Raw genomic sequence first — 52,505 nt, forward strand, 5'->3', positions numbered from 1 at the left:
CCGGAGATGGGCAAGATTTCGTGTCGCCGGAAAGAGGTTGTCGTCAAAGGCAACCGCAGAGCAGCTCAGGGGGCCTCACCGGCCAACTTGATTGACGCCAAACGGCCAAGGGGCTTGACGCGAGACAGATGGCCGCCTTTCTGCGGCGCTGCCTGGAGGTGGGCGACCGGGGTCGCACGATTGAGCAGATCCGCGATGGCAAGGCCAAACCCAGCCAGCAACTGGCCGATGCGGTGGAGCGCATGCTCAAGGGAAACACCGAATTCGTGCTGATCGATGAGCAGAAGGTGGTTTACGAGAAGGCCCTGGCCCTGGCGCGGCACCTGCGGGAGGGACGCCATTGCGTGCTGCTGGTGCAGGGCGGGCCAGGAACGGGAAAGTCAGTGGTGGCCGTGAACCTGCTGGCCAAGCTGCTGGGCCTGGGCCTGAACGCCCGTTACGTGAGCAAGAACGCGGCGCCGCGGGCGGTGTACCGGGCCAAGCTCACCGGATCACTCCAGAAGAACGAGTACGACAACCTCTTCAGCGGTTCGGCCTGTTTCGTGGGCGTTGCGGAGGGCTACTACGACGCGTTGATCGTGGATGAGAGCCACCGGCTGATGACCAAGACCATCTACAACAAGGAGGGCGAGAACCAGATCAAGGAGATCATCCACGCCAGCAAGCTGGCGGTGTTCTTCCTCGATGAAGACCAGCGCGTCACCTTCGACGACATCGGCAGCACCGCCGAGATCGAGAAGTGGAGTCAGTACCACGAGGCCGAGCTGCACCGCGATGAACTGCCATCGCAGTTCCGCTGCAGCGGCTCCGATGGCTACCTGGCCTGGCTGGATCAGACCCTGGGGATCCGTTCCACCGCCAACGACCAGCTGGACCCTGGCAGCTACGACATTCGGGTGTTCGACGATCCCGTCGCCCTGCACCAGGCGATCCGCGAGAGCAACGGCTCCAACCAGGCGCGCATGGTGGCGGGCTACTGCTGGAACTGGGCGTCCAAACATCACCCCAGCGCCTGGGACATCACGATCGAGCCCTACGGCTACCGGGCCCGCTGGAACCTCAGCAAGGACAGCAGCCTCTGGATCATGACGCCGGGCACGGTGGAGCAGGTGGGCTGCATCCACACCTGCCAGGGCCTGGAGCTGGAGACCATCGGCGTGATCATCGGGCCGGATCTGGCCGTCCGCGATGGCGAGGTGGTCACGGTGCCATCAGCGCGGGCGCGCACGGACCAATCGCTCAAGGGCTACAAGGTGGGCCTGACCCGCGATCCCCAGGGGATTCGCCGCAAGGCGGACGCGATCATCCGCAACACCTACCGCACGCTGATGAGCCGGGGCACGAAGGCGTGTTTTGTGTTTGCCTGTGATCCCGAGTTGAACGAGTACTTGAGGCGGGCTGTGGCGGCGGAGTGAGGAGTCCAGCGGAAGGGCATGAACTGGCCCCGATTCCCAGCCTGACTCCATGACCGGCGCCGACGTCCGCTGGCAGCAGCGCAGCCTCAGCACCCACACCCTGGCCAGCCTCAAGGTCGCCTTCAACGGTCGGCTGCTGCCCTGCCGCATTGACCCGATCAAGCGCAGGAGGGAGGCAGGCAGTACTCGGTTTTTCCTGCATCGACAGGCCAACTTTTCCTGCATCAGCAGCTCGACGTTTCCAGCATTAGAGTTCCGACATCTGCTGCATCGGCACGCCCGCCATGGCCTCCGGCTACCGCCCCCGCATCGCTGACGGCGAGCTGCGCGCCTGCCTGGCTTCCGCCGGCGCGGTGGTGATCGAAGGACCGAAAGCCTGCGGCAAGACCCGCCTGGCCCAGCAGCTGGCCGCCTCCACGGTGCTGCTGGATGTGGACACCGCCGCCCGCCAGGCGCTGGCGGTGGATCCGGCCCTGGTGCTGGCGGGTCCTCGGCCTCGCCTGCTGGATGAGTGGCAGGTGGAGCCGGCGCTCTGGAACCAGGTGCGGAGGGCCGTGGATGCCGTCGAGGCGCCTGGGCAATTTCTGCTCACTGGTTCGGCGGTGCCGGCCGATGACGCCGAGCGACACACCGGGGCGGGTCGCTTTTCGTTTCTGCGGCTGCGGCCGATGAGCCTGGTGGAAAGTGGCGCCGGCCAGGGTGGCGTCTCGCTGGCAGCGCTGCTGGCGGGGGAGCCGCCGAGCTGCGCCGATCCGGGGTTGGCGGTGGCGGATCTGGCCGAGCTGGTCTGCCGCGGCGGTTGGCCGGCCCAGCTGGAGCGGCCCCTGGCGGCGGCCTCCCGGGCCGCCCGCGACTACCTGGAGCAGGTGCGCCAGGTGGATGTGCAGCGGGTGGATGGGCGGCGGCGGGATCCCCAGCGGCTGGGAGCCCTGCTGCGTTCCCTCGGCCGCAACGTGGCCACCGAGGTGAGCCTGGCCACCCTGGCGGCCGATGCCGGCGGCGCCGATGGGCCGCTCGACCCGCGCACCGTGGCCGATCACCTGCAGGCCCTGGAGCGGTTGATGGTGCTGGAGAACCAGGCCGCCTGGCGGCCCCATCTGCGTTCGAAAGCAGCCCTGCGCCAGGCACCCCGGCGCCACTTTTGCGACCCCTCCCTGGCGGTGGCGGCCCTCGGCGGCAGCCCCGATCGCCTGCTCAAGGATCTGGAGTGGCTGGGGTTGCTGTTCGAGTCGCTCGTGATCCGCGACCTGAGGGTGCTGGCACAGGCGCTGGAGGGCGAGGTATTCCACTACCGCGACCAGTACGGCGTTGAGGTGGACGCGATCGTGCAGCTGCGCGATGGCCGATGGGGCGCGATCGAGGTCAAGCTCGGCCCGGGCCAGGTGGAGGCCGCCGCCGAAGGCCTGCTGCGCTTTCGCCAGCAGATCGACACCCGCCGCACCGGCGAACCCGGCTTCCTGGCGGTGGTCTGCGGCAGCGGCTATGGATACCGGCGGGCGGATGGCATCGCCGTGGTGCCGGTGGGGGCACTGGGGCTGTGATCAGGCCGCAGGCAAAGCCAGCATCCCACGCGAAACTGGCCCCATGACACCGACGGCACGCCCCTCCAGCTACACCTACGTGGTGGATGAGCCTCTGCTGCGCACGATCGCGGCCGAGATCCAGGAGGCGATTCCGGGCGCCGAGGTGCACCTGTTCGGCTCCCGTGCCCGCGGCACCGAGCGGCCCGATTCCGAGCTCGATCTGCTGGTCACCGTGCCGGATGAATGGTTGGCCAGCCATTCGCGCTTCGTGGAAACCGATGCCCTGGGATGGAAGTTGGCCCACCACAGACTGCCTATTGAGTTGCTGGTCTACTCCGCCAGTGAGGGGAGGAGCGGCGCCATGGACGAACCAATGTGATTGCTGAGGCCTTCCGTTACGGACGGCGACTGGAGCCAGAAGATTCTCGGCATGGCGCCAGCTGACTCGTCGACCGGCTTTCTGCGCATTGCGCAACGCGATCTGCGTGCCGCTACGGCGATGGCAAGGAGCGCTCGATCCAGCACATGCTGGTCACCTCCTTCTGGCATCCCGATGGCCGGCCCATGAGCTCCCAGCAGTTCATCGAGCTGCTCTACGTCCAGCTGCCGGAGTTCGTGAAGGATGAGGCCGAGCTGCGGCAGCTCTGGAGTGCACCTGACACCCGCCGCAAGCTGCTGCAGGGCCTGGAGGAGAAGGGCTTCGGCGCCGATCAGCTGGCGGAGATGCAGCGGATCATCGAGGCCGAGAACAGCGATCTGTTCGATGTGCTCGCCCATGTGGCCTATGCCCTGCCGCCTGTTCCCCGCCAGGAGCGCGCCAAGAACGCCCGCCTCTACATCCACTCCAAATTCACCAGCAAGCAGGAGGTGTTCCTCAACTTCGTGCTGCAGCACTACGTGAGCACGGGGGTGCAGGAACTGGCCACCGAGAAGCTCACCCCCCTGCTGCAGCTCCGCTACCAGAACTCAATCGCCGATGCCTTGGCTGATCTGGGGCCGGCAGCGGAGATCGGCCAGGTGTTTGCCGGGTTTCAGCGGTATCTCTATGAGCGGGTGGGGTGAGCTGCCAATCAACGACAAGCTCTGATACCGCAGGCTTTTGGAGCCGTTGGTTGACACCCCTAGACTGAAGCAGCCAGCTCAGCGAGCCCATCTCCGCCCCTGCGGTCACCCCCTCCACCAGTCGCTCTGAGGTGGTTGCGAGGTTGCGTCAGCACTATCCGGATCTGGCCTCCCGCTTCAAGGTGAGCAGCCTGGCGCTGTTTGGATCCTTCGCTCGCGATGAGCAAACGGCCGCCAGTGATGTGGATCTGCTGGTGAGCTTCTCCGAGCCCGTGGGGTTTGCCTTCATCCACCTGGCCGACCATCTGGAAACCCTTCTCGGTCGTCGTGTCGACCTGGTGGCGTCCGATGGGATCAAGGAGAACAGGCGTTCCTTCATCCTGAGCAGCCGCATTCATGTCGCGCCGTGAATGGAGGCTGTTCGTTGCCGACATGCTGGAAGCATCCGGCAAGATCAATGGCTACATCAGTGGGTTGAACTTTTAGGAGTTCCAAGCAGACAGTCGCACCGTAGATGCCGTGGTGCGCAATCTGGAGATCATCGGCGAGGCTGCCCGGGCGATTCCTGTTGAGATGAAGGAGGAGCGTCCTGCAATTGATTGGTCGGCGCTCAATGGCTTGCGCAATCGCATTGTCCATGAATACTTCGGCCTCAGCTTGCCCATCATCTGGACGATCGTTGTCCACGATCTGCCGGTGCTTGATGCTCAGCTCAGGGACTGGATCAAAGAGCATCAATGAACCCTGGAAGACGTCCCCCTCAGGCCTCGACGGCCTCCTCCTGGGCTTTGCTATCAGGAATCGCCGGACTCCTTCCAGGGGACTTTGCTGAATCCTGATTCCCTTGGCCGTTGAGGTGCCGTTCAGCGACATCCCTTGACCAACACTTCCCAGATCACTGTGGTCGGCATTGACGTGGGCGGCGCCCGCAAGGGCTTCCACGCCGTCGCCCTCACCGGCGGCACCTACGCCTGCCAGCTGGCCACCGGCGACGCGCAGGAACTCGCCCATTGGTGCCGCTCGGTGGTGCGCGCCAGCGTGATCGCCATCGATGCCCCCTGCCGCTGGAGCAGCGACGGCCGCGCCCGACCCTGCGAACGAGAGCTCATGCAGAAGGGGATCTGGTGTTTTTCCTCCCCCACCCATCAGAAGGCCCACACCCCCCATCGCACCAACTACTACGGCTGGATGCTGCAGGGGGAGGTACTCTATCTGGCCCTGGAGGGCGGCGCACCGGAGCAGGCCTATCCCCTGCTGCACACCCTGCCCCACAGCGACCGCGGCTGCTTCGAAACCTTCCCCCACGCCATCACCTGGCACCTGCGCGGCGGTCAGGCCCAGGCTGCCCAGAAGCGCATCCAGCGGCGCGAGCTGCTGGCGCAGGCGGGCATCGATCTCGTCCCCCTCACGAGCATCGACTGGATCGATGCGGCCCTCTGTGCCCTCACGGCTCACCAGGTTGCCATCGGTGGGGAGTGCGTCAGCTATGGGGAGCGGGAGACCGGGTGGATCGTGGTCCCCAGGGGGCTGGTGGCAGGAGTTCAGCGGTAGGGCATGGTTGGGCCCCACTCCTTAGCCTGACCCCATGACAGGCGCAGACATCCGCTGGCAGCAACGCTTCGGCAACTTCCGGCAGGCACTTGCGCGGTTGAAGCAAGCGGTGGAGCTCTCCCAGCAGCGCCCCCTCAGTGACCTGGAGCGTCAGGGGTTGATCAAGGCCTTCGAGTTCACCCATGAACTCAGCTGGAAAACCCTCAAGGATTTCCTGGCCTCCCGCGGCGTGTCCGACCTGTTTGGTCCCCGCGACACCACCCGTGAAGCCTTTGCCCAGGGGTTGATCAGCGATGGCGAGGCCTGGATGGAGATGATCCGCCATCGCAACCTCAGCGCCCACACCTACGACGAGGCGACGGTGATGGAGATCGTGGCGGCGGTTGTGACCACCTATCTCGGAGCCTTCGAGGAGCTGGAATCCAGGCTCCAGGCACAGGAGGCCCTGCCATGACCGCCCAGGCCTCCACCACCAGCTATGGATTGCCCATCGCTGCGGTGGCGAAGATCCAGGCCACCCTCGCCGCCTTCCCGGCCATCGAGCAGGCCACCCTCTACGGCTCCAGGGCCCTCGGGCGCCACCGCCCCGGCTCCGACATTGACCTCACCCTCTCCGGCGTCGACCTCGATCCGCGCACCCTTGCCCGCCTCGATGCGGCCCTCGATGATCTGCTGCTGCCCTGGCGCTTTGATCTGTCGTTGCAGGTCTCGCTCCAATCCCCCGAGTTGATTGACCACATCAAGCGAGCGGGGGTGGTGTTCTACCGGCGTGGGGATCGGCCCTGAACCGAGAACAGGGCCTCAATCAATAGGCCCATTACGATCGCCCAATAGACATTTCCGTGACCGAGTTCCGCGCCCACTGCCTGGAGTTGATCCGGCAGGTGGAGAGCGGCGGCGAGGTGGTGGAGATCACCCGTCACGGCAAGCTGGTGGCACGCCTTACGCCGCCTGCGGCGAGTTCTGGCGCGAGCCCCCACCCCTGGGCGGCCCTGCGCTGTTCCGTTGTGCTGCACGCTGAACCCGAGGAATCCGTGCTGGAGGCCCAGGCCTTCGATGCCCTGCGGTGAAGGTCCTGCTGGACACCCATGTCTGGCTGCGGCAGGCCGCTTCCACGGTGCTGCTGGATTTTGGACAGCGGTGGCCGCCAGGCGCTGGCGGTGGGCTGGCGGCGCTGGTGCGCTTCCTGGGCAGCAACGTGGCCACCGAGGTGAGCCTGGCCACCCTGGCGGCCGATACCGGTGGTGCCGGTGGGGGCTCTGGGGCCTTGAGGCTCTGGGAGATCGCGATCAAGCACGCCCTGGCCCGCAGTGCCATGCCCCTGTCGGCTCACGAGGCCATCCCCTGGGCAGAGCAATCTGGCTTTGCGTTCCTCCCGATCGAACTTCCCCATCTGCTGGTGCTCGAACAACTGCCCCTGCACCACCGCGATCCGTTTGATCGTCTGCTGGTGGCCCAAGCCATCAGCGGCCCTTTCACCCTGCTCAGTGCCGATGCGGCGTTTACCGCCTATGGCTGTCCGCAGCAGGATGCGCGCAGCTGAAGCAGGCAAAGCCCAGCGACCCACGCCAAACTGGCCCCATGACCGCCTCAGCCCGCCCCTCCAGCACTTCCTACGTGGTGGATGAGCCGCTGCTGCGCACGATTGCGGCCGAGATCCAGGCGGCGATTCCCGGCGCCGAAGTGCGCCTGTTTGGCTCCCGCGCCCGCGGCACCGAGCGCCCCGATTCCGATCTGGATCTGCTGGTGACCGTGCCCGATGAATGGTCGTCGACCCACTCGCGCTTCGAGGAAACGGGGGATCTGAGTCGAAAGTTGGCCCATCACAGAATTCCACTTGATCTGCTCCTCTATTCCGATACAGAAGTGCAGGAGCGACCTCAGTACAGCCAGCATGTGGTGACCGAGGCCTATCGATACGGAAGAGAGCTTTATGCCCTCTGACCGACAGCGCGAAGCGGCTCGTCTTGCCCCACTTTCCCTGCAGCGTGAGGGCCTGCAGATGCTCGCCGGAGTTGCAATTCCTGGGTGGCGTTGCCACCATGAGGCGCCTGACTTCCCTACTTCACCCCCTCAGCCGATGCCGGTTCTGCAGAGATTGAGCACGTCGGCCATGGAGCGGATCTGATCCATGGTGGTGCGCAACTGGGCGGCGTTGATCAGTTCCACCTTCAGGTCGATGCAGGCCGGTTTGCCATAGGCGGTGCGCACCCTTGCATCACTCACGTTGATGCGGCTGTCGGAGAGACGGGTGAGGATGTCCTTGAGCACCCCCACCCGGTCAAGCACCTCGATGCGAATCTGAACCGGATAGCGGCGCCGCGCCGGATCGGCCAGAGGGTTCCAGCGCACCGGCAGGCGACGCTCCACCGGCATCTGGTTGACGTTGGCGCACTCCTGGCGGTGGATCGTGATCCCATGGTTGCCGAGGGCCACGCTGCCCACGATCGCTTCGCCCGGCAAAGGACAGCAACAGCCACCCAGGCGATACTCCAGCCCCTCCAGGCCGAGGATGGCGCCGCCGCTGGTGTCGGCCGTGGCTGGCGTCTCAGCCTGGGCGGCACCGGCTTTGGCCGCCACGCTGCGGGCCAGGTCTTCGTTGGAGAGCACCGGGGCCGCGGCCGCACTGGCCAGCCGCACCTCTTCTCTCAGCCGGTTGAGCACCTGGTGCAGGGTGACGCCGCCGAAGCCGAGCGACGCCAGCAGATCCTCGGTGCTCACCAGGTTGCAGCGGCGGGCCACCTTGGCGAGGGCCTCGCCGTTGAGCAGGGCATCGAAGCCGTTGCGGCCCAGCTCCCGCTCCAGCAGTTCGCGGCCCCGCAGGATGTTCTCCTGGCGGTGGCTGCGCTTGTACCACTGGCGGATGCGGTTGCGCGCCGTCGGCGTCGCCACAAAATTGAGCCAGTCGAGGCTGGGCCGGGCCGTCTTGGTGGTGATGACCTGGACGAAATCGCCGTTCTGCAGCGGCGTGGCCAGGGGACAGAGACGGTCGTTGATGCGCACCCCCTGGCAATGATTTCCCACCTCCGAGTGAATCCGGTAGGCGAAATCAACGGCGGTGGAACCGGTGCGCAACCCCACCACATCCCCCTTGGGCGTGAACACGAACACCTCCTCATCGAAGAGGTCTTCCTTGATCGAGGCCAGGTAGTCGCTGCTGTCTTCGCCGCCGCCGTCCTGCTGCCAGTCGACCAGCTGCCGCAGCCAGTTGAAGCGGTCGGTGTCGCCGCCGGTGGCCGGTGATCCCCCCTCCTTGTACTTCCAGTGGGCGGCAATGCCGTACTCGGCCACCTGGTGCATCTCGGTGGTGCGGATCTGCACTTCCACCGGCCTGTGGCGGCCGATCACGGCGGTGTGCAGCGACTGATAGCCGTTCGGCTTGGGCAGGCCGATGTAGTCCTTGAAGCGGCCGGGGATCGGCCGGAAGGTGTCGTGCACCACGGCGAGGGCCCGGTAGCACCCTTCCACGTTGGCAGTGAGGATGCGCAGGGCCGCCACATCGAAGATTTCGTGGAAGGCCTTCTGCTGGTGGCGCATCTTGCTCCAGATGCCATAGAGATGCTTCGGCCGGCCCGTCACCTCGCACTGGGTGAGGCCCGCCGCGCCAAGGCGTTCCTTGAGCAGGGCCACGGTGACCGCCAGCCGGTCTTCGCGGTCGCTGCGCTTGCTGGCCACCTCCTGCTTGATCTCCCGGTAGGACTCGGGCTCAAGCACCTTGAAGGCCAGATCCTCCAGTTCCCATTTGAAGCGGCCGATGCCGAGCCGGTTGGCCAGGGGCGCATAGATCTCGCGGGTTTCGCGGGCAATCCGCTGCTGCTTCTCAGGCTTGAGCGCCCCCAGGGTGCGCATGTTGTGGAGCCGGTCGGCCAGCTTGACCAGCACGACGCGGATGTCACTGGCCATGGCCAGAAACATGCGGCGCAGATTCTCGGCCTGGGCCTCGGTGTGGTTGGTGAAATGAATGCCTCCCAGCTTGGTGACGCCCTCCACCAGCGCCCGCACCTCGGCGCCAAAATGGGCTTCCAGCTGCTCGGAGCTCACTTCGGTGTCCTCGACCACGTCGTGGAGGAAACCGGCGGCAATCACGCAGGGACTTGCGCCGATGTCACGGAGCAGATCGGCGACGGCGATCGGATGGATGATGTACGGCTCGCCGGTGGCTCTCACCTGACCGGCGTGGAGCTGGTAGGCGAAATCAAAGGCGCTGGCCAGCAGCGCGTCGGCATCGTTCGGGCAGGTTTCGCCGTCCCCGGGGGGCACCCGCTCGATGCAGGCCCGCAACCAGTTCGGCAGGGCGACGCCGTAGTCGGCCGCGACCTTGATGCGCTTCCGGCCGAGGGCGAACGGTGGAGCGTTGATCGCCGAACCCAGGCCAGCGCTGATCACCGTTGGGGATTCGCCCCGGGCGCGGGTGATCAGGGAGCCGGCGAATTCGGTCATCAGAATGGTCTGATCAACCCATCGTAGGCAATCCTGCCAGTCATTGAGCAAGAACAGGACCCATCCACCATGCTGGGCCTGCCGTTTCCCAGCGCTTCGCCCGCCCCATGGCCGCCCCCCGCAGCGCCGGCCCGGTGCTGGCGATCCACGATCTGGTCGTGCGCTATCCAGGCCCTGCCGTCGCGCCCACCCTCCAGGGTCTGGATTTGCAGCTGGAACCGGGCGACCGGCTGGCCCTGGTGGGCCCCTCCGGCTGCGGCAAGAGCACCGTGGCCAGGGCCGTGCTCGCGCTGCTGCCGACCGGAAGCGTCTGCAGCGGTGATCTGCTGCTGGCCGGCCAGGATCCCCGCCGCCTGAACCGCCCGGCCCTGCGGCGGCTGCGGGGGGAGGCGGTGGGCCTGGTGTTCCAGGACCCGATGACCCGGCTCAACCCCCTGCTGCGGGTGGGGGACCACCTCACCGACACCCTGGCGGCCCATCGGCCCGCTTGGGCGCGCCGGCGGATCCGGCAGCGGGCCGTGGAGCTGCTGGAGCGGGTGGGAATCAGCTCGGAGCGCTATCGCAGCTACCCCCACGAGTTCAGCGGCGGCATGCGCCAACGGCTGGCGATCGCCCTGGCGATGGCGCTGGAGCCCGCCCTGGTGATCGCCGATGAACCCACCACCAGCCTGGATGTGGCGGTGGCGGCCCAGGTGATGGCCGAACTCACCGGCCTCTGCCGCGACAGCGGCAGCGCACTGTTGCTGATCAGCCACGACCTGGCAATGGCCGGCCGGTGGTGCGACCAGATCGCCGTGCTGGATCAGGGCCGTCTGGTGGAGCAGGCAGCCTCCGCGGAACTGCTCACCCAGCCCCAGGCGCCCCTGACCCGCAGGTTGGTGGCCGCGGCCCGTTTGCGGGAAGGGGGCCGCACCCCCCGGGCACGTGAGGCCCCGCTGCTGCTGGAGGTGGAGACGTTGCGCTGCTGGCACCCGCTGCCCTCGCTGCCCTGGCAACCGCGCTGGCTGAAGGCCGTGGACGGGGTGAGCCTTCAGCTGCGGGAGGGCGAAACCGTGGGGGTTGTGGGGGCCTCCGGCTGTGGCAAGAGCACCCTCTGCCGCGCCCTGATGGGCCTCACCCCCGTGCGCGGCGGGGCCGTGCGGCTGCAGGGTCGCAACCTGCGGGAGTTGGGCGGCCGCGAGCTGCGCCAGGCGAGGCGCCGGATCCAGATGGTCTTTCAGGACCCGCTCGCCTGTCTCAACCCCGCCATGACCGTGGGGGAAGCGGTGGCCGATCCCCTGCTGATCCATGGCCTGGCCCGCCGCCCGGCTGCGCGGGAGCGGGCGCGGCAACGGCTCGAGGCCGTGGGGTTGAGCCCCGCCACGGCCTTCGAGAGCCGCCTGCCGCGCCAGCTCTCCGGCGGCCAGCAGCAACGGGTGGCGATTGCCCGGGCCCTGATCCTGGAGCCGGCCGTGCTGCTCTGCGACGAGAGCGTCAGCATGCTCGACGCCGAGGTGCAGGCGGAGGTGCTGGCCCTGTTGCGGGAACTGCAGGAGCGGCTGGGGCTGGGGATGCTGTTCATCACCCACGACCTCTCGGTGGCGAGCGGCTTCTGCCAGCGGGTGATCGTGCTCGACGGCGGCCGCATCGTGGAGGAGGGCCCCGGCGATCGGCTGCTGGAGCACCCCGAAGCGGCGATCACCCGCCTGCTGGTGGCCGCCTCGCCGCGGCTGCCGGCGTTGGTCTGAGCCGATGACGGTGACACCGTTCGATCGACGCCGCAAGCTGCGCCGCCTGCTGGGCCTGTTTCTGCTGGTGAACGCGATCGGTCTCGGTGTGGCCGGGGCGATCTGGATCTATGCCCGGGAGATCCAGGCGGTGAATGCCCTGCGGCTGCAGCTGGCCACCCACCTGCCGCGGCCGCTGGTGCTCCCCCTGATGGGGGTGCTGGGAGGCGGCATCGCCGGCGGACTGATCGCCTTCCTGGAGCCGGGGGCGAAGGGCTCGGGGATCGTGCAGGTGATGCTCTGGATGCGGGGTGTGCCGATCCCGATGGGCTGGCGGGTGGCGGTGGTGAAGCTGCTGGCCAGCGGCATCGCAATCGGCGGTGGCATTCCGGTGGGTCCGGAGGGACCCTCGATCCAGATCGGCGCCTCGCTGGCCAAGGAATCCGCCGGCGCGCTCCAGGCCGATGGCGGTGATCGCCGCCTGGCGGTGGCGATCGGCAGCGGCGCCGGCCTGGCCGCCATCTTCCATGCGCCCCTGGGGGGCCTGGCCTACAGCCTCGAGGAACTGCTGAAGCGGGCCGACATCCGGACGAACACGATCGTCGCCTTCGCCACCTTTGCCACCGTGGCCTGGACCCGGCTGCTGGCCGGCCATGGCGGCGGGCCTGCCTGGCTGAAGGAGCTGGCGCCGATCATCAGCTTCCCCAGCCGGCTGAACGAATTCCGGCTGGTGGATGTGCCGGTGCTGCTGCTGCTGGGGGCCCTCGCCGGGCTGCTGGCCATGCAGTATCAGCGCTGGATCGTGCGGATGCGACAGGGCTTCTTCCGGCTGCGGCTGCCGAGCTGGCAGTTGCTGCCCCTGGTGGGACTGGCGATCGGGCTGGGCTGGTCGCTGCTGCCACCCTCCTTCGACGACCCCGACAGCCTCGGCTTCGACGCCCTGCTTGGCCTGGACACCCCGCTCAAGGCCCTGGCCGCCCTGGCGGTGCAGGCGGCCGGAACGGCGGTGGCAGTGGCGGCGGAAGCCCCCGGCGGCTTCCTGGCCCCGGCCCTGGTGGTGGGCGCCTGCCTCGGCACCCTGCTGGAGCAGGTGTGCCTGCTGCTGTTCCACGATGCCCCGTCCACCCTGCTGTTCGCCGGCGGCGGCGCCTTCCTCGGGGCGCTCACCCGCACGCCGCTCACGGCGATCCTGCTGACCTTCGAACTCAGCAAGGACTACGCCCTGCTGCTCCCGATCGGCTTCGCCACCCTCACGGCGATCGCCGTGGCCGACCTGTTCGAGCGCGAGACGATCTTCGACCTGCTGCGGCGGGAGGCGCTGCGCGAGAGGGGACCGGGGAAGTGAACCAAGACGCAGCCAGAGGGGGGCAGTGCCGCAGCCGTGGGGAGGACGAGGCGCTGCAAGAGCCAACCGGCGCTTCCCACCATTCACTGGTATCGCTTTTGGCTGTCGCGACAGGATTGGTCGTTTCCTCTGTCTGCGTCCCTTTCATGCAAAAGCGCCTGATTCTCGCCTGCGATGCGGCATCGCGGCAGGCGCAGAGTCTTCAAGGCCGGTATCGGCACGACGCGCCGGCTGAGCCTTCGATCAATGGTTGATTCAAAGCATGGGTCGCCTGAGATTCGAACTCAGGACCAGTCGGTTAAAAGCCGAATGCTCTACCGCTGAGCTAGCGACCCGCCCCTTTGGGCCAGGAGCGAACGTATCACAGGGGTGCGGGCTGGCCTGCGGCTCTCTTTCCACCGATGGGCGCTGAGAGACCTATGTCAGCCGGCACCAAGCTGGCATTCACCAAGCTGGGATTGGGGAAAAGAGAGTGGGCCGCCTCGGATTCGAACCGAGGACCGATCGGTTAAGAGCCGACTGCTCTACCGCTGAGCTAGCGACCCAGTGCCTGTAGGCGATCCATGAACGTACCACGGTGAGAATGGGTGCATTCGCCAGGCCCCTCGCCGTGTCCGCCCCCCGTTTGCCCTGGCCCGAGCCCCGCATCCACCCCGAGGCCTGGGTGGCCCCCAGCGCCCTGGTGGTGGGGGCGGTGACCCTGTCGGCCGGGGCCAGCCTCTGGCCGATGGCCGTGGCCCGCGGCGATCTGGCCGCGATCCTGGTGGGTGAGGACAGCAACGTGCAGGACGGCGCCGTGCTCCACGGCGATCCCGACCAGCCGGTGTTGATCGGCGCAGAAGTCACGATCGGCCACCGGGCGGTGGTCCATGGGGCCGTGATCGAGGACGGCTGCCTGATCGGCATCGGCGCCGTGGTGCTCAACGGGGTGACGGTGGGAGAAGGCGCCTTGGTGGCGGCCGGCGCCGTCGTCACCGGCAACGTGCCGCCCCGCACCCTGGTGGCCGGTGTGCCCGCCAAGCCCCGCCGGGAGCTGAGCGAGGCGGAGGTGAGGGAGCAACGGCACCATGCCCGCCGCTACCGCATCCTCGCTGAGGCCCATGCCGGCCGCAGCGAGCGGACTGGCTTCGAGGGCTGAACGTGCAGACAGGCTCGGCGCGATCGATTGCTGCGATTTCGATCAACCCAAACCGGTGGTCCCTGGCCTGGCCATCTGCCTCCGTAGGATCAATCAACGCTGCTCTGGCCCCGATGGACGCTCGGCTCCTGCTGGTTTCCGCCCCGATCCTGCTGGCCGTCGGCTGGGCGGTGTTCAACATCGGCCGGGCGGCCGTGGGTCAGCTCCAACTGCTGATCAAACGCTCCCGCGCCTGATGATCCAGGTGATCGGTGCCGGCCTCGCCGGCACTGAAGCGGCCTGGCAGATCGCCCGCGCGGGCCTGGCGGTGCGGCTGGTGGAAATGCGCCCCGTCCGCCGCTCCCCCGCCCACCACAGCAGCGATTTCGCCGAGCTGGTCTGCAGCAACAGCTTCGGCGCCCTCTCCAGCGACCGGGCCGCCGGCCTCCTGCAGGAGGAACTGCGTCAGCTGAGCTCCCTGGTGATCATCGCCGCCGATGCCCACGCCGTTCCCGCCGGTGGCGCCCTCGCCGTGGACAGGGGCCGCTTCAGTGCCGCCCTCACTGCCGCCCTGGAGCGGCACCCGCTGGTCACCGTGGAGCGTCGGGAACAGTGCGAACTGCCGCCGCCCGCTGAGATCACCGTGCTGGCCACCGGCCCGCTGACCAGCGACCCCCTCGCCGAAGCCCTGCGCGCCTTCACCGGCCGGGCCGATTGCCACTTCTTCGATGCGGCCAGCCCGATCGTGGAGGGGGAGAGCATCGACATGGAGCGGGCCTTTCGCGCCAGCCGCTACGACAAGGGCGACGCCGATTACATCAACTGCCCGATGGACCTGGAGCAGTACGGCGCCTTTCGCCAGGCCCTGCTGGAGGCGGAACAGGCCGAGCGCAAGGATTTCGATCCGCAGAGCGCCCTGTTTTTCGAAGGCTGCCTGCCGATCGAGGAGCTGGCCCGCCGCGGCGAAGACACCATGCGCTATGGGCCGCTCAAGCCGATCGGACTCTGGGATCCGCGCTGGGGCGACCTTTACGACACCGACGTGCGGCGGGCCAGGCGCGCCCACGCCGTGGTGCAGCTCCGCCAGGAGGACAGGGATGGCCGGCTCTGGAACCTGGTGGGCTTCCAGACCAACCTCAAATGGGGCGAGCAGAAGCGGGTGCTGCGGCTGATCCCGGGGCTGGAGCACGCAGAGTTCGTGCGCTTTGGGGTGATGCACCGCAACACCTTCCTGGAATCCCCCCAGCTGCTCGAGGCCACCCTGCAGTTCCGGCTGCGGCCCACCCTGCTGGCGGCGGGCCAGATCACCGGCACTGAGGGGTATGCCGCAGCAGTGGCCGGTGGCTGGCTGGCCGGCACGAACGCAGCCCGGCTGGCCCGGGGCCTGGAGCCGCTCGTGCTGCCGTCCACCACGATGATCGGCGCGCTCACCCACTTCATCGCCACGGCCCCCAGCAGCACCGGTGGAAGCAAGCGACAATTCCAGCCAATGCCGCCGAACTTCGGCCTGCTGCCCGAGCTGGCGGAGCGCATCCGCGACAAGCGGCGCCGCTACGGCGCCTACCGCGACCGGGCCCTGGCAGCGCTGGAGCCGTTCCACTCCGCCGAACCTGCCCTTGCCCCCGTCGCTTCCCTGGTGGGCTGAAGGATCAGGACCGCAACAGCGTCAGTTGGTGGGGTCGCAGAAGCTGGCGGAAGCCCTGATCGAAGCTCACCAGGTGTTCGTGGTTGGCCAGCACGGCCGCCGCGATCCAGGCATCGGGGATCGCATTGCCAGCCAGGGAATGCTGCTGGCAGAGATGCTCGAACAGGGGCCACTCGTCCCCAAGGGGCATCAGCCCCACACCAGGGTTGTCCTCGATCGCCGTAAGAAAGTCCTGCGCCTGAGCCAACGGCGTGGGCTGAAGGAAGACCTTCGGGTGGGTGACCAGGCACAGGAATCCGGCCGCGACCATGGGCAACAGGCTGAACCGCTGGCCGCGGTCACAGGCCAGCAGGGCTTCCTGCAGCCAGGCCAGGGCTGGCCGATGGTGCGGATGGTCCGTGCGTGAGGCAGCCACCAGCACGTTGACATCCGGCGTCACGGCTCCACGAGCCCATCGGCCGCATCCCGCAGGGCTCGATTGCTGGAGGGATCGCCAATGGCCGGATTCAGCCCCCCGACACCGGCATGGACGGGAACGGCCACCCCCTTTGAGTTGGAGCGCTCCGATCTGGGGCGCAGGCGCAACGCCAACCCCTCTTCGATCAGCCGCGTCAGCGGCACATGCTCCCGTGCCGCCTGCGCCTTGGCTGCGGCCAGGAGGGAGTCGTTGATGTCGAGCGTCGTACGCACCAGGCACGATGCAGATTTCTGCACTCTAGGGTCATCGAGGGCCTGCTCACGAAGGGCAGGCAAGGGCGAAGGCGGGATCCATGTCATGCAGACAGCCATGGCTGATTGGAAGTTCAGGTTCTGATCAGCCCGAGTCGCGGCTTCATCGCCATGGTTTGGTCGGGGCGAGCTCAGGCCCTTGCGTCCTCACAAGTCAACGGGCCTGGCCAGCGCAGGACGGCCTGATCAGCCGTCAACAGGGTGGCGCCCGCGGCCAGGGCGGTTCCCACGATGAACCGATCGGCCGGATCCGGATGAAACGCGTCGAGGGCTGCGGCATGCAGTGCCGCGGGGCCATCGAGCGGCTGCTCGAGCAGCCCGGCCTCCAGCCAGTCCCGACGCCATCCGGTTGGCGGTTGGGGCAGCACGATCCGCCCCGTGATATCCAGCATCGCCACCTCCCAGAAGGAGATGGCGCTCACCGCCACCGCACCGGCCTTCCAGGCGCTCTCGATGGCAGCGCGGCTGCCGGCGCCTAGGGCCGGGTCATCCCGATCCAGCCAGAGCAGCACATGGGTGTCGAGCAGGATCACCCCAGAACGTCCCAGGGTTCGGCCAGCGGGGCGATCACATCGCCGCGGATCACAAGGCTGGGGTGGAGTCCGAAGGTGGTGTCGCGCCGCGGGCCTGGGCAGGGGTGCAGCTCGGCCACGGGGCGGCCGTTCTTGGTGATCACCAGCACCTCACCGCTGGCCGCCACCTGATCCATCAGACCCAGGCAGCGGGCCTTGAACTGGGAGGCGCTGATCTGATGGGTCATGGCCCCTCGGGTTGAGAGGCCCTCAAAATGTAGTCCTTTCAAACCATGGTGCTGACCATGGTCATAACTCGTGCGTTCCCCTGCTGGGCGCCTGATCAATCAGCCTCCCTTCCGCTCTGACAGCAGCAGGGCATCCAGATCGGTGTACCGCTGGAAGTTGCGATCGAATGTCACCAGGGGCAGCCGGCGGCTCAGGGCCAGCGCCCCAGCCTCGTTGAGCTCGGCATAGGCGGCAGCGAGTCGACGCTGCCACTGCAGATCGCGCCACTGCTCCAGGGCCTCGCTGATGGCCGCGGAGCGGTTGGCCGTGGTCTCGTCGAGGAAGCGAACGAGATCCTTGTCCAGCGTCGCGGAAATCTGGCGGGTCGACAAGGTGATCATCTTGATCATCATGATTCAAAGGATCAGTGGCATGGGACGGCCCCCCAGCGGCAGCACTCCCTAGGGTCATCTCCGGCGCTATCCCGATCGTTTGACCGCTCCTTCCAGCCGCCCTTTCTCCCTTTCCGCTGCCCCACCCGTCGCGGCAACCCTCCAGCGCGACTGGGACGCGGTGGTGATCGGTTCAGGCATCGGCGGCCTCGTCACCGCCACCCAGCTGGCCGCCAAAGGGGCGAAGGTGCTGGTGCTGGAGCGCTACCTGATCCCGGGCGGCTCAGGCGGCAGCTTCAGGCGCGAGGGGTACACCTTCGATGTGGGCGCCTCGATGATCTTCGGCTTCGGCGAGAAGGGCCACACCAACCTGCTCACCCGCGCCCTGGCCAGCGTGGGCGAACACCAGGACACGATTCCCGATCCGGCCCAGCTCCAATACCACCTGCCGGGCGGGCTCAACCTGGCGGTGGACCGGAACTACGACATCTTCCTTGCCGAACTCACCGCCCTTTTCCCCCACGAAGCGAAAGGCATCCGCGCCTTCTACGACACCTGCGCTCAGGTGTTTCGCTGCCTCGACGCGATGCCGCTGCTGTCCCTGGAGGATCCCGCCTACCTGGCAAAGGTGTTCTTCAAGGCGCCCCTGGCCTGCCTGGGCCTGGCCCGTTGGCTGCCGGTGAACGCCGGCGACGTGGCGCGCCGGCACATCACCGATCCCCAGCTGCTGAAGTTCATCGACATGGAGTGCTTCTGCTGGTCGGTGATGCCGGCCGACCGCACGCCGATGATCAACGCCGGCATGGTGTTCTCGGATCGCCATGCCGGCGGCATCAACTACCCCAAGGGAGGCGTCGGCACGATCGCCCAGCACCTTGTGCGCGGCCTGGAGCGCCACCGCGGCGCCATCCGCTACCGCGCCCGCGTCATCCGGGTGGTGCTCGAGCACGGTCAGGCGGTGGGGGTGGAGCTGGCCGGTGGCGAGCAGATCCGCGCCCGCCGGGTGATCTCCAACGCCACCCGCTGGGACACCTTCGGCACGCTGGTGGGCGCCGCCCACACCCCGGATGCCGAGCGCACCTGGCGCAAGCGCTACAAGCCCTCGCCGTCGTTCCTGTCGCTCCATCTGGGGGTGAAAACCGCCGCAATCCCCCCAGGCAGCCATGTGCACCACCTGTTGCTGGAGCGCTGGGAGGACATGGAAGCCGAGCAGGGAACGGTGTTCGTGTCGATCCCCACCCTGTTGGATTCTTCCCTGGCACCGGCCGGCCACCAGATCGTTCATGCCTTCACCCCGTCCTCGATGGAGGCGTGGCAGGGGCTCTCCCCAAGCACCTACGCAGCGAAGAAACAGGCCGATGCCGACCGGCTGATCGGCCGCCTTGAAGCGGTCCTGCCGGGCTTGGCCGGGGCGATCATCCACAAGGAGGTCGGCACCCCCCGCAGCCACCGCCGCTTCCTCGGCCGCCACCAGGGAAGCTATGGGCCGGTTCCGGCCCTGCGACTGCCGGGGCTGCTGCCGATGCCGTTCAACCGCACCGCCATCCCGGGCCTGTACTGCGTGGGGGATTCCTGCTTCCCGGGCCAGGGGCTCAACGCCGTGGCCTTCAGCGGATTTGCCTGCGCCCACCGCGTCGGTGCCGACCTGGGCCTCAACCCCTGGGCCCTGCCCGACTGATTGCTTGGCCCGGGGACGGGAAATCGATCCCAAACAGCTCAGACTCCGACCACGGCAACGGGCCTTGACCCATAGGATCGAATCAATTCGAAACATTGGCCGATGGGAAGCTCCCCCAGCTCCGAAGATCTGGCCCGTTACCTCGAGCAGAAGGGGGCCCTCACCAAGCCCTGGCTGCTGATGCAACTGCGGCTCAGCAAGCTCAAGGAAGAAAAGGAGGCCATGGGGCAGGACGAATACATTCTGCGGGTTCAGGACGCCCACGCCGATCTGATGCGGATGGGGGAGTTCTGGCGCGGCCAGGAGCGGGAGACCTTTGGAGCCTCCGCTGGGCCCACCGCCCTCTGAGATGGCTGACGAGAGGCCTCGCCAAGAATCAGCCAGTTCGATGCGTTACCCGATCGCTCCCCTGATCCGCTTCACCTTGTTGACCCTCTATCTGGCCCTGGTGCTGCCACTCCCCATGGTGGCTCCCCCCGAGCTGAAGCCTTGGCTCTGGGCCGCCTTGCCCCTCGGCCTCCTACCGGTGGGAGCCATGCTCAGCGAACAGGTCGTTCTCGATGCCGATGGGATTCACGTGGGTTATCCCGCTTGGTGCGGTTGGCTGTTGCGCCGGGGTTGGCAACTGAGCTGGGCTGAGATTGCCGGCCTGGTGCCGATCACCACCAGCCAGGGCGGCACGGTCCACTACGTGAAATCCAGGCATGGAAGCCACTACCTCCTGCCCCAGCGGGTGGGCCGCTTCCCGGATTTCCTGGAACGCTTCCAGCAGGGCAGCGGACTCGACACCCTGCGGATCGGGCGAATCACGCCCCCCTGGACCTACTGGACCCTTGCCGTCCTCAGCTTGCTTCTCTTGATCGGTGAAGTGGGAGCAATCAGCAGAGCCCCATGGATGCAGGTCAACTGATCAGGCTGGTCAGCTGATCAGTTGGGGCTGGCAACGGGCCGAAGCGAAAGGTTGCCGGATAGGGCACCCGCAGCTTCCGGAAGGGTTTCAAGGCTGAAGCGATAGCCCTGTTGCCGCACGGTTTCAATGCCGCCCCCCTCGCCAAGACCGGCCAACTCGAGCTTGCGGCGAAGGGTGAGCACCTGGGTGTCAACGGAGCGGGGCCCACCACTGAAGGGGGGCCAGGCCATCCGCAGCAGCTCCTGGCGGCTGCGCACGATTCCGGGGGGCATCAGCAGCGCGCAGAGCAGGGCGAATTCCCGGGGGCTGAGTTCCACCGGCTGGTCCCGCAGCATCACCTGGCGGAGCAGCAGATGCACCTCCAGGGGGCCGACGCAGACCCGTTCCTGCAGACCACTGCCGCTGCGCCGCAACAGGCTGCGGCAACGGGCCGCCAGCTCCTCCAGTCCGAAGGGCTTGCGCAGCACATCATCGGCGCCAGCATCCAGCATCGCCACCACGGGATCGGCCCCTGCTCGGGCCGTGAGCACCATCACCGGACAGCGCAGATGGGCGGCCAGACGAAGAGCGGAGCTCTCCTCCAGCAACTCGGCGCTCACCAGAAGATCGGGCATCTGGTCTTCACAGAGCTGAAGAGCCTCGGCCGCCGTCGCCACGGCAGCTGCCAGATGGCCGTCCTGGCGCAGCCGCTGGGCCAGGACGGTTCGCAGGGTGGGGTGCGGATCCACCACCAGGATTCGCTTCAGGGGAGCGGCGGTGCTGCGACGTTCACCAGCCCCGGGGCCATCAGACTGGGGAGGATGGTCAGGGTTCTGGCTGGGCCTGAGCTCCACATCGGGTCCCTGAGGATTCCCTAGGCTACTCGCTATCCGGGAAGCGGCCACCGGCTGCTCGGTGCCCCCAGCCCCTGCCCCAGGCCAAAGCCTCACCATGACTGCGCTGCAGAACCCTGAAGCCATCCGCCACTTCCAGTCGCTCTGCGACGCCTGCCAGGACCTGGTGAGCCGGTACCACAGCCCTTCGGAACTGCGCCTCTACGCCGATGGATACCTCCACGCCTTGAGGCGCACGGGGGTGCTGGATGCCCAGTCCCAACACAGGCTGGAGGAACTCATCGATCGTTGGATCCTTGATCCCTCCGGCTTCATCGGCCCCGAAGGTGATCTCAGCACCCTGTACCACAGCGGCAGGAACTGATCAGCGACAATCCACCTCAACGCGACGCCTGCTTGACCCAGCCGGTTCGAACAGCGGTCTGAACGGATGGGACCCAGAGGCCGCCTCAGGAGGCCAGCGCCACGGCAAGGGTTTCACGAAGCTCACCGGAGTTGTACAGCTCGATGAGAATGTCCGAGCCGCCGATGAACTCTCCGTTCAGGTAAACCTGGGGAATGGTGGGCCATTCGGAGAACTCCTTGATGCCATTGCGGATCTCAGGATCGGAGAGGACATCGAAGGTTTCGAAGGGCACCCCCAGGGCATTGAGGATCTGCACGACGTTGTTGGAGAAGCCGCATTGCGGCATCAACTTCGTTCCCTTCATGAACACCACCACCGGGGTACTGTTCACCAGGGTCTTGATGCGTTGCTCGGTGGCGGTGTCCATGGGAATCAGGATGGAATGGAAGTCTGGAGGGCCAGGGCATGAATGGCCTCGCTGGCCAGTTCACGGCGCAGGGCTCCGTAAACCAACTGGTGCTGTTTGATCCGGGAGAGTCCGGCAAAAGCCGAGGAGGTCACCTTGACCTGGAGATGGTCGCCCCCACCGGTGAGGTCATCCACCTCCACCTGGGCATCCGGCAGGCTGCCGCAGATCGCCGCTCTGACCTGATCCGCTTGCACCATGGTTGGGTTCGTGGTCCATTGGCCAGGAATCTAGAAGCTGGTGCGCCCGTTCTGGCTGATCAGCGGCTCACTTCGAACCTGTGGAGGGAGCTGGCTCGCCAGCGGTGTAGGGGGTGGTGGCGAAGCCAAGCTCCACCAGGCTCTGATACGCCCTGCGTCCCTCCTCGCGGGCCGGCGTCATGATCTTGATCACTTCCACCAGCAGCGGCACCGCCACCTCCGGCTGATTCTGACGGCGCAACAGGGCCGCAAGCCGCAGGTTGGCCTGGGCCAGCACCTCCAGCGACTCCCGGCCCTTCTGGTCCATCTCCCTGGGAATCCTGGCATCGAGGCCCCGGAAGGAGCCACTCAGGTCGCGGTAGAAACCGAGCAACCGCAGGCTGGCATCGCGGGCGAGGTCGTAATCCTTGCGGGCGGCAGCCAGATCACCCCGGGCCACGGCGGCATCGCCCCGGGCCAGCAACCCATTGATCGAGGCCAGGTTGAAGCCGATGCTGGAGCCCTCCAGCACTTTGGCTGGTTCGCTCTGTGCCGAGGCCCCCGCAGCGGAGAAGAGTGGAACAAGGGTTGCCGCCAGGGCAAGCCCGAGGGCGACATGGGGCCGGCGCACAGTGAATGTTCGAATGATCCGAACGACTCTAAGGGGCGTCGATCGGGCGGCCCACGGCCCGGCGGGCCGCCTGCTCGGCTGCTTGCATCGCCACCGCCAGACGTTCATTCAGTGCCTTCACCGCGGCCCGCCCCTGGCCCTCCACGCCCAGAACGGAGCCGAAGCAGAGGGCCGCCCGGCTCCGGGGGTGGGGGCGCTCCTGTTCGTAACCGATTCCCACTGGGACCACCTGCACCGCCACCCCCTGGCTGGACGCCAGAACAGCCAGGCGAGCCAATCCCTGATGCAGGCGGATCGGTCCGTCCTGGCGGCGGATCTGACCTTCCGGGAAGACGACCAGTTGCTGCCCTGCCGCCAGCAAATCCACCGCGTAGCGCAGGGTGGTGGTGCCGGGCCTGCCCTGGTCGACGGGGAAACAGCCGAGGCGATGCAGGAACCAGCCCTGCACCCCCTGCATCTCCGTCCGGGTGACCATGAAGCGGCAATCCCGGCCGCTGACGCGACGGCCGGCGGCCCGGGGAATCAGCAGGGCGTCCCAACGGGCCCGGTGGGTGGGGGCCAACAGCACGGCGCCCTGGCTGGGCAGGTGCTCGGAGCCGATCACCTCGATCTGGCGGAACTGGAACGGCAGGGCAAGGTCCTGGGTGACCAGCATGGCCAGCGGCGCCAGGGCCGGACTGATCCCGGCACAGATCCGGCGCTCCCGAAGCATCAGAGCGGGTTCGGCGGGGCACGGCTCGGTGCGGCTCGCCATTGGGGGGATGGCATCCTGCCGCGATTGCACTGCCACCTGCCTGCGCTGAACTATCGGCAAGCTAGGGGGCCTTCATCCGCATCGATCAGCACGACGGGCAGTTGGCACTGCGGCCTGGAGCCGATCCATAGGATCACCCCAGACGCCTGCGTTTCTGCCATGGCCAGCCTTGGCGTGAACATCGACCACATCGCCCAGGTGCGGCAGGCCCGCCGGGCCGTGGAGCCCGATCCGGTCAGCCTGGCCTTGCTGGCGGAGCTGGGCGGGGCCGATGGCATCACCGTGCATCTGCGCGAGGACCGCCGCCACATCCAGCTCCGCGATCTCGAGCTGCTGCGGGCCACGGTGCGCAGCCGCCTCAACCTGGAGATGGCCGCCACGGCCGAAATGGAGGCGATCGCCCTGGAGATCAGACCCGACCTGGTCACCCTGGTGCCGGAGAAGCGCCAGGAGGTGACCACCGAGGGGGGACTGGATGTGGCGGCCCAGCACGATTCGATCGGGGCGCTGGTGCGGCGGCTGCAGGCGGCCGGCATCCCCGTGAGCCTGTTCGTGGACCCGGAGCCCGGCCAGCTGGAGGCCAGCCGCGCCAGTGACGCCCGCTGGGTGGAGCTCCACACCGGCGCCTACGCCGAAGCGAGCTGGGCAGGCCAACCGCGCGAACTGGCCCGGCTCACCGAGGGCACCGCCCTGGCCTGCCAACTCGGACTGCGGGTGAATGCGGGCCATGGGCTCACGTACCAGAACGTGGAGCCGGTCGCTGCGATCGAGGGGATCGAGGAGTTGAACATCGGCCACACGATCGTGGCCCGGGCCCTGGCCGTGGGCCTTCAAGAGGCGGTGCGGCAGATGAAGACGCTGGTTCAGAATCCTCGCCACGACCCCCTGTTCGGTGGCATCAGCCCATGAGCGCCTCTTCCCCCACCACCTATTACTTCGTCGCCGCCAGCGAGGCGTTTCTCACCGTCGAGGAACCGCTGGAGGAAGTGTTGCGGGAGCGGGTGCGCAACTATGGAGAGGTGGGCAAGCCGATCGATTTCTGGCTCATCCACTCCCCCGCATTTCTGGCAGCTGCTGAGCTCCAACCGGTTGCAGGCACCGTTCCCAGGCCTGCCGCGGCCGTGGTGTCCACCGATCCCAAATTCATCGACTTTCTGAAACTGCGGCTCGAGTTCGTGGCCAAGGGCAGTTTCCTGGCCCCAAGCGCTTCGATCCCCGATCCCCTCGCCTCGGACTCCTAAGCCGCCTGTTGCTGCTTTCCGATCACCCAGCTCGCCATGAGCAGCAGCTGCACTTCGTCGAGGGTCTGATCCGCCAGCAGGCGCTCGCTCAGACGCTCAACGTCCTCCGGGTGGAGTTCACCGTTGGCCTGCCAGTGGAGATGGGTGGGAATCAAGGTGTTGGGTTGCTGACGCGCCAGATGGATCATCGTCTCAGATTCCATGGCCCTCCAGGGGCCCTGAATCCGTTGACTTTCTGCAGAGTTGCCAAAGCTGTGGGCGCCGCCGGGAGTCAGAACAGGCCGAGAAAACGGCGGCGGCCGTCAGGGGGCTTCCGATCGGGCCCATCCCTGCCGTCCTGCTGGTGGCGCGGCCGTTGATCGCCGACCGTCAACAGGGCTTCCTTGTTCTTCCACCAGATCCAGTCCCGGATCGGGGGCGTGGCGAGCAGATCGGCGCGACTCAGCCGCAGCCCGAGCTTGGACGAGGCGGCGAGCAGCACCTCCACCATCGCCTCTCCATCGGCACAGGCCGCCAGGGCTTCGTTGGTGCGCTTTGCACCGTTCAGTGCCTTCACCAGCAGCTGCACCCGCTGGGAGGTGGAAAGGGAGGCAGGTTCCATGGGCGCGCAACCGAAGCCCTGATTCGAGGGTGAATCAGCTGGCAACGGTTGTCATTATCGATCAGCCAGCATCATTCCAAACCGCTGAGCTGTCGACTGAACCGTCGATCCGTTCGATGGATTGTTGCTATCGCGCCGGGCTCAGGAGGCGTCTCCGATAGACCCCCACCACCATCGCCAGGATCAGGGCAATGGCCAGCAGCAGCATCGGCAGCAGGACGGTGCCCACGCTGAACCCTCCCGCCAGAGCTGCCAGCAGCATCGCCGCAGCGCAGGCCAGCGCGCAGGCGGCGCCAAGGACGAGCAGGCGCGCCTGCCCCAGCCGCACCACCAAGCGGTTCACCAGGATCGCCCCCACGAGATAGGCGCCGGTGAGGCTCAGCGAGAGATTGCCGAAGGTGGTGCGGCTCAGTCCCAGCCTGGTTTCGAGATCGAAGGGACTCACCGTGTCGTAGAGGGCGATCATCCCGGTGGCGAGCGTGGAGACGGCTGCCTGCAGCAGGAAACGGGGATCGGCCAGCAGGATGAAGTCCGCCCGTCAGGAGGCGATCCGCGCGATCTGCCCCCCCACGAAGGGGGCGAAACCGAGGGCGCCAGCGAAGCAGACGCTCACCCACGACATCGCCTTTGCGAGCCGCCGGTCGCTGAACACGTCGCGCAGAGTCGCCCGCGACACCGAGGTGCCGCAGCCCGCCCCCACCCCCTGCACAGGCGCAGGGCCTGGAAGGGCGCGAACCCGGGCACGACGACGAGCGCGACGCTGAAGAGGACCATCCCCGCCAGGGCCACGGGACGCCGTCCGAAGCGGTCTGCCAGCGCGCCCCAGAGCAGCTGCGAGAACCCCTAGCCCAGGGCGTAGGTGGCGATCGTGGACTGGGCGCCCGCGGCGTCGATCCGGAAGTCCGCGGCCAGATCGGGGAGCGAAGGCAGGTCGATGAACAGTCCGCTCTGCCCCAGCACCGCGCCCAGGCAGGCGAAGAGGATCACCGTTCGGTTGTCTATTCCTGGGTTCCGTTAAGCCTCATCCTCATCCTGCTGGCAGCGGCTGACGCAGCAGCAATCCGCAGCGTTACGCCTCCGCCTTCGACCCCTTGCACGGGTTGGGACAGGGAGAACTGGGATACCAACCTGCGCGGCCATGGCTTCAGCACGGCGGATGCAGTCTCTGGATCTCTCCCACCGCCCGGCACTCTGGGGCCCCCTCTTCATCGACTGCCAGGAGCGTCCTGCAGGTCTCTCAGCGGCAGGAAAAGCCAGAGGGGAGAGCGCCACTTCTGAAGATCTGCTCAGTAGTCGCTGGGCCAGAGATCGGGCTGATCGATCATGGGCTGCCGCATTGGCAGAACGTGAAACCGGCGGCGGATCTCGAGCAGCGGTTCCGCGGCGATGGACAGATGATCCAACTGGCTGAAGTCACCCCGGCAGGCCGCGCCCCGCACGAGAGATTCCGCGAAGAGCTCCGCTGAGCCCGGAAGATCGAGAGCGCCCCGGCGGCCGTCGACGCCGTGATAAGGCTCTCCGCCGCCGCCGTAGGGGATGAACTGCAGGTCGGTGCCGTGCTTGAAGAGACCCACCTCATGGATCAGGAAGTTCGTGAGTGAGGCCATCCAGTTGGCATCGCTGTTGTTCAGGGCCAGCTTGAACGCTCCCAGGGCGATTTCCCCGGGGCCCGTGGGTTCGTAGCCGGTGATCACATGATTCATGTCATGGCAGACGTAATACCCGGGATTCGGCGTGTTGCGACTCGGCACGGTCATGCCGTTGCGTTCATAGAGCTGGATGAAGGCCCACCCCAGGCTGCCGTAGGGCATCCCGGCCAATTGTTCGATGGCTTCGAAGAAGGAATCGTCGTAGTCCTGCTTGCCGCTGCCAGTCTGATGATCCTGATGCTCGGAGAGTTCGGGCATGTAGTTGTCGTACATGCGAACGAATTTGGCCGTTGCCTCCGCTGCTGAGAGATGGGCAAAATCGCGCACGATCTCGAGTTGCGGTGGATCGATCCGCAGGGCCTCCGCATAAATTTCCAGTCGCTTCAGCTGAGCTTCGCTCTTGGGATGTCGGCAAAGATCCAGGATGATGGCCATCTGGAGAAACAGCCGGCGCCAGGGGGAATTCTCCAGCTCCTCAGCCAGCCGGTCAGGGGTGAGGGGTTCCATCGTCGCCAGCGTGCTCGCCTGCTGCCCAAGCAGATGGGTGGCCAGGACCGTGAAGACCCGTTGCTGCTCCGCTGTCGGTCCGCCGTCGACCTCCATCAATCCGCGCAGACCACGCGTCAGGGCCCGAGCGGCCGTCGGCATCACCGGAAAGGGAATGGTGGCGAGCGTCACGGCAGCGGATCAATGCGGTGTTGAGCGTGGAGATTACGGCGGAAGCCTGCTCTGATGCGTCCAGCGATGCATTCCAGCCATGGAGTCATCCATGGGGTGATCAATGGATCACGGAGATCATGCTGTCGAGTCGTCACTACAGCCGTCGACGAGCGAACACATCTTGTGAAGGCCAGGGTTGGATCTGCCAGGGATTGATCTGGACGATGTCCTCGCCCAGCAGCCGCAAGCTACGCAGAATGGCGATGATGCTTTTCTACGGATTGCCATGGTTGCTGCGACGCCACTGTTTGTAGCGGGCATCATCCAGCAGAAGGTTGCCGAGGTCTCCGTGGCCATGGCCGGGGCCTTTCAGTTGAGCCGTCCGACCGCCATCTCATGATTTGAGTGGCACCGCCTGGGGGCATTGTTCAGCAGGGCCAACTGAGTCAGTTAGGGACGGGTGGCGCCAGAGTGGATCGCAGTGACACCGGTGCCATGGGGGACAGCCACGACCCGACGTCGGCGAGCCACCCGGCATCCGAGCCATGCACCCCCGGCATGGGCGGCGGCTGGCCCGTCATCGATGGCTGGGCCAAGGCCAGCCTTTCGCCGAAGGGGCCCCTGCTCTGGCAGACGCTGCTGCACAAGAGCGCCTGCCTCTCCTGCGCCTGGGGCACCGGCGGCCAGAACGGCGGCTTCGTCGACGAGCTGGGCGAACCGCTGCAGCGCTGCCTCAAAAGTGTGGAAGCGATCTCGGCGGAACTGCAGGCCGCCGTGCCGGAGCGGGTATTCGGCCAGCGCAGCCTCAGCCAGCTGCGGGAGCTCAGCTCCCTGGAGGCCGACCGGCTGGGGCGATTGAGCCACCCTCTGATCCTGCGGGAGGGCCGCAGCCACTACGAGCGCCTCGGCTGGGACGACGTCTTCGAGCTCACCGAAGCGGCCTTCCGCATCCCGCCCGAGCGGCTGGCCTCCTACAGCTCCGGTCGCTCCTCCAACGAGGCCGCCTACCTGCTGCAACTGCTGCTGCGGGCCCTGGGCTCCAACAACCTGGCCGACTGCTCCGACCTCTGCCACGCCCCCTCCACCGTGGGGCTGGGTGAGGTGTTCGGTTCGGGCACCTCGATGGTGAGCCTGGAGAGCCTCAAGCAGGCCGACTGTGTGGTGCTGGTGGGCTCCAACGCCCCCGCCAACCACCCGCGCCTGATGAACGAGCTGATCCAGCTGCGGGAGCGTGGCGGCACGGTGATCGTGATCAACCCGGTGCTGGAGGTGGGCCTGCTCAGGTTCGGCTCGCCCGCCTTCCCGATCCGCTCGATGCTGAAGGGATCGCCGATCGCCTCGATCTTCCTGCAGCCGATCCCGGGCAGCGACACCGCCGTGTTCGTGGGGATTCAGAAGGCCCTGCTGGAGGCCAATCAGATCCGCCGGGAGTTCCTCTCGGCCCACGCCGAGGGCTGGGAGGCGGTGCTGGAGCAGGCCCGCGCCACCTCCTGGGAGGCGATCAGCAACTGCTGCGGCCTCTGCCGCGAGGAACTGGCCCACGCCGCCGCTGCGATCGGCCGCGCCCAAGGGGTGGTGTTCGCCTGGGCGATGGGCATCACCCACCACGCCAACGGCACCACCAACGTGCATGCCATCGCCAACACCGCCCTGCTCACGGGCAACGTGGGCAAGCCCGGGGCGGGCACGATGCCGATCCGCGGCCACTCCAACGTGCAGGGCTTCGGCTCGATGGGGGTCACCGTGAAGCTGCGCGCCGCGATGCAGCAGGCCCTGGAGGAGCTGCTCGGCCGGCAGCTCAGCCCCGTGCCCGGCTACGACACCCGCGCCCTGATCGAGGCCGCCGAAGCCGGCCGGGTCGACACGCTGCTGTGCCTGGGCGGCAACCTCTGGGGCGCGAATCCCGATTCCAGCCAGGCCCGCCGCGCCCTCGGTCGGATCGACACGATCGCGTATCTGGCCACCAAGCCCAACCAGGGCCATTTCCACGGTCTGGCGGCGAAGAACACCCTGCTGCTGCCGGTGTTCAACCGCTTCGAGACGCCCCACCGCACCACCACCGAATCGGGCAACAACTTCGTGCGCCTCAATGAACCCGGCAGCACCCATCTCAAAGCCGCCGACCTGATCAGCGAGGTGGGCTTCCTGGCCGAACTGGCGCGGCGGCTGCTGGGCAGCGACCCAATCGACTGGGGCCGCCTGCAGGATCCCGTTTACGTGCGCCAGCTGATCGCCCGCACCGTGCCGGGCTACGGCCCGATCGCCGCGATCGATGCCACCAGGCGCGAATTCAGCGTGGAAGGACGGGTGTTCGAGCGGCCCAGCTTCCCCACGCCATCAGGGAAAGCACGGATGGAGCCCACACCCCTGCCGGCGCTGGAGCTCCCTGAGCCGGCCCACTTCGGCGGCCTGGCGCCGGGGGAGCCGGGCCTGGTGCTGGTCCTGATCACGGCCCGCAGCTACGGCCAGCACAACACCGTGGTCTACAAGGCGGGCGATGCCTACAGGGCCATGCCCCACCGTCAGACGATCCTGATGAACCGAACCGATCTGGCCCGCTCCGGCCTGGCCGCCCACCAGCAGGTGACGGTGCAGGGCGAGGCCGGCCGCCTGGAGGGCATCGAGATCATCCCTGGCGAGATCCGCGAAGGTGCCGCGCTGATGTTCTATCCGGAGGTGAACGCGATCATCCGCGTCCCGGTGGATCGCCGCAGCGGCACCCCCGCCTTCAAGCGGGCGCCGGTGCTGGTGCGGGGGGGGCTCAGGCCGGCGGTGGCGGCGCCAGGCGCCGCGTCAGCTGGTGCAGGGGCAGGCTGAGCAGGATCAGGCCGAGGGCGCCGGCGCTGTTTGCGGTGTCGTTGCGGATCGCGGCAATCAGAAAGGCCAGGGAGCCCAACCAGACGATCGCGGCGCTGATCGGGTAGCCAGGATCGCGGAAGGGCCGCTCCAGACCAGGCTCGCGCCAGCGCAGCAGCAACAGCGAGCTGATGCCGCTCAGATACAGCAACACATAGAGGAAGGAGGCAATACCCAGCAGGATCGTGAAATCGCCGAAGGCCACCAGCAAGCCAGCGGTGCCGGCCGTCACCACCAGCCCGAGCACGGGCGTGCCACTGGCACTCACGGCAGCGAACTGGGGCAGGAACAAGCCATCACGGCTGAGGCCGTAGAGGATGCGTGGCGCGCCCATCACCACGGCATTGACGAGGCCGAACGAGGAGATCAAGGCCAGCACCACGATCAGCTGAGCGCTCCAGGCTCCGAAGATCACCTCGGCGGCATCGGCCAGCGGCAGCACCGATCCGGCGATCCGCGAAACCGGCAGCAGCCGCAGCAGCGCCAGATTCACCAGTAGATACAGCCCTGCCACGCTGAGCACACCGCCCACCAGGGAGCGGGGCAGATCCTTGCTGGGTTCGGCGAATTCCTCGGCGAAGTAGATCGGACTGTGCCAGCCGTCGTAGGTGGTGATCACGGCCTGCATGGCAAACACAGCGCCGATGCCGAGGCTGATCCCTCCAGCCGCCACCGGCTCAGCGGGGCCCGGGGCTTCCAGCAGCGGTTCGGCCAGGCCCGCCAGATCCTGCACCGGAGCATGCAGAAAGCAGGCCGTGATCAGGCCGAGGAAGGCGATGGCCTTGCCGAGGCTGAGGATCTTCTGGCTGAGGCTTCCGGCCTCCAGACCCAGCCGCTGGATCAACGCGAAGGCCAGCAGCACCAGCAGGGCCACCACTTTGCTGCCTACGGGCAGGGCCGGCAGCAGGCCGATCGTGTAGTCGCCGATGGTGACCGCCACCCAGGCCAGGCCGGCGCAGTGGCCCACCCAGTCGATCCAGCCCACGGAGAAGCCGGCCTGATCCCCCAGGGCCCGCCGGGCATAGACGGTCCAGCCGCCGGCCCGGGGCAGGCTGGCGCTCAGTTCGGCCACGGCAAAAGCCCCGAGCAGGGCGTAGAGCGCCCCCGCCACCCAGGCGGCCACGATCAGGGGAGCGCTGCCGAGCTGCTCGGCCACCAGGCCCGGGGTGCGCAGAATGCCGGCCCCGATCGTGCCCCCCACCGCCCCGGCGATCCCGAAACTGACCCCCAGGATCTGCAGCAGCGAACCCGGCTGGGCTGGCGCTGATTCGGGTGTGGACATCGGGCCCCGTGCGATCGCCGCTGGCGGAACCCAGCAGGCTCCCACCAGCGGCGAGTCTGCTCGGCGGCCCGACGTTCAGGGGGTGCCGTGGCTGGACTGGTCAGGAGGGCCAGGCGCGGGTGGAGGCGATCAACGCCTCATCGGTGAGGGCGTCACTGCGGCGCACCTCCGCCAGGCGGGCCTCCACCACGGTGCGCTGGAGCTGCTCACCCATCGCTTCCCCCAGCACCGCACTGGCCTCGAAGGCCCGAACCGCCTCGGTGAGGGTCTGGGGAAGCCTCGGGGCCACGGCGGCAGCCGCGGCAGCTGGATCACCCGACAGCGGCGGCGGCAGGACCCGGGGCTGCTGCAGGGCGTTCTGCGCCACCGCGAGCACCGCACCCACCAGCAGATAGGGGTTGGCGCTGAGGTCGGCCACCTTGAACTCCAGGTGGCCGGGCTCGCCCCCGCCGGCCGGCACGAGGCGCAGGGCCGCCTCCCGGTTCTCCACCCCCCACACCTGGAAAGGCGCCGCCCAGCGGCCCGGGGCCAGCCGCTCGTACGACACCGCCAGGGCGCAGGCCAGGGGCATCAGGGCCGGCAGCTGCTCCAGCAGACCCGCCAGCAGCGCCTCCCCCCGGGCCGTGAGGCCGGCGGTGCCCATGCCGCCACCCAGGAGCGGGACGCCCTGGTCCGTCACGCTCAGATGCAGGTGGCCGCCGTTGCCCACCAGATCAGCCGTCACCAAGGGGGCAAAGCTGGAGATCCAGCCGAAGCGGCGGCTCACCTGCTGGATCACCAGGCGCGCCGCCACAAGGCGATCGGCGGCCTCGAGCGGCGGCGACGCCGCCAGCGACAGCTCGAACTGGCCGGCGCCGTACTCGGGGTGCAGCTGCAGCCAGGGCAGCTCGGCCGCATCGAGGGCCTCTGCCACGGCGGTGAGGTAATCGAGCCCCTGCACCAGGCGATCAGCGCCGTAGGGGCCACCCACCACCGCCGGCGTCCAGCCCCCGGCACTGCCAACCGGCTGGGGCAGCCCCACCATCCACTCGATCTCGAAGCCAGCCAGGGCGCTCAGGCCGGCAGCCGCGAAAGCCGCCTGCTGCCTGGCGCAGAAGCCCCGTTGATCCAGGCTATAGACCTCACCATCACGGCCATGGCGGACGCCCGGAGCCCAGGCCCAGCCGGAGGCAGGATCGAGCGGGCGCAGGGCGGTGAGATCGGGCTTGAGGCGCAGGTCGCCATCCGGGCGGGCCAGGCTCTGCTGCGGATCGATCAGACCCGTGGCCCCGAAGGCATCGGCCACCGGTGAGAAGCCCACTCCCTGGCTTGCCACCAGCGCCAGGCGTTCCAGCGGCACCCCCTTCACCAGCACCGATCCGGCGTGGTTCACGAAGGTGATCGCCAGCCGGCGCAGGCCGCGCTGCATCAGTTCGGTGGTCTGGGCAGTGGCGCTGGGGAGCTCCGGCACGGCAGGGCAGCCACGGGCCAGGAAATCATTGCCCGATTCGGCGCCACAGGCCATCGTGGAAGCCACAGCCCCTGCTCCCTTGGCTCCTGCAGCCTTGCTCCTGGTCGATGTCCAGAACGGCACCTGCGGACCGGCTGGTCCCGCGGGCAACGCAGAAGCCACCCCGCTGCCCCCCTCCCCGCGGCCGCCCCGTCCACCCGGCTTCGACGCCCACTTCCAGGAGGCGGTCCTGCCCCGGCTGGAGCAGGCGCTGGAGCACGCCCGCTCCAGCGGCCTGGAGGTGATCCACACCGTGATCGCCAACCTCACCGCCGATGGCCGCGACCGCAGCCTCGATTACAAGCGCTCCGGCCTGGGCTTTGCCCCGGGCAGCTGGGAAGCCAGGGTGATCGAGGCCCTCGCTCCTCGGCCCGACGAACTGGTGCTGCCGAAAAGCTCCTCCTCCCCCTTCCACTCCACCAACCTCGATTACATCCTGCGCAACATCGGCATCACCGAGCTGGTGGTGGCGGGCCTGCTCACGGATCAGTGCATCGATCACACCGTGAAGGATGCGGCAGATCGCGGCTATGGCGTGACATGCCTGATCGATGCCTGCATGGCCGAATCGGCCGAGCGGCACCGGGCCGCCCTCAGCTGCTTTCGGGGCTACTGCCGCGAGCTCCGCGTGGCTGAGTTCACCAGCAGCTTGTCCGGCCGAGATCAACGGCCCGCACCGGCTGATCACCCCCCCAGATAGGCCATCTCGGCATGGGAGCGCTGGGTTGTGACAGTGCCTGAAGCAGGCTCTTCAGCGCGCTCCTCGCTGTACCGGTCGTGGCGATGGCTCCACAGACTCCCCATGGCCCCGCTCAGGGTCTCCCCGGCGGCTGCCGGCGAGCGCAGCCAGGGTTTGAGATCCAGGCCACTGGAGGCGAACAGACACGTGAAGGCCACCCCATCAGCGGTGACGCGCAGCCGGTCGCAGTCGCCACAGAAGGGAGCGGAGATCGAGGCCACCACGGCCAGATGGCCCCCGCCATCGCGGTAGCGCCAACGGCTGGCCGTGCCATGGGCCTGGCGACCCAGGGGCACCAGGGGCCAGCGGGCGCCGATCCGCCGCACCATCTCTGCGGCGGGCAGCACCAGATCCGGCTGCCAGCCATTGCGGTTGCCCACGTCCATGAACTCGATCAAGCGCAGCTCGATCCCCCGTTGCCGGGCCAGCTCCGCCAGGGGCAGCAGCTGATCCTCGTTGCGGCCCCTGGCGATCACGGCGTTGAGCTTGAGGGCCCCTCGGGCGGGATCAAACCCCGCCGCCCGGGCATGCTCCAGCGCGGCGAGCACCTTCTCGAGCAAGGCCGCTCCGGCCGCCGCCCCAGCGGCGAGGCCCGCCATGCGCGCCACGCTGGCGCCATCGGTGCCATCGAGGCTCACCGTGATCCGATCCAGGCCCGCCGCCCGCAGGTCCCGGGCCCGCTCGGCGCTCAGCAAAACCCCATTGGTGGTGAGGGCGATCTCGCGCAACCCCGGCAAACCCGGGCTGCTCTGCCCTCCGCGCAGGGGCTCCAGGGCCGCCACCAGCTCCTCCAGACCCTGATGCAGCAGCGGTTCCCCGCCGGTGAGCCGCAACAGGCGGAAGCCCAGCTCCGTTGCCACGCCCACCAGCTGGACCCGCTCCGCCAGGGTCAGCAACTCGGGCGGGTCCTCGCTGTCGGGGCAGCAATAAGGGCAGGCGAGGTTGCAGCGGGCCGTCAAGGAAAGGCGCAACACCCCTGGCGGGCGGCCGAGGCGATCGCGCAGGGAGGCCATCTCGAGCATCGGGAACGGCTTGGCACGGCACCGGTCAACAAGCCTGGCGCGGCCTCAGCCCGATTGGTTGCCGCGTGGCGGCCAGTCGGACGGGGTGTTGGCGTTGATCAGTTGGAGAGGATCGAGGGCCACGGCGCTGAAGTTCCGGCTCTGGCGCAACCAGCGCAGCAGGCTGCGGCCGCCACGGGCGGTGAAGGCCTCGGCGGAGTTGCAGTGGGTGGCCGTGGCCGGATAGAGCCCGAGCAGGGGCTGGAGCCGCTGGCCGTCATGGGCAACCTGGATCGTCTCCGGGTTCTCCAGCCCGGCCTCCACCAGTTGTTGCAGGGTCTCGAAACGAAGCCAGGGCATGTCCACCGGGGCCAGCAGCAGCCGTTGGCCCCGGTGGTGAGCCATCAGGCGGGTGAGGGCCAGCAGGGGACCTTCCCAGGGGGCCGGCTCCACCAGCACCTCGATGCAGAGGCCTTGGCGCTCAGCAAGCTGGCGGGCCAGCAGGCCGTGGTGGGGGTGCCGACTCAGCAGGGTGACCGGCTGCCCCAGCCTGCCCAGCAACCCCAGGCCGTGCTCCAGCCAGGTGCCGCCGCCTGGGTGAGCCAACAGGGCCTTGTCAGTACCCATGCGAAGGCTCTGGCCACCGCTCAGCAGGCAGGGGCGGAGCTGGGCGGTGGACGGCGGGGGCATGGGGTCAGGCTGTCAGAAAGGCGGGGATCCGCTTCGGTGCCACTCCACCCCTGGGGACCTGGCTGTCGCAACGAAGGGTGCCGCCAGGGATGCCCGAACCAAGGTTCCCAACATTCTCAGCGCAAGGCAATGGACTCCTCTTCATCGCCTCAATAGGGTGATGAAATCAGGGCGAAAAGCTCTGATAGCTTGATTTTTAGATGTCGCCTTTCTCCATTCCTGATCCCCATCGAATCCACGCATTGAGCCTCACCGACAAGGTCAAGATAGTGGCCAGGGATCTAGCCGGCAAGGGCAAGAAAGCTCAATCCTCAAGCCTGCGTGGGCATTCGCCCTGACAGGCGCGGGCCCTGCGTCAAGCAGGGCAACCGTTGCGAAAATCCCGACATTTCTTACTGAACAGTGACCCACTGTTCAGTTTCCGCAATCCTCCGATAGCGTGAGTTGCCGTCGCAGGTCCGCTGCTGGCGATCACTCCCAGCCCAGGAGGTCCGCCGATGATTCCCACCCGCTTCATGGTCGCCTCCAACCTGCTGGAGTGTGCTGGCAGGCTCGCCTTGCTAAGCGGCGTCCTGGCACTGGTCGCTGAAGCTGCCCTGCTGGCTTGCCTCTGACCGCCAGCTCCAGCGCTGAACGTACGGCGCTCTGCGGACAGTTCGATCCATCTGATTTCCGTGGCGACGCCTGACGGTGAACATGGCGTGCATGCCCGCTTCCATGTGATCGTTCACATGGCAATGGAACATCCACATGCCGGGCCGATCGGGCGTCATGTCCAGCGTTCTGCTGCTCGCCGGGAAGATCTCCGTGGTATCGAGCCGCCGGCCGTTCTCCAGGAGCGTGGCGCCATGCCAGTGGGGGGTGTGGATGTCGATCTCCGTGCCCATGCTCATCACATGCCAGCGCACATGCTCCCCCTCCGCCATCGTGAGACCGGGGAGATCTCCATACACGAAGCCGTTGATGCCATGCATCAGGTTGCTCTCGACGAACTCCTCGTCTTCCGGATTGATCGGGGCGTTGCCGAGAAACTCCCTCATGTTCGTCTCGAGGTAAAGGCTCTTGTTTTCATCGGTCACCGTGAACAGGTTCACGAATTGGCGATCCACGCCCTTGGGCAGCTGCCGTCGTTCGTCCAGGCTGCCGCGTCGGTGGATCACGATGGCCCCCACAAGACCGGCGCTGGTGTCGCCCACCTCGTTCACATGGGAGTGATAGGGCCAGGCGATCGAGTCCGGATCGGCCGGTCCCGGTCCTGAGCGGGGAGGCACCTGCCATCGGTAGGTGAAGGTGCCACCAGCCGGCACGGCATGGCCAGGGCTGCCGCCACCATGGACCTGATGGGCCCGATGGGAGCCAGTGGAATCCCTCGAGCTAACGGCATAGCCGGAACCTTCATTCGCTTTGTCGTAGGCCACCCCATGGGGGTGGAGGCTCACCGGAAAACGGGTTTCGTTGCGGACATGCACCACGATCGTGTCGCCCACCTCGGCGCGTAGGATCGGTCCGAGCGCGCCGAGATGCTCCTCGCGCGAGCCCGGCCTGCGAACCCGGCCCCCATCAGGATTCGCCCCGCCGGAGGGCTGGGGACCATCGAGCAGCGTGTCGAAGTTCGGCCCATAGGAGCGGAACACGGCCTTGCGGTAGATCCGACCGATGCGGTCGGGCCCCGGCTTGAGGAACACCAGTTCCTTCTCCCCGAACGGTGCGGCCGTCATCCGATTGATCGGATAGGAGGGGGAATAACTCCAGAGCATCTCCTCCGCCTTGATCCAGTACTCCCGTGAATGGGAACGCCAGGGTCCAAGCCAGGCAAGCAGCAGAACCGCTGCCACGATGAGAAGCAGCACCCAGGAGGCTGACCTGCGAAGCACTCCTGGCATGACGAACGACCAAACCCCAGCGCAGGGAAACGTAGGGCGCTGCGCGGATCCGGCCTCCACCATTCACTGCTTGTCGGCGTGACATTTGTCACCAGCAATTGATTAATCCGTCACCATCAAGGGCGCAGGGATGATCTTTGGACCTCGGCTACCAGGCATGATTCACGCAGGATCCAGAGTTTGCAGTGGCAAAGAATCAACGGATCCTCCAGCGTGATTGCCTACGCAACTCTGCGCACAAGCGCCTGAAAGAGCAGTGTGCCGTAGGCCGAAGAGCTTGTCGTTTCCCGACTTCATTGCCGGCGAACATACCTGCTTACGCCGGATTGCTTGATTGATGGTCTCCAGATAAGGCAATTCCGCTCCACCCAATGGGACTGCTCTAGCCGGTTCTTGGAGGTGATCAGCCAAGAGCTGGCCATTGATCCGGATCTGAGGCTTAGGCAGAGCCGTCGGGTCAGTGCTGATGGCGGTGGTGCACATCGCTGACGTGGGGGTGCTCGTGGGCCAGCGGGTCATGGCGATGGCGATGGCTGTGCCAGAAGGGTTGGTCAGGCTCGAGGTCCGCGAGTTCCTCCGGTCGGTGGGGATGAATGTGGTGAGCATCGCCGTTTACAGGGGCGTGGAAGTGGCGGTGCTGGTGATCGAGTTCGGCATGGCGGTGCCAGTGGCCATGGCTGGATCGCAGCAGCAAGCCTGTACTGACCGCCATGGCGGCCGCCGCCAGCACAAGCGATGGACTGAGCGGTGAACCCAGCAGGGCCACCGCCACCAGGGCACCAAGGAAGGGCGCGGTGGAGAAGACCACGGCTTCCCTGGCGGCGCCAAGGGAGGCCAGGGCCACCATGTCGAGCCAGATCGACACGCCATAGCCCAGGCTGCCGATGCCGAGCAGGGCGGCGCTCATCCAGACGAACGGAACCGGGTGCCCCTGCAGCTGGGCCACGGCCAGCATCGGCAGGGCAGCCCCGAGGGCCTTGGCGGCGGAGATCTGCAGGGGGTTGCGCAGGCTGAGGCGCTGGGCGAGGTTGTTGTCGATGCCCCAGCACAGGCAGGCCAGGGCGATCCACAGCACGCCCTGCCACTGGCTGCCGCCCAGGGGACCAGCCGAGAGCACCAGGGCTCCGCAGAGCGTCAGGGCGGCCGCCGCCCAGCCGTCACGGCCGAGATGCTCCTTCCCCACCCCCACGGCGATCAGCACCGTGAACACCGCCTCCAGGTTGAGCAGCAACGCCGAGGCCCCCGGGGTGAGCAGCGCCAGGCCCTTGACCAGGGCGATCGGACCGGCGATGCCGCCCAGCAGGGTGATCAGCCCCAACAGGGGGAGATCCTGCCGCTGGATCGGAGCGTGGCGGCTGGTCGGGGCCTCGGCCACGGCCAGGGGCAACAGCACCAACGCCGCACCGGCGTACAGCAGACCCGCCACGAGTACGGGGGAAGGCCCGTGGCTGAAGCTGCCGATCAGCGGAGCGCTGGAGCCGAACAGCGCGGCTGAGGCGAGTCCGGCCATCCAACCGCGGTGCGATTGATCAACCTGCCTGAGCATCGATCTGCAACACCCCCATCAGCCCCAGATCCTCGTGGTCGAGGTTGTGGCAGTGATACACGGTGCGCCCTGGAAAATCCCGGAACGTCGCCCGGATGCGCACCTCCTCTCCCGCTTTCACGAGCACAGTGTCCTTCCAGCGGCGCTGGTCTTCAGGGCGGCCCGCGCGGCTGATCACCTGGAAGGGGTTGACGTGCAGATGGAAGGGATGGTCCATCACGTCGTGATTGACGATCAACCAGTCTTCCGTGCTGCCCAGCGACACCCGGGTGTCAATGCGATCGGGATCGAAGGGCTGGCCATTGATCACGAAGCCCATGCCACCAGCGCCCATTCCCATCCCCATGGCATGGGCCAGGGAGAACCGGCGCGTGCGCTCCGGCTGCGGCAGGGCCGGCACAGGCAGCAGGGCCGCCGGCAGCGGCAGTGGAACCACTGTTCCGGCGTAACGGAGGGTGGCCAGGGTCTGGGGGCCGTTCGCGGCGGGCGCCACCTGGCCCATCCCGCCGTGACCACTGCGTTGATACGGGAGATCGAGCAGGCGGTAGCTGCCGGGCGTCTGGTTGCCCTGCACCAGCACATCCGCCCGCTCGCCAGGGGCCAGCAGAATTTCGTCGAGGGGCTCAGGGGTCGCGATCGCGCCGCCATCGGTGGCGATCAGCACCAGCCGGTGCCCTTCCAGGGCAAGGCGGTAGATGCGGGCATTGGAGGCATTCAGCAGACGGAGGCGCAGCAGGCCGCCGCTGGGGATCGCCAGGCCGGGATTGAGCTCTCCGTTCACCGTGAGCAGTGGACCTTCCCTGCCGAGCATTCGCTCCATGCCCATGCCCATGCCCATGCCGGCTTCACCTGTGGTGGCGGCGCTGGCGAAATCCTTGAGCACCAACACGGTTTCACTGGCAGCCGCGACTTCAGGAATCCGGTCGAGATCGCCGCGCACCACCAGGCCGCCGCCGAGGCCGCCGAACACCTGATCGGCCGAGTGGCCGTGGTGGTGGGGGTGCAGATAAAAGAGGCCGGCCGGGTGATCGCCTGCCACCTGGAAGGCATAGGTGGTGGACCCGCCGGGCGGCACGGTCAGGAAGACGTTGTCGCCTGATCCGGTGGGCGGGATGTGCAGCCCGTGGAAGTGCAGGTTGGTGGGCTCCTGGAGGTCGTTGCGCAGCAGGAGCCGCACCTGATCGCCGGCATTCACCTCAAGCAGCGGGCCGGGCGAGCGGCCGTTGTAGGTGAGCAGCGTGGCGGGGCCACCGGGAACCATTCCCGGCGTTGCGCGGGCCACCAGCTCCAGATCGGCGAGGCCGCCACGGGAGGCCAGCCGGTCTTGGCCCCAGAGGGCAGGCCCGGCCACCGCCGCACCCAGGCCGGCGAGCCCCAGGCCCAGCACCTGCCGGCGCTTGAGGGAAGAGGTCATCAGCGGTCCTCCGAACAGCCAGAGGGAGCCGCAGCTCCCTGGATTCAAGGTAGGGCTTCCAGTCGAGGGGAGAGTCAAGTCCTGGAGGACCGACATCGGCCGGCGCGGATTTGCTGCACCCTTGCCCCTTGACTCTCCAGCCAAGAGGAGACCATACGGTGAGGTGGCCTCAATCTGCCGTCATGCGCCCATCCCGCTTAACCGCCACCTTGATCGGGCTCGGCTCTGCCCTCAGCGTAGCGGCTCCTGCCCTGGCCCAGATGCCCGGTGGCATGAATCACGAAGGGCACCAAGGCATGCCAGGGATGGCCGCCCCGGCCCATGCGGGCCATGCCCATGACGTGGGCCCCGCCGGTGCCACCTACGACCTGCGCTTCATCGATGGGATGGTGCAGCACCACACCGGGGCGCTGCGGATGAGCGAATTCGTCTTCGGCATCGGTGCGCCTGGCGTGGGAGCCCTCGGCAAGACGATCTGGCGCGATCAAGCCAACGAGATCCGGGCCATGGGGCTGTGGCGCAAGGTCTGGTACCCCCAGGCGCCCGTCTATCCGGTGGCGCTGGCAGCTGGCGGCGATCCCAACAGCCTGTCTGGTCTGACCCGCATGAGCCAGGCCCAGATCGACGGCATGCGGATGATGGGCGAGCTCCCCACCAGGGACAACCGGGTGGTGTGGTTCCTCGAAGGCATGCTCCACCACCACGGCGGGGCGCTGATCATGGCCCACGACGCCCTGGCCAAAAGCACCAATCCCACGATCCGCCGTTTCGCGCGAGGCGTGATCGTGGCCCAACGGGCCGAGATCATCGAACTGCGGAGGATGCTGGCGGTGGAGGGATTACGCAAGAGCGAATATCACAATTACGACGCCCTTTTTGCGCTCTGATTGTTGGCCCTCTCCTCCACCACCTCCAGCACGCCTCGCACCATGTTCATGCCGCAGTGGAAGGGATAGACGCCGGCTTCGGAGGGGGGCAACTCCAGGCTGGTGGTGGCCTCAAGGGGCAGATCAAGGGTCTTGTGGAAATCGGGGAAGATCACCTGGGCAACGCAGCCGCTCGGATCGATCCGGTGAAACGACAGCCTCAGAGGCCTGCCTGCCTTCACTTTGATTCTTGAGGGCGCGTAGCCGCCATCGACGGTGATGGTGATTTCCTGCAAGCCCGCCTCGCTCTCGCGGGCCACCACGCCACCGCCATGGCGACCGAGGAACCACCACAGTTCCCAGGCGATGAGCAGCAAGCCAACCATGGCCACCAGCCCTTTGAGGGCCACGGGTTGGTCGATGGTGCGCCAGAGGGGCACTGCGGCAGCAAGGATCAGCATCAGGTGGTTGGAAGAGGTAGGCGCGCGGGGTGGAAGCTCCGCAGCCTCAGGGCATTGCTCACCACCGACACGGAGCTGAAGGCCATGGCGGCGCCGGCGATCATCGGGCTCAGCAACCACCCGGTGAGAGGGAACAGCAGGCCGGCGGCGATCGGGATGCCGGCCACGTTGTAGGCGAAGGCGAAGACCAGGTTCTGGCGGATGTTGGCCATGGCGGTGCGGCTGAGCTCGATCGCCGCCGGCACGCCGGCAAGGTTGCCGGAGATCAGGGTGATGTCGCTGGCGGCGATCGCCACATCGGTGCCGGTGCCCATGGCGATGCCCACATCGGCCGCCGCCAGGGCGGGGGCGTCGTTGATGCCGTCGCCCACCATCGCCACCGGGCCCTCCCCCTGCTCCTGCAGCTTGCGAATCACCGAGGACTTGTCGGCGGGGCGCACTTCGGCGATCACCCGCTCGATTCCCACCTGGGCGGCCACCACCTCGGCGGTGCGGCGGGCATCGCCGCTGAGCATCACCACCTGCAATCCCAGGCGCCGCAGGGCGGCCACCGCGGCCGCTGAACTGGTTTTGAGGGGATCGGCCACCCCGAAACAGGCCTCGATCCGTCCATCCACCACCACGGCCGCGACGCTGCAGGCGGCGGCCTCCAGACGCTCCACCAGGGGCTTGAGGGCGGCGGTGTCGATGCCCAGCTCCTCGAACCAGCGGGGGGTACCGACCCGCACCTGCTGGCCGGCAATCGATCCCTGCACGCCGCGGCCGGCCACCGCCTCGAAGCCCTCCACCGCAGGCAGTTCACTGTCCTTCAACTGGCTGCGGGCATAGGTCGTGATCGCTTCGGCCAGGGGATGCTCCGAGCGGGATTCCAGCGCGGCCGTGAGCGCCAGCAGGGTGCCGGCCGGCAGCACGCCGCCGGGGAGCCGTTCGAAATCAGTCACCTCCGGCTGGCCGCGGGTGAGGGTGCCGGTCTTGTCGAGCACGATGGTGCGCAGCTTGCCGGCGGTTTCCAGGGCCTCGGCACTGCGGAAGATCAGGCCGTTCTCCGCCCCCTTGCCGGAGGCCACCATGATCGAGGTGGGGGTGGCCAGGCCCAGGGTGCAGGGGCAGGCGATCACCAGCACACTCACCAGGAAGAGCATCGCCAGCACGGCGTTGCCGCTGATCAGGAACCAGACCACGAAGGCCGTAATCGCCAGGGCGATCACCACCGGCACGAACCAGCCCACCACCTGATCGGCCAGGCGCTGCACCTGGGTGCGGGAGCTCTGGGCCTGGCGCACCAGCTCCACGATCTGGGCGAGCACGGTGTCGCCCCCCACCCGGCTGACGCGGAACGTGAAGCTGCCGCTGCGGTTCATCGAGGCGCCGATCACGGCATCACCGGCGGCTTTGGCGACGGGGGTCGGTTCACCGGTGAGCATCGATTCCTCCACCCAGGAGCTGCCTTCGCTCACCACCCCATCCACCGGGATCTTTTCGCCGGGACGCACCTGCACCAGGTCCCCTACCATCACCTGCGACACCGGGATCTCGATCGGCTGTCCATCCCGCAGCACCCGGGCGGTGGGGGGCTGCAGCTGCAGCAGCCGCCGGATCGCTTCTGAGGTTTGACCGCGGGCCCGGGCCTCCAGCAAACGGCCCAGCAGCACCAGGGTGAAGATCACCGCGGCGGTCTCGAAATACACGTCGGCCGGAAGGCCTTCGGCGATCAGCACCTGCGGGAACAGGGTGCTGAACAGCGAGGTGAGGTAGGCGATGCCGGTGCCGGCCGCCACCAGGGTGTTCATGTCGGCAGAGTGCTGCCGGAAGGCCGAGACGGCGCCGGTGAAGAAGTCACGCCCGCACCAGAACAACACCGGTGTGGTGAGGATCAGCTGGGTCCAGGGGCTGGTGAACCAGAGCGGCAGGAAGGAATGATGCCCACCGCCGAGCATGTGGGGCAGGCTGGAGACCACCACCAGGACGGTGAGCACGGCAGCCACGCTGACCCTGCGGCGCAACAGCGTTCGTTCCCGGGCCAGCTCCCGCTCCATGCCGTCTGCCGATCCGGCTGGGCCCTCGGCATGGCAGCAAGACGAGCTCGGGGAAGGGGTCATTCCTTCAAGCTAGTGGTGTCCAGTTAGATGGAGAGTTATGTCCCGTGATTTTCGTATCCTGGTTCCTGATCTTTTGCCTTTGAGCTCAGTGATGTTGCTCCCTTTCGGGGGCCGCCGAGCAGCAGGCCGACGCCTGAGATGGCAATGATCAACGTGAGTATTCCGATGATCGCCGAGTAATAGGGCTGCAGGTTGAGCATCCCGAAGTTGCCCGTGTGGACCTTGAGCAGCCAGAAGGCATCGATGTTGTTCGCCAGCATCAGTCCATAGATCGAACCCGACAGCGCGGTGATGATCAGGGGGACCGCTGCGATCGGCACCAGGGCTCGATGGATGCGGCGGCGCAGGTGGCGGCGGCTCATGGGGATCCCCGGCGGCGCTTGGAGTCAGTTGTTCTGCAGGGCCTTATGGAGCGCCTGCTCATTGGCACAGGGCATCCACAGCGAGCCCATGGCAAAGGCGCCCTTGCACTTGAGCTCGACGGCGCGTTGCTCCGCCTCCTGCTTGGTCTTGAACATGCCCTTCATGTGCGCCGCAGCGGGTGCAGTGGTGAGGAGCGGGGCGAAGGCCACCGCCGACAGGGCGACCAGCAAGGCCCACCGGTAGGGCTGTTGGAGGGGGCTGCTGTCGTGCTGGGTCATCGAGTTTTCGCGGGGATGGTCAGAGAAAGGAGCCACTGGTGTCACTTTTCCCGGGAGACGGCCTTCTCGTAGAGATCAAAGTTCTTGCAGGGCATCCACTCCTTGCCCATCGCGAAGGCACCGCTGCACTTGAGTTCCTTGGCTCGCTTTTCCGCAGCGGCCTGGCTCGGAAACATGTCGTTGGCCTGGGCCCGAACGACGCCGGGGCTCAGCAAGGCACCAGCCGACAGGAGGAGAGCCAGAGCGATGCGGTTCACGGTGTGATGGAGGAGCAGTCCTTGATCAGTTTAGAGTCTCCCCACGGGTGGAGAGTCAAGCCCATGGCAGCCGTTGGCATGAAGATCGGGGCCCTCGCCGGCCGCAGTGGCCTGCCGGTCAAGACGCTCCGCTACTACGAGGATCTCGGCCTGCTGCCGGCGATCGGCCGCAGCGAAGGCGGTTACCGCCTGTTCGGTGAGGAGAGCCTGCGGCGCCTGGAATTCATCCGGCGGCTCAAGAGCCTCGGTCTGACCCTTGATGACATTCAGGAGTGTCTGGCGGTGCACGATGCCGGAGAACTGCCCTGCGGCGACATCCAGCGGCAGCTCCAACGGCAGATCGATCTGGTGGACGAAAGGCTGCGGGAGCTGCGTCTGTTCAGGAAGGAACTGCAAAGCCTTCTGCAGAACTGGCAGAGCGATCCAGCGCCAAACACGGCCGTGATCTGCCCCAATCTCAACGTCTGAGCAGCCCCCGGCCGGCGGAGGTCGCATGAACATTCGGCTGAATTGTCAAGCCATTCGCTAACCCATGGCCACCGTGGAGATGGACGGTAAGCGAGCGGTGTCAAAAGGATGACCAACAACGATCCACGCCGAAGAATCTTCGGACGGCCAGCCCTTCTGCTGCTGGCCACGGGAGGCATCATCACGGTCTCCCTTTGGACAGGCACCCGGTGCCTGTCCCAGGGTTGGGGCGGTGCCGGCATGCCCGGGTACGGAAGCGGCGTGGGTGGCCCGGGTCAGATGGGGATGGGCCATTCGGATCAGCAGTTCATCGTGATGATGATCCCCCACCACGACGGGGCGATCGCCATGGCCGATCTCGCCCTCACCCGCGCCAAGCGGCCCGAGATCAAGGAGCTGGCGAAGAACATCAAGGTCAGTCAGACCCGCGAGAACGCCCAGATGCGCGCCTGGTACCGGCAGTGGTTTGGCAAAGATGTGCCCAGTTGGGGGCCGGGCACAGGCTGGGGTTGGCAGAACGGCATGGGCATGGGTGGAGGAATGGGCATGGGCGGGGGTATGGGACAGATGGGTGGTGGCACGAACCTCTCTGCCCTGAGCGCAGCCCCTGACTTCGACCGTGCCTTCATCGAGCAGATGATTCCCCACCACCAGATGGGCGTGATGATGGCCTCGATGGCCCAGACCAATTCCCAGCAACCGGAGCTTCGTGAGTTGCAGCAGGCCATGGTGCGGGTGCAGAGCGATGAAATCCAGCAGATGGCCCAGTGGTATCGCAGTTGGTACGGCACACGCTGAGCCCACCGATGGATCCGTACTTCATCCTCGACACGCCGAAATCCTTCGAGGAAGCGAGCGCCGCTCTGCAAGAGGCGGTGGAGGAGCATGGCTTCGGCGTGCTGGCCGTGCATGATCTGGGCAGCACCCTGCGCAGCAAAGGCCTGCCGTTCCCGGAGCAGTGCCGCATCTTTGAGGTGTGCAACCCCCAGCAGGCCGCCGCGGTGCTCAGCACCACGATGGCGCTCAACATGGCTCTGCCCTGCCGGATCTCGGTGTACACCGAAACCGGCACGACCCGCATCGGCATGATCCGCCCCGAGGCGATGCTCGCCAGCCTCTCAGCCGATCCCTCCATGGGGGAGGTGGCCCGAGCGGTGGAAGCCTCTACCACGGCGATCATCGAGGCCGCTGCGGCCTGACTGCGGCGTGCCATCAGGCTTTTCCAGCTGACTCCAATCGATCCGGAACGCCTGATCCGGCTGTCTTTCGATGGAGCACCGAGGCTTGATCAGCTGGCTTCCGAGAACAGCAACGGCTTTTGATCAGCCAACCATTGGAGTGAACCTCACCAAGCCCTGCAACCGGCCCTAGCCCTTGGCTTCTGCGCAGCAGTAGGGCGCCCGACAAGGGGCGCCCTACTCATTGGAGCCGTCCACCACACTCCTGTTGCAGTGCATCGAGTCCGAGATGTTGTCTGGGTCCCGCCAGTGTCATGCCGGCTCAGAAGGCCATGCCTAGCGTTTGGGCAGTGCCGCCGGGTGGGCCATGGCCGTGGTGAACCGCTGCGCGGTGGGGATCTACCCCAGCGGGCAACTGCTCGACTGGGCCCGGCAGCTCGATCTGGATGTGGAGGTTGCTGGAGCCAGTGAGCCCTGCCTGTACCTGATCCCTGACTACGACACGCAAGAGGAGGCCGAAGAAATCCTCGAGGAGGTCTACGAGGCGATCTTTGAAGCCGAGCTCGACTACTGGCATCGCGACACCGGCACCTGGCCGGCGGAGCGCACTTACGCGGTGTTCCGCAAATGGTTCGAGGTGCGCTTCTACCCCCTGATCCAGGACCTGGTCGGTGATGAGCTCACCGCCACCGAGCTGGATGAGGAGTTCATCGGTGAGCTGCGCACGGCGCTGGAGGGAGTGGAGCCGCTCCCCTGAGCAAGGCCAGACGGCAAAAGCGTCGGCCCCCACAATGGGGTGATGCCCCTGAGCCAGCGCCTGCATCTCGCTCTGTTGGTGGTGGAGGCTGATGCCTGAAATCAGGCCGGCTTGAGCTGCTGCCGCAGGGGCGGCGGCAGGCGAATCCCCGAGAGGAAGGCCAGGGCCACCAGCAGGCAGGAGGCCCACAGGCAGGCCTGCAGGCCTCCCACCAGGAACAGGGCGCCGGAGAGCAACGTGCCCACCAGCCGGCCGGCCGCATTGGCCATGTAATAGAAGCCCACGTTGAGGCTCACCGATTCGGCATCGGTGTAGGCCAGCACCATGTAGCTGTGAATCGAGGAATTCATCGCGAACACGGCCCCAAAGGCCGCCAGGCCCACCACCACGGCAACGCCGGGGTTGCCCACATCGCGCCACAGGCTGATCGCAATTAAGGCGGGGATGGCCGTCAGCACGGCGCTCCAGAACTGCACGGCGGACACCCCCGGAGGTGCACTTTTCCCCCAGCTGCGCCGCAGGGCCGGGGCCGAGGCCTGAATGATCCCGTAGCCGATCACCCAGAGGCCCATGAAGCCTCCCACCTCCCAGTACTTCCAGCCCAGGACCGCCTGCAGGAACACCGGCAGGGCCACCACGAACCAGACATCACGGGCGCCGAACAGGAAGAAGCGGGCTGTCGAGAGCACATTGATGCCCTTCGATTTCGAGAACAGGGCCATGATGGCGGGCTTCTCCTTCATGCGCCCGATCTCGCCGGGCAGCACCAGGGTCATCAGGAAGGAGAGAAACAGGCCGGCGGCCATGGCCCCAACGGCGGCGCTGAAGCCGATCGTGGTGAGCAGCAATCCCCCCAGAAAGAACCCCACCCCCTTGAGGGCGTTCTTGGAGCCGGTGAGGATCGCCACCCATTTGAACAACTGGGTCTCGCCCCGGCTGTAGTCCTCGGGGGTTTCCGGCACCACGGTCTTGATGGCGCTCTTGGCACTCATCTTGTTCAGGTCCTTGGCGATGCCGCTGATCGCCTGGGCCACCATCACGTAGGCCACACTCCACAAGCGCGGCCAGCTGTCGGCCACCGGAATCAGCATCAGCAGGGCAGCCACCTGCATCAGCGTTCCGGCCCAGAGGGTGAGCCGCAGCCCGAAGCGGGCCCCCAGCCAGCCGCCGTAGAGGTTGGTGACGATCCCGAAGAATTCGTAGAAGAGGAACAGAAAGGCGATCTCCAGGGTGGAGTAGCCGAGCTGGTGGAAGTGGAACACCACGAGCATGCGCAGGGCCCCATCGGTGAGGGTGAAGGCCCAGTAGTTGGCCGTGACGACCGCGTACTGCTGCAATCCCGTGAGGTGCTTCATCGGGCGGGACCCTCCAGGACGGCACTTTCGAACGCAGCCACGTGACAGGCCAGATCGGCCATGCGGCAGCTGTAGCCCCACTCGTTGTCGTACCAGGCGTAGACCTTGAGCTGGGTGCCGTTGATCACCATCGTGGAGAGGGCATCAACGATGGCGCTGCGCGAATCGTTGACGTAGTCGATCGACACCAGGGGCCTGGTTTCGTAGCCAAGGATTCCCTTCAGGGGCCCGTTGGCGGCGGCCTCGAAGGCGGCGTTGACCTCGTCCGCAGTCACGGCACGCTCCAACTCGAACACCGCGTCGGTGAGGGCAGCATTGAGCAGCGGCACCCGCACGGCATGGCCGTTGAGCTTTCCCTGCAACTCGGGGAAGATCAGGCCAATCGCCCGGGCCGAGCCGGTGGTGGTGGGGATCAACGACTGCAGGCAGGAACGGGCCCGGCGCAGGTCGCTCTTGAACGCATCCACCACCACCTGGGTATTGGTGACATCGTGCAGGGTGGTGATCGAGCCGTGGCGGATCCCGAAGCTTTCCTGCACCACCTGCACCACCGGTGCCAGGCAGTTGGTGGTGCAGGAGGCGGCGGTGAGCAGTCGGTGGCGGCTGGGGTCGTACAGGTGGTGGTTGACGCCGTAGACGATGTTGAGTGCTTCTTCTCCGGCGATCACACCCTTCACCGGGCAGGCCACGATCACGCGCTTGAGGCCCGCCGCGGTGAAGTAGGGCTCGAGGGTTTCGGGGGTTTTGATCTTGCCGCTGCATTCGAGCACCAGATCCACACCGGCGTCAAGCCAGGGCACGGCGGTGGGATCCTTCTGCTGGCTGTAGCCCACGGGCTGGCCCTCCACCAGGAAGCCCGTCCCGTTCGCTTCCACGGCCTGGGGCCAGCGGCCATGCACCGAGTCGAATTCCAGTAGGTGGGCGGCGGCGGCGGCATCGCCTCCCGGATCGTTGACGTGCACCAGGGAAATGCCGGGCCGGCCCCAGAGGGCGCGGAACACCAGGCGGCCGATGCGGCCGAAGCCGTTGATGCCGATCTTCATTCGGAAAGCCCGCGGTGCTACGAACATAGATCAACTAGAGTTGATTCAAGACGTGTTGCCGATCACATGGCCGATCCAGGGGCTGTTGCCAGTCCGCCGATCCAATCCGAGCAGGCCCGGGCCCTGCTCAAGGCCCTCGCCGAGCCGCTGCGCCTGAGGGTGATCGAGGCCCTGGGCGGCGGCGAGCGCTGTGTCTGTGATCTCACCGCCGATCTCGGGCTGGCCCAGTCGAAGCTCTCGTTCCACCTCAAGGTGCTCAAGGAAGCCGGGCTGCTGGCCGATCGGCAGGAGGGCCGCTGGATCTACTACAGCCTGCGCCCGGAAGCGATCGAACAGCTGCGCAGTTGGCTGGCGGAGCTGGGCGCCCAGTGCAGCAAGCCCGCCGCTCCTTGCACATGAGCGACCTGACCCCGGCCCCGACCGGCCATTGCCGGACTGCCGAAGAACGTGCCGTGCTGGCCAGGCTGTCGTTGCTGGATCGGTTCCTGCCGCTGTGGATCCTGCTGGCGATGGCGGGCGGGCTGCTGCTGGGCCGCTTCTTCCCCGCCATCCAGGGGGTTCTCGATGCGGTGCGGATCGGCAACACCTCCCTGCCGATCGCCCTGGGACTGCTGCTGATGATGTACCCGGTGCTGGCGAAGGTGCACTACGAGGAGCTGGGCCGGGCTGCGCGCGATCGTCGCCTGCTGCGGCTCTCGCTGCTCCTGGTCTGGGGCCTGGGACCGGCGCTGATGTTCGCCCTGGCCTGGATCTTTCTTCCGGGGCAGCCGGAGTTCCGCACCGGGTTGATCCTGATCGGCCTGGCCCCCTGCATCGCCATGGTGCTGATCTGGATCGATCTGGCCCAGGGCGACCGGGAGGCGGCCGCCCTGCTGGTGGCGATCAACTCGATCATCCAGGTGCTGGCCTATGCCCTGCTGGGTGGCTTCTACCTCAAGATCCTGCCCGGCTGGCTTGGCCTGGCCACCCAGGACGTGGCCTTTTCGATGGCGGAGATCGCCAAGGCGGTGCTGGTGTTTCTGGGGCTGCCCTTGCTGGGGGGCTACCTCAGCCGCCGGATCGGCCTGAGCCTCAAGGGACCCCGCTGGTACGAGCAGCGCTTCATCCCGTTCATCAGCCCTTTTGCGCTCTACGGCCTGCTGTTCACGATCGTGGTGATGTTCGCTCTGCAGGGGCAGGCGATCACCTCCGATCCGCTCACGGTGGCCAGGGTGGCGGTGCCGTTGCTGCTCTATTTCACAATCATGTGGACCGTGGCCTTCGCGGTCGGTCGCCGCAACGGCCTGAGCTATGCGAAAACAGCGACGCTTGCCTTCACCGCCGCCGGCAACAACTTCGAGTTGGCCATTGCCGTGAGCATCAGCGTCTGGGGGGTCAGCTCCCGCCAGGCCCTGGCCGGGGTGATCGGCCCGCTGATTGAGGTGCCGGTGCTGGTGGCGCTGGTGTATGTGTCGCTGTGGTTGCGGAGCCTCACACCCCTTTTGGCAGCACCAGCTCCACCACGGCGCCGCCGCCCGGGTGGTTGCGGGCCTGAACCCGGCCCCCGTGGGTGAGGGCGATCTGCTCCACGATCGCCAGGCCAAGGCCGCTGCCGGAGCGGTTGCTGCGCACCCGGGAGGGATCGCCGCGATAAAAGCGCTCGAAGAGATGCTCCAGATCCTCCTCGCTGAAGCCGGAGCCGTGGTCGCGCACCTCCAGCTCCCACCACTGCGGGCTTCCCGTCAAACGCACCTCCACCTCCGCCTGATCGGGGCTGTAGCGCAGGGCATTGTCGAGCAAGTTGAGCAGGGCCCGGTGCAAGCGTGAGGCGTCCCCCCAGAGCAGGCTGGAGGGTCGATTGGGGAAAGCGAGCCCGACACCGCGCTGCTCGGCCAACGGGCGCAGCATCGACCAGACCTCCTCCACCAGCTCGCCGAGGTCGAGCACCTCATAGCGCAACTCATCGCGGGGAAGGCTGTTCTCCAGCCTCGAGAGCTCCAGCAGATCCCCCACCAGCCGCTGCAACCGTTGCAGCTCGCGCTGCAACCGCTCGACCATCACGCCAGGGGTGCCGTTGGACTGGGCGGCCAGGCTGTCCCCCAGCAGCAGCAGGGAGGTCAGCGGGGTCTTGAGCTCGTGGGCCACATCGCTCACCCAACGGCCCTGCTGATCGAGCTGGGATTCCAGCGACCGCCGGCTGCTCAGCCACAGCGCCAACCAGCCCCCCTCCGCAGGTAGCAGGGTGGCCTCCATCGGCTCCTCGCCCTCCTGCCACTCGACGCGCTCAGGGCGCTGCTGGCGCAGGGCGCTGCGAACGGCCTCCTCCACGAGCGGGGCGTCGATCAACGCCGACAGGGGCTGGCCGCGGACCAGGGGAGCGGGACCCAGCTCGAGCAGCCGCTCGGCTCTGGCGTTGATGGAACGAATCGTGAGCTGCCCGTCGAGCAGGAGCAAACCGAGCGGGGCTTCTTCGAGAACCCTGAGCAGCAAGCTGGGTGGGCAGGGGGGGTCCTGGGGGGGACGGCCGGGGAGCCAACGGCGCCGCGCCGGCCTGGAGCCCAGCCAGAAGCCGCCCCCCAACCCCAGGCCAAGGGCAACGACAAGGGCAAGGGCAGCGGCCAAAGCGGCGCCGCCCTCAGCCGAATCGGTAGCCGAAGCCCCGAACGGTGAGGAGATGCTGCGGCGCTGAGGGATTCGCCTCCAGCTTCTCCCTCAGCCAGCGGATGTGAACATCCACCGTTTTGGTATCCACCACGTAATCGGTGCCCCACACCTGATCGATCAGTTGGTTGCGGTTCCAGACCCGGCCGGGATTCTGCATGAAGAACTCCAGCAGCCTGTACTCCTTGGGGGATAGCGACACGGTCTGACCGTCGCGGGTGACGCGG

Annotated in this window: 66 protein-coding genes, 2 tRNA genes and 2 pseudogenes (1 of these 70 running past the window's edge); 34 read left to right on the forward strand and 36 right to left on the reverse strand. The window is 67.1% G+C overall.

Going from position 1 to position 52,505, the window contains the following annotated elements; genetic code table 11:
* The first annotated feature begins 128 nt into the window (after positions 1-128).
* The 13 genes and pseudogenes from KBY66_RS11600 to KBY66_RS11660 all read left to right on the forward strand — a co-directional run bounded on the left by KBY66_RS11600 (position 129) and on the right by KBY66_RS11660 (position 7,495).
* On the forward strand, positions 129-1,415 hold the full coding sequence (locus KBY66_RS11600) for a DUF2075 domain-containing protein (protein WP_255089685.1): 1,287 nt from the start codon (positions 129-131) through the stop codon (positions 1,413-1,415).
* A gap of 49 nt (positions 1,416-1,464) precedes the next feature.
* Entirely contained in the window at positions 1,465-1,731 is a 267-nt protein-coding gene (locus KBY66_RS11605; protein WP_255089686.1) for a hypothetical protein, read from the forward strand.
* On the forward strand, positions 1,700-2,956 hold the full coding sequence (locus KBY66_RS11610; RefSeq protein ID WP_255089687.1) for an ATP-binding protein: 1,257 nt from the start codon (positions 1,700-1,702) through the stop codon (positions 2,954-2,956). The genes KBY66_RS11605 and KBY66_RS11610 overlap by 32 nt, the downstream gene beginning before the upstream one ends.
* Positions 2,957-2,999: 43 nt before the next feature.
* Positions 3,000-3,317: a nucleotidyltransferase domain-containing protein gene (locus KBY66_RS11615; RefSeq protein WP_255089688.1), complete on the forward strand. Its 318-nt coding sequence runs from the start codon at positions 3,000-3,002 to the stop codon at positions 3,315-3,317.
* Between the two features lie 185 nt (positions 3,318-3,502).
* A complete protein-coding gene (locus tag KBY66_RS11620) occupies positions 3,503-4,000 on the forward strand; it encodes a type I restriction-modification enzyme R subunit C-terminal domain-containing protein (RefSeq protein WP_255089690.1) in 498 nt (165 codons plus the stop codon).
* A 143-nt stretch (positions 4,001-4,143) separates the two neighbouring features.
* Positions 4,144-4,410: a nucleotidyltransferase family protein gene (locus tag KBY66_RS11625; RefSeq protein ID WP_255089691.1), complete on the forward strand. Its 267-nt coding sequence runs from the start codon at positions 4,144-4,146 to the stop codon at positions 4,408-4,410.
* Between the two features lie 88 nt (positions 4,411-4,498).
* Positions 4,499-4,741 (forward strand): annotated as a pseudogene (locus KBY66_RS11630) (DUF86 domain-containing protein); the annotation flags it as partial.
* 135 nt (positions 4,742-4,876) lie between these two features.
* Positions 4,877-5,551, forward strand: coding sequence for a DUF429 domain-containing protein (locus tag KBY66_RS11635; protein ID WP_255089692.1), 675 nt, complete (start codon positions 4,877-4,879; stop codon positions 5,549-5,551).
* Positions 5,552-5,585: 34 nt separating this feature from the next.
* Positions 5,586-6,005 carry a nucleotidyltransferase substrate binding protein gene (locus KBY66_RS11640; RefSeq protein ID WP_255089693.1) on the forward strand — a complete coding sequence of 140 codons (420 nt, stop codon included), beginning with the start codon at positions 5,586-5,588 and terminating at the stop codon, positions 6,003-6,005.
* Positions 6,002-6,337, forward strand: coding sequence for a nucleotidyltransferase domain-containing protein (locus KBY66_RS11645; RefSeq protein WP_255089694.1), 336 nt, complete (start codon positions 6,002-6,004; stop codon positions 6,335-6,337). The genes KBY66_RS11640 and KBY66_RS11645 overlap by 4 nt, the downstream gene beginning before the upstream one ends.
* Positions 6,338-6,393: 56 nt before the next feature.
* Complete coding sequence (locus tag KBY66_RS11650; RefSeq protein ID WP_255089695.1) at positions 6,394-6,621, forward strand: type II toxin-antitoxin system Phd/YefM family antitoxin; 228 nt, start codon at positions 6,394-6,396, stop codon at positions 6,619-6,621.
* Positions 6,618-7,094, forward strand: a complete 477-nt coding sequence (locus KBY66_RS11655; protein WP_255089697.1) for a type II toxin-antitoxin system VapC family toxin — start codon at positions 6,618-6,620, stop codon at positions 7,092-7,094. The genes KBY66_RS11650 and KBY66_RS11655 overlap by 4 nt, the downstream gene beginning before the upstream one ends.
* A 38-nt stretch (positions 7,095-7,132) precedes the next feature.
* Positions 7,133-7,495, forward strand: coding sequence for a nucleotidyltransferase domain-containing protein (locus tag KBY66_RS11660; RefSeq protein WP_255089699.1), 363 nt, complete (start codon positions 7,133-7,135; stop codon positions 7,493-7,495).
* A 129-nt stretch (positions 7,496-7,624) separates the two neighbouring features.
* On the opposite strand, the gene KBY66_RS11665 is transcribed toward KBY66_RS11660, so the two are convergent.
* Positions 7,625-9,991: a RelA/SpoT family protein gene (locus KBY66_RS11665; protein WP_255089700.1), complete on the reverse strand. Its 2,367-nt coding sequence runs from the start codon at positions 9,989-9,991 to the stop codon at positions 7,625-7,627.
* Between the two features lie 107 nt (positions 9,992-10,098).
* On the opposite strand from KBY66_RS11665, the gene KBY66_RS11670 reads away from it, so the two are divergent.
* The gene (locus KBY66_RS11670) at positions 10,099-11,718 is read left to right on the forward strand and encodes a dipeptide ABC transporter ATP-binding protein (RefSeq protein ID WP_255089701.1); all 1,620 of its coding nucleotides are present in this window, start codon (positions 10,099-10,101) and stop codon (positions 11,716-11,718) included.
* A 4-nt stretch (positions 11,719-11,722) separates the two neighbouring features.
* On the forward strand, positions 11,723-13,042 hold the full coding sequence (locus KBY66_RS11675) for a chloride channel protein (protein ID WP_255089702.1): 1,320 nt from the start codon (positions 11,723-11,725) through the stop codon (positions 13,040-13,042).
* 263 nt (positions 13,043-13,305) lie between these two features.
* On the opposite strand, the gene KBY66_RS11680 is transcribed toward KBY66_RS11675, so the two are convergent.
* Both KBY66_RS11680 and KBY66_RS11685 read right to left on the reverse strand, forming a co-directional pair.
* Positions 13,306-13,377: transfer RNA gene (locus KBY66_RS11680), tRNA-Lys, on the reverse strand.
* Positions 13,378-13,515: 138 nt separating this feature from the next.
* A tRNA-Lys gene (locus KBY66_RS11685) sits at positions 13,516-13,587 on the reverse strand.
* 38 nt (positions 13,588-13,625) lie between these two features.
* On the opposite strand from KBY66_RS11685, the gene KBY66_RS11690 reads away from it, so the two are divergent.
* The 3 genes from KBY66_RS11690 (at position 13,626) to trmFO (ending at position 15,804) form a co-directional block, all read left to right on the forward strand.
* Positions 13,626-14,180 (forward strand): gamma carbonic anhydrase family protein, encoded by a 555-nt coding sequence (locus KBY66_RS11690; RefSeq protein ID WP_399225466.1) that lies wholly within the window; start codon positions 13,626-13,628, stop codon positions 14,178-14,180.
* 113 nt (positions 14,181-14,293) lie between these two features.
* Positions 14,294-14,416 carry a photosystem II protein Y gene (locus tag KBY66_RS11695; RefSeq protein ID WP_255089704.1) on the forward strand — a complete coding sequence of 41 codons (123 nt, stop codon included), beginning with the start codon at positions 14,294-14,296 and terminating at the stop codon, positions 14,414-14,416.
* Positions 14,416-15,804 carry an FADH(2)-oxidizing methylenetetrahydrofolate--tRNA-(uracil(54)-C(5))-methyltransferase TrmFO gene (gene trmFO / locus KBY66_RS11700; protein WP_255089705.1) on the forward strand — a complete coding sequence of 463 codons (1,389 nt, stop codon included), beginning with the start codon at positions 14,416-14,418 and terminating at the stop codon, positions 15,802-15,804. The genes KBY66_RS11695 and trmFO overlap by 1 nt, the downstream gene beginning before the upstream one ends.
* A 4-nt stretch (positions 15,805-15,808) precedes the next feature.
* Here trmFO and KBY66_RS11705 read toward each other — a convergent pair whose 3' ends face one another.
* The 5 genes from KBY66_RS11705 to KBY66_RS11725 all read right to left on the reverse strand — a co-directional run bounded on the left by KBY66_RS11705 (position 15,809) and on the right by KBY66_RS11725 (position 17,674).
* Positions 15,809-16,243 carry a TA system VapC family ribonuclease toxin gene (locus tag KBY66_RS11705; protein WP_255089706.1) on the reverse strand — a complete coding sequence of 145 codons (435 nt, stop codon included), beginning with the start codon at positions 16,241-16,243 and terminating at the stop codon, positions 15,809-15,811.
* Entirely contained in the window at positions 16,240-16,494 is a 255-nt protein-coding gene (locus KBY66_RS11710) for a hypothetical protein (protein WP_255089707.1), read from the reverse strand. The genes KBY66_RS11705 and KBY66_RS11710 overlap by 4 nt, the downstream gene beginning before the upstream one ends.
* Before the next feature lie 170 nt (positions 16,495-16,664).
* A complete protein-coding gene (locus tag KBY66_RS11715) occupies positions 16,665-17,066 on the reverse strand; it encodes a type II toxin-antitoxin system VapC family toxin (RefSeq protein ID WP_255089708.1) in 402 nt (133 codons plus the stop codon).
* Positions 17,063-17,293, reverse strand: a complete 231-nt coding sequence (locus KBY66_RS11720) for a type II toxin-antitoxin system Phd/YefM family antitoxin (protein ID WP_255089709.1) — start codon at positions 17,291-17,293, stop codon at positions 17,063-17,065. Before KBY66_RS11720 ends, KBY66_RS11715 begins: the two co-directional genes overlap by 4 nt.
* Before the next feature lie 99 nt (positions 17,294-17,392).
* Positions 17,393-17,674, reverse strand: a complete 282-nt coding sequence (locus KBY66_RS11725; RefSeq protein ID WP_255089710.1) for a hypothetical protein — start codon at positions 17,672-17,674, stop codon at positions 17,393-17,395.
* Positions 17,675-17,846: 172 nt separating this feature from the next.
* Here KBY66_RS11725 and crtH point away from each other — a divergent pair, with 172 nt between their 5' ends.
* From crtH to KBY66_RS11740, 3 genes are all read left to right on the forward strand, one after another.
* Complete coding sequence (crtH, locus tag KBY66_RS11730; RefSeq protein ID WP_255089778.1) at positions 17,847-19,343, forward strand: carotenoid isomerase; 1,497 nt, start codon at positions 17,847-17,849, stop codon at positions 19,341-19,343.
* Positions 19,344-19,445: 102 nt separating this feature from the next.
* The gene (locus tag KBY66_RS11735) at positions 19,446-19,691 is read left to right on the forward strand and encodes a hypothetical protein (RefSeq protein WP_255089711.1); all 246 of its coding nucleotides are present in this window, start codon (positions 19,446-19,448) and stop codon (positions 19,689-19,691) included.
* 40 nt (positions 19,692-19,731) lie between these two features.
* Positions 19,732-20,253 (forward strand): hypothetical protein, encoded by a 522-nt coding sequence (locus KBY66_RS11740; RefSeq protein WP_255089713.1) that lies wholly within the window; start codon positions 19,732-19,734, stop codon positions 20,251-20,253.
* A gap of 17 nt (positions 20,254-20,270) precedes the next feature.
* Here the strand turns inward: KBY66_RS11740 and KBY66_RS11745 are convergent, their stop codons facing one another.
* On the reverse strand, positions 20,271-20,999 hold the full coding sequence (locus KBY66_RS11745; RefSeq protein WP_255089779.1) for a response regulator transcription factor: 729 nt from the start codon (positions 20,997-20,999) through the stop codon (positions 20,271-20,273).
* 184 nt (positions 21,000-21,183) lie between these two features.
* Here KBY66_RS11745 and KBY66_RS11750 point away from each other — a divergent pair, with 184 nt between their 5' ends.
* Complete coding sequence (locus KBY66_RS11750) at positions 21,184-21,450, forward strand: DUF6761 family protein (protein ID WP_255089714.1); 267 nt, start codon at positions 21,184-21,186, stop codon at positions 21,448-21,450.
* A gap of 85 nt (positions 21,451-21,535) precedes the next feature.
* On the opposite strand, the gene grxD is transcribed toward KBY66_RS11750, so the two are convergent.
* The 4 genes from grxD to KBY66_RS11770 form a co-directional block, all read right to left on the reverse strand.
* Entirely contained in the window at positions 21,536-21,859 is a 324-nt protein-coding gene (gene grxD, locus KBY66_RS11755; protein ID WP_255089715.1) for a Grx4 family monothiol glutaredoxin, read from the reverse strand.
* Between the two features lie 5 nt (positions 21,860-21,864).
* Positions 21,865-22,098, reverse strand: coding sequence for a BolA/IbaG family iron-sulfur metabolism protein (locus tag KBY66_RS11760; protein WP_255089716.1), 234 nt, complete (start codon positions 22,096-22,098; stop codon positions 21,865-21,867).
* A gap of 67 nt (positions 22,099-22,165) precedes the next feature.
* A complete protein-coding gene (locus KBY66_RS11765; RefSeq protein WP_255089718.1) occupies positions 22,166-22,708 on the reverse strand; it encodes a hypothetical protein in 543 nt (180 codons plus the stop codon).
* 28 nt (positions 22,709-22,736) lie between these two features.
* A complete protein-coding gene (locus KBY66_RS11770) occupies positions 22,737-23,462 on the reverse strand; it encodes a lysophospholipid acyltransferase family protein (RefSeq protein ID WP_399225459.1) in 726 nt (241 codons plus the stop codon).
* A gap of 159 nt (positions 23,463-23,621) precedes the next feature.
* On the opposite strand from KBY66_RS11770, the gene KBY66_RS11775 reads away from it, so the two are divergent.
* Both KBY66_RS11775 and KBY66_RS11780 read left to right on the forward strand, forming a co-directional pair.
* Positions 23,622-24,371, forward strand: coding sequence for a pyridoxine 5'-phosphate synthase (locus KBY66_RS11775; protein WP_255089720.1), 750 nt, complete (start codon positions 23,622-23,624; stop codon positions 24,369-24,371).
* Positions 24,368-24,703 (forward strand): MgPME-cyclase complex family protein, encoded by a 336-nt coding sequence (locus KBY66_RS11780; RefSeq protein ID WP_255089722.1) that lies wholly within the window; start codon positions 24,368-24,370, stop codon positions 24,701-24,703. The genes KBY66_RS11775 and KBY66_RS11780 overlap by 4 nt, the downstream gene beginning before the upstream one ends.
* Here KBY66_RS11780 and KBY66_RS11785 read toward each other — a convergent pair.
* The 7 genes and pseudogenes from KBY66_RS11785 to KBY66_RS11810 form a co-directional block, all read right to left on the reverse strand.
* Positions 24,700-24,891, reverse strand: coding sequence for a hypothetical protein (locus tag KBY66_RS11785; protein WP_255089723.1), 192 nt, complete (start codon positions 24,889-24,891; stop codon positions 24,700-24,702). The two genes, KBY66_RS11780 and KBY66_RS11785, sit on opposite strands and share 4 nt — an antisense overlap.
* An 83-nt stretch (positions 24,892-24,974) precedes the next feature.
* Complete coding sequence (locus KBY66_RS11790) at positions 24,975-25,304, reverse strand: hypothetical protein (RefSeq protein WP_255089724.1); 330 nt, start codon at positions 25,302-25,304, stop codon at positions 24,975-24,977.
* Between the two features lie 127 nt (positions 25,305-25,431).
* The gene (locus tag KBY66_RS11795) at positions 25,432-25,770 is read right to left on the reverse strand and encodes a hypothetical protein (protein WP_255089725.1); all 339 of its coding nucleotides are present in this window, start codon (positions 25,768-25,770) and stop codon (positions 25,432-25,434) included.
* A 72-nt stretch (positions 25,771-25,842) separates the two neighbouring features.
* A complete protein-coding gene (locus tag KBY66_RS11800) occupies positions 25,843-25,980 on the reverse strand; it encodes a hypothetical protein (protein WP_255089726.1) in 138 nt (45 codons plus the stop codon).
* 17 nt (positions 25,981-25,997) lie between these two features.
* Positions 25,998-26,135: pseudogene (locus tag KBY66_RS15895) on the reverse strand (hypothetical protein); the annotation flags it as partial.
* A 12-nt stretch (positions 26,136-26,147) separates the two neighbouring features.
* On the reverse strand, positions 26,148-26,291 hold the full coding sequence (locus KBY66_RS11805) for a hypothetical protein (protein ID WP_255089727.1): 144 nt from the start codon (positions 26,289-26,291) through the stop codon (positions 26,148-26,150).
* A gap of 299 nt (positions 26,292-26,590) precedes the next feature.
* A complete protein-coding gene (locus tag KBY66_RS11810) occupies positions 26,591-27,631 on the reverse strand; it encodes a hypothetical protein (RefSeq protein ID WP_255089729.1) in 1,041 nt (346 codons plus the stop codon).
* 178 nt (positions 27,632-27,809) lie between these two features.
* Here KBY66_RS11810 and KBY66_RS11815 point away from each other — a divergent pair, with 178 nt between their 5' ends.
* Positions 27,810-28,013 (forward strand): hypothetical protein, encoded by a 204-nt coding sequence (locus KBY66_RS11815; protein WP_255089730.1) that lies wholly within the window; start codon positions 27,810-27,812, stop codon positions 28,011-28,013.
* 95 nt (positions 28,014-28,108) lie between these two features.
* Positions 28,109-30,430 carry an FdhF/YdeP family oxidoreductase gene (locus KBY66_RS11820; RefSeq protein ID WP_399225454.1) on the forward strand — a complete coding sequence of 774 codons (2,322 nt, stop codon included), beginning with the start codon at positions 28,109-28,111 and terminating at the stop codon, positions 30,428-30,430.
* Here KBY66_RS11820 and KBY66_RS11825 read toward each other — a convergent pair.
* Together KBY66_RS11825 and KBY66_RS11830 are read right to left on the reverse strand one after the other, a co-directional pair.
* Positions 30,375-31,751, reverse strand: coding sequence for an APC family permease (locus KBY66_RS11825; protein ID WP_255089731.1), 1,377 nt, complete (start codon positions 31,749-31,751; stop codon positions 30,375-30,377). The two genes, KBY66_RS11820 and KBY66_RS11825, sit on opposite strands and share 56 nt — an antisense overlap.
* A 100-nt stretch (positions 31,752-31,851) precedes the next feature.
* Positions 31,852-33,267, reverse strand: coding sequence for a glutamine synthetase (locus KBY66_RS11830; RefSeq protein ID WP_255089732.1), 1,416 nt, complete (start codon positions 33,265-33,267; stop codon positions 31,852-31,854).
* Between the two features lie 13 nt (positions 33,268-33,280).
* On the opposite strand from KBY66_RS11830, the gene KBY66_RS11835 reads away from it, so the two are divergent.
* Positions 33,281-33,940: a cysteine hydrolase family protein gene (locus KBY66_RS11835; protein WP_255089733.1), complete on the forward strand. Its 660-nt coding sequence runs from the start codon at positions 33,281-33,283 to the stop codon at positions 33,938-33,940.
* Here KBY66_RS11835 and KBY66_RS11840 read toward each other — a convergent pair.
* The 5 genes from KBY66_RS11840 to KBY66_RS11860 form a co-directional block, all read right to left on the reverse strand.
* Positions 33,925-35,001 carry a GTP 3',8-cyclase MoaA gene (locus KBY66_RS11840; protein WP_255089735.1) on the reverse strand — a complete coding sequence of 359 codons (1,077 nt, stop codon included), beginning with the start codon at positions 34,999-35,001 and terminating at the stop codon, positions 33,925-33,927. The two genes, KBY66_RS11835 and KBY66_RS11840, sit on opposite strands and share 16 nt — an antisense overlap.
* A 45-nt stretch (positions 35,002-35,046) precedes the next feature.
* On the reverse strand, positions 35,047-35,670 hold the full coding sequence (locus KBY66_RS11845) for a molybdenum cofactor guanylyltransferase (protein WP_255089736.1): 624 nt from the start codon (positions 35,668-35,670) through the stop codon (positions 35,047-35,049).
* A gap of 560 nt (positions 35,671-36,230) precedes the next feature.
* On the reverse strand, positions 36,231-37,520 hold the full coding sequence (locus KBY66_RS11850; RefSeq protein ID WP_255089738.1) for a multicopper oxidase domain-containing protein: 1,290 nt from the start codon (positions 37,518-37,520) through the stop codon (positions 36,231-36,233).
* 490 nt (positions 37,521-38,010) lie between these two features.
* Complete coding sequence (locus KBY66_RS11855) at positions 38,011-39,063, reverse strand: DMT family transporter (protein ID WP_255089740.1); 1,053 nt, start codon at positions 39,061-39,063, stop codon at positions 38,011-38,013.
* 19 nt (positions 39,064-39,082) lie between these two features.
* Complete coding sequence (locus tag KBY66_RS11860; RefSeq protein WP_255089742.1) at positions 39,083-40,513, reverse strand: multicopper oxidase family protein; 1,431 nt, start codon at positions 40,511-40,513, stop codon at positions 39,083-39,085.
* Between the two features lie 182 nt (positions 40,514-40,695).
* Here KBY66_RS11860 and KBY66_RS11865 point away from each other — a divergent pair, with 182 nt between their 5' ends.
* Positions 40,696-41,400 (forward strand): DUF305 domain-containing protein, encoded by a 705-nt coding sequence (locus KBY66_RS11865; RefSeq protein WP_255089744.1) that lies wholly within the window; start codon positions 40,696-40,698, stop codon positions 41,398-41,400.
* Here the strand turns inward: KBY66_RS11865 and KBY66_RS11870 are convergent.
* From KBY66_RS11870 to KBY66_RS11890, 5 genes are all read right to left on the reverse strand, one after another.
* On the reverse strand, positions 41,376-41,840 hold the full coding sequence (locus KBY66_RS11870; RefSeq protein WP_255089745.1) for a cupredoxin domain-containing protein: 465 nt from the start codon (positions 41,838-41,840) through the stop codon (positions 41,376-41,378). The two genes, KBY66_RS11865 and KBY66_RS11870, sit on opposite strands and share 25 nt — an antisense overlap.
* Positions 41,840-43,876, reverse strand: coding sequence for a copper-translocating P-type ATPase (locus KBY66_RS11875; RefSeq protein ID WP_399225474.1), 2,037 nt, complete (start codon positions 43,874-43,876; stop codon positions 41,840-41,842). Before KBY66_RS11875 ends, KBY66_RS11870 begins: the two co-directional genes overlap by 1 nt.
* Before the next feature lie 98 nt (positions 43,877-43,974).
* Entirely contained in the window at positions 43,975-44,301 is a 327-nt protein-coding gene (locus KBY66_RS11880) for a hypothetical protein (RefSeq protein WP_255089747.1), read from the reverse strand.
* 24 nt (positions 44,302-44,325) lie between these two features.
* Complete coding sequence (locus KBY66_RS11885) at positions 44,326-44,580, reverse strand: DUF3721 domain-containing protein (protein ID WP_255089748.1); 255 nt, start codon at positions 44,578-44,580, stop codon at positions 44,326-44,328.
* Between the two features lie 41 nt (positions 44,581-44,621).
* A complete protein-coding gene (locus tag KBY66_RS11890) occupies positions 44,622-44,837 on the reverse strand; it encodes a DUF3721 domain-containing protein (protein WP_255089749.1) in 216 nt (71 codons plus the stop codon).
* Positions 44,838-44,900: 63 nt separating this feature from the next.
* Here KBY66_RS11890 and KBY66_RS11895 point away from each other — a divergent pair, with 63 nt between their 5' ends.
* The 4 genes from KBY66_RS11895 (at position 44,901) to KBY66_RS11910 (ending at position 47,240) form a co-directional block, all read left to right on the forward strand.
* A complete protein-coding gene (locus KBY66_RS11895; RefSeq protein WP_255089750.1) occupies positions 44,901-45,305 on the forward strand; it encodes a heavy metal-responsive transcriptional regulator in 405 nt (134 codons plus the stop codon).
* Between the two features lie 108 nt (positions 45,306-45,413).
* Positions 45,414-46,103, forward strand: coding sequence for a DUF305 domain-containing protein (locus KBY66_RS11900; protein ID WP_255089751.1), 690 nt, complete (start codon positions 45,414-45,416; stop codon positions 46,101-46,103).
* A gap of 8 nt (positions 46,104-46,111) precedes the next feature.
* The gene (locus tag KBY66_RS11905; RefSeq protein WP_255089752.1) at positions 46,112-46,504 is read left to right on the forward strand and encodes a DUF302 domain-containing protein; all 393 of its coding nucleotides are present in this window, start codon (positions 46,112-46,114) and stop codon (positions 46,502-46,504) included.
* Between the two features lie 346 nt (positions 46,505-46,850).
* Positions 46,851-47,240, forward strand: coding sequence for a hypothetical protein (locus KBY66_RS11910; protein ID WP_255089753.1), 390 nt, complete (start codon positions 46,851-46,853; stop codon positions 47,238-47,240).
* A 101-nt stretch (positions 47,241-47,341) separates the two neighbouring features.
* On the opposite strand, the gene arsJ is transcribed toward KBY66_RS11910, so the two are convergent.
* Both arsJ and KBY66_RS11920 read right to left on the reverse strand, forming a co-directional pair.
* Entirely contained in the window at positions 47,342-48,595 is a 1,254-nt protein-coding gene (gene arsJ, locus KBY66_RS11915) for an organoarsenical effux MFS transporter ArsJ (RefSeq protein ID WP_255089755.1), read from the reverse strand.
* Complete coding sequence (locus tag KBY66_RS11920) at positions 48,592-49,638, reverse strand: ArsJ-associated glyceraldehyde-3-phosphate dehydrogenase (RefSeq protein WP_255089757.1); 1,047 nt, start codon at positions 49,636-49,638, stop codon at positions 48,592-48,594. Before KBY66_RS11920 ends, arsJ begins: the two co-directional genes overlap by 4 nt.
* A 66-nt stretch (positions 49,639-49,704) precedes the next feature.
* On the opposite strand from KBY66_RS11920, the gene KBY66_RS11925 reads away from it, so the two are divergent.
* Entirely contained in the window at positions 49,705-50,037 is a 333-nt protein-coding gene (locus KBY66_RS11925) for an ArsR/SmtB family transcription factor (protein ID WP_255089758.1), read from the forward strand.
* Positions 50,034-51,191 carry an ACR3 family arsenite efflux transporter gene (gene arsB, locus KBY66_RS11930; protein ID WP_315855508.1) on the forward strand — a complete coding sequence of 386 codons (1,158 nt, stop codon included), beginning with the start codon at positions 50,034-50,036 and terminating at the stop codon, positions 51,189-51,191. Before KBY66_RS11925 ends, arsB begins: the two co-directional genes overlap by 4 nt.
* Here arsB and KBY66_RS11935 read toward each other — a convergent pair.
* On the reverse strand, positions 51,109-52,239 hold the full coding sequence (locus KBY66_RS11935; RefSeq protein WP_255089759.1) for a sensor histidine kinase: 1,131 nt from the start codon (positions 52,237-52,239) through the stop codon (positions 51,109-51,111). The two genes, arsB and KBY66_RS11935, sit on opposite strands and share 83 nt — an antisense overlap.
* Before the next feature lie 13 nt (positions 52,240-52,252).
* On the reverse strand, positions 52,253-52,505 hold the end of the coding sequence (locus tag KBY66_RS11940; RefSeq protein ID WP_255089784.1) for a response regulator transcription factor. The gene runs 452 nt beyond the window's last position; the window shows 253 of its 705 coding nt (coding positions 453-705); the start codon falls outside the window, past its right edge; it ends in the stop codon at positions 52,253-52,255.

The organism is Synechococcus sp. Tobar12-5m-g, from assembly GCF_024345415.1.
GTDB lineage: Bacteria > Cyanobacteriota > Cyanobacteriia > PCC-6307 > Cyanobiaceae > Regnicoccus.

Coding starts and splice junctions, on each gene's coding strand:
- KBY66_RS11600 (WP_255089685.1), top strand. CDS start 129: ATGGCCGCCTTTCTGCGGCGCTGCCTGGAGGTGGGCGACCGGGGTCGC.
- KBY66_RS11605 (WP_255089686.1), top strand. CDS start 1,465: ATGACCGGCGCCGACGTCCGCTGGCAGCAGCGCAGCCTCAGCACCCAC.
- KBY66_RS11610 (WP_255089687.1), top strand. CDS start 1,700: ATGGCCTCCGGCTACCGCCCCCGCATCGCTGACGGCGAGCTGCGCGCC.
- KBY66_RS11615 (WP_255089688.1), top strand. CDS start 3,000: ATGACACCGACGGCACGCCCCTCCAGCTACACCTACGTGGTGGATGAG.
- KBY66_RS11620 (WP_255089690.1), top strand. CDS start 3,503: ATGAGCTCCCAGCAGTTCATCGAGCTGCTCTACGTCCAGCTGCCGGAG.
- KBY66_RS11640 (WP_255089693.1), top strand. CDS start 5,586: ATGACAGGCGCAGACATCCGCTGGCAGCAACGCTTCGGCAACTTCCGG.
- KBY66_RS11645 (WP_255089694.1), top strand. CDS start 6,002: ATGACCGCCCAGGCCTCCACCACCAGCTATGGATTGCCCATCGCTGCG.
- KBY66_RS11660 (WP_255089699.1), top strand. CDS start 7,133: ATGACCGCCTCAGCCCGCCCCTCCAGCACTTCCTACGTGGTGGATGAG.
- KBY66_RS11665 (WP_255089700.1), bottom strand. CDS start 9,991: ATGACCGAATTCGCCGGCTCCCTGATCACCCGCGCCCGGGGCGAATCC.
- KBY66_RS11670 (WP_255089701.1), top strand. CDS start 10,099: ATGGCCGCCCCCCGCAGCGCCGGCCCGGTGCTGGCGATCCACGATCTG.
- KBY66_RS11675 (WP_255089702.1), top strand. CDS start 11,723: ATGACGGTGACACCGTTCGATCGACGCCGCAAGCTGCGCCGCCTGCTG.
- KBY66_RS11690 (WP_399225466.1), top strand. CDS start 13,626: ATGGGTGCATTCGCCAGGCCCCTCGCCGTGTCCGCCCCCCGTTTGCCC.
- KBY66_RS11695 (WP_255089704.1), top strand. CDS start 14,294: ATGGACGCTCGGCTCCTGCTGGTTTCCGCCCCGATCCTGCTGGCCGTC.
- trmFO (WP_255089705.1), top strand. CDS start 14,416: ATGATCCAGGTGATCGGTGCCGGCCTCGCCGGCACTGAAGCGGCCTGG.
- KBY66_RS11720 (WP_255089709.1), bottom strand. CDS start 17,293: ATGACCCATCAGATCAGCGCCTCCCAGTTCAAGGCCCGCTGCCTGGGT.
- KBY66_RS11725 (WP_255089710.1), bottom strand. CDS start 17,674: ATGATCACCTTGTCGACCCGCCAGATTTCCGCGACGCTGGACAAGGAT.
- KBY66_RS11735 (WP_255089711.1), top strand. CDS start 19,446: ATGGGAAGCTCCCCCAGCTCCGAAGATCTGGCCCGTTACCTCGAGCAG.
- KBY66_RS11740 (WP_255089713.1), top strand. CDS start 19,732: ATGCGTTACCCGATCGCTCCCCTGATCCGCTTCACCTTGTTGACCCTC.
- KBY66_RS11750 (WP_255089714.1), top strand. CDS start 21,184: ATGACTGCGCTGCAGAACCCTGAAGCCATCCGCCACTTCCAGTCGCTC.
- grxD (WP_255089715.1), bottom strand. CDS start 21,859: ATGGACACCGCCACCGAGCAACGCATCAAGACCCTGGTGAACAGTACC.
- KBY66_RS11760 (WP_255089716.1), bottom strand. CDS start 22,098: ATGGTGCAAGCGGATCAGGTCAGAGCGGCGATCTGCGGCAGCCTGCCG.
- KBY66_RS11770 (WP_399225459.1), bottom strand. CDS start 23,462: ATGGCGAGCCGCACCGAGCCGTGCCCCGCCGAACCCGCTCTGATGCTT.
- KBY66_RS11775 (WP_255089720.1), top strand. CDS start 23,622: ATGGCCAGCCTTGGCGTGAACATCGACCACATCGCCCAGGTGCGGCAG.
- KBY66_RS11780 (WP_255089722.1), top strand. CDS start 24,368: ATGAGCGCCTCTTCCCCCACCACCTATTACTTCGTCGCCGCCAGCGAG.
- KBY66_RS11785 (WP_255089723.1), bottom strand. CDS start 24,891: ATGATCCATCTGGCGCGTCAGCAACCCAACACCTTGATTCCCACCCAT.
- KBY66_RS11790 (WP_255089724.1), bottom strand. CDS start 25,304: ATGGAACCTGCCTCCCTTTCCACCTCCCAGCGGGTGCAGCTGCTGGTG.
- KBY66_RS11795 (WP_255089725.1), bottom strand. CDS start 25,770: ATGATCGCCCTCTACGACACGGTGAGTCCCTTCGATCTCGAAACCAGG.
- KBY66_RS11820 (WP_399225454.1), top strand. CDS start 28,109: ATGGGGGACAGCCACGACCCGACGTCGGCGAGCCACCCGGCATCCGAG.
- KBY66_RS11825 (WP_255089731.1), bottom strand. CDS start 31,751: ATGTCCACACCCGAATCAGCGCCAGCCCAGCCGGGTTCGCTGCTGCAG.
- KBY66_RS11840 (WP_255089735.1), bottom strand. CDS start 35,001: ATGCTCGAGATGGCCTCCCTGCGCGATCGCCTCGGCCGCCCGCCAGGG.
- KBY66_RS11845 (WP_255089736.1), bottom strand. CDS start 35,670: ATGCCCCCGCCGTCCACCGCCCAGCTCCGCCCCTGCCTGCTGAGCGGT.
- KBY66_RS11855 (WP_255089740.1), bottom strand. CDS start 39,063: ATGGCCGGACTCGCCTCAGCCGCGCTGTTCGGCTCCAGCGCTCCGCTG.
- KBY66_RS11860 (WP_255089742.1), bottom strand. CDS start 40,513: ATGACCTCTTCCCTCAAGCGCCGGCAGGTGCTGGGCCTGGGGCTCGCC.
- KBY66_RS11865 (WP_255089744.1), top strand. CDS start 40,696: ATGCGCCCATCCCGCTTAACCGCCACCTTGATCGGGCTCGGCTCTGCC.
- KBY66_RS11870 (WP_255089745.1), bottom strand. CDS start 41,840: ATGCTGATCCTTGCTGCCGCAGTGCCCCTCTGGCGCACCATCGACCAA.
- KBY66_RS11875 (WP_399225474.1), bottom strand. CDS start 43,876: ATGGAGCGGGAGCTGGCCCGGGAACGAACGCTGTTGCGCCGCAGGGTC.
- KBY66_RS11880 (WP_255089747.1), bottom strand. CDS start 44,301: ATGAGCCGCCGCCACCTGCGCCGCCGCATCCATCGAGCCCTGGTGCCG.
- KBY66_RS11885 (WP_255089748.1), bottom strand. CDS start 44,580: ATGACCCAGCACGACAGCAGCCCCCTCCAACAGCCCTACCGGTGGGCC.
- KBY66_RS11895 (WP_255089750.1), top strand. CDS start 44,901: ATGGCAGCCGTTGGCATGAAGATCGGGGCCCTCGCCGGCCGCAGTGGC.
- KBY66_RS11900 (WP_255089751.1), top strand. CDS start 45,414: ATGACCAACAACGATCCACGCCGAAGAATCTTCGGACGGCCAGCCCTT.
- KBY66_RS11905 (WP_255089752.1), top strand. CDS start 46,112: ATGGATCCGTACTTCATCCTCGACACGCCGAAATCCTTCGAGGAAGCG.
- KBY66_RS11910 (WP_255089753.1), top strand. CDS start 46,851: ATGGCCGTGGTGAACCGCTGCGCGGTGGGGATCTACCCCAGCGGGCAA.
- arsJ (WP_255089755.1), bottom strand. CDS start 48,595: ATGAAGCACCTCACGGGATTGCAGCAGTACGCGGTCGTCACGGCCAAC.
- KBY66_RS11920 (WP_255089757.1), bottom strand. CDS start 49,638: ATGAAGATCGGCATCAACGGCTTCGGCCGCATCGGCCGCCTGGTGTTC.
- KBY66_RS11925 (WP_255089758.1), top strand. CDS start 49,705: ATGGCCGATCCAGGGGCTGTTGCCAGTCCGCCGATCCAATCCGAGCAG.
- arsB (WP_315855508.1), top strand. CDS start 50,034: ATGAGCGACCTGACCCCGGCCCCGACCGGCCATTGCCGGACTGCCGAA.